This window comes from Streptomyces sp. V2I9 (assembly GCF_030817475.1).
Lineage (GTDB): Bacteria > Actinomycetota > Actinomycetes > Streptomycetales > Streptomycetaceae > Streptomyces.
In genome coordinates this window covers 2,510,172-2,567,842 of sequence record NZ_JAUSZJ010000002.1, presented here as the reverse complement: position 1 = coordinate 2,567,842, position 57,671 = coordinate 2,510,172, and the positions used below count along the sequence as shown (strand labels likewise).

Genomic DNA, 57,671 nt, shown 5'->3' with positions numbered 1-57,671 from the left:
ATGAAGTACGCGATGCTCGGCTTCGCCGGGATCGCCTTCCTCGTCGGCATCTTCCTCATCGTCAACACCTTCTCGATGCTGGTCGCCCAGCGGACCCGCGAGATCGGCCTGATGCGGGCCATCGGCTCCAGCCGCAAGCAGGTCAACCGTTCCGTGCTGGTGGAGGCGGTCCTCCTCGGCATCGTCGGCTCCGTCCTCGGTGTCGCCGCCGGCGTCGGGCTCGCCGTCGGGCTGATGAAGCTGATGGGCGCCGTGGGCATGGAGCTGTCCACCAGGGACCTCACCGTCGCCTGGACGACCCCGGTGCTCGGACTCCTGCTCGGTGTCGTCGTCACCGTCCTCGCCGCGTACATACCGGCGCGGCGGGCCGGCAAGGTCTCCCCGATGGCCGCGCTGCGCGATGCCGGGACGCCCGCGGACGGCCGGTCCGGCCGGGTCAGGGCGGTGGTCGGCCTGCTCCTGACGGCCGTCGGCGGCGCCGCCCTGTGGGTGACCACCCGGGCGGACAAGGCCACCGAAGGCTCGATGTACCTCGCCGTCGGCGTGCTGCTGACCCTGATCGGCTTCATCGTGATCGGTCCGCTTCTGGCCGGTGTCGTGGTGCGCGCCCTGAGCGTTGTCGTCCTGCGTCTCTTCGGCCCGGTCGGCCGGCTGGCCGAGCGCAACGCCTTGCGCAACCCCCGTCGTACGGGAGCGACCGGAGCCGCCCTGATGATCGGGCTCGCGCTGGTCGCCTGCCTCTCGGTGGTCGGGTCCTCCATGGTGGCCTCGGCCACGGAGGAGCTCGACAAGTCGGTCGGCGCGGACTTCATCGTCCAGGACGGCGGCACCGGCCGCCCGATCGTGCCGCAGGCCGCCGACGCCGTGCGCGCCGTGCCCGGCCTGGAGCACGTGACGGACTACGCCTACTTCCAGGCGAAGATCACCGCCCCGAGCGGGAAGACCGAGGACGACGGGATCGTCGCCGCGGACCCGACGTACCAGCAGGACGTCCGACGCACGGTGCTCTCCGGCGATCTGGCGAAGGCGTACGGGAAGAACGCCATGTCGGTCGGCGAAGACTACGCGAAGAAGCACGGGGTCGAGGTCGGTGACACGATGACCGTCGCCTTCAAGGGGGGCAGGACCGCGAAGCTCACCGTCGCCGCCGTCACCTCCGACGACACCAATATCGACCGCGGTGCGATGTACGCCAACCTCACCACGGCGGCCTCCTACGTCCCGGCCGACCGGATGCCGCAGAACGTGGCCATGTTCGCCAAGGCCGAGGAGGGCAAGGAGAAGGAGGCGTACGCGGGCCTCAAGACCGCCCTCGCGGAGTACCCGGTCTACACGGTGCAGAACCAGGCCGATTTCAAGGAGACGCTCAAGGACCAGGTCGGCCAGCTGCTGAACATCGTGTACGGCCTGCTCGCCCTGGCGATCGTCGTGGCGATCCTCGGTGTGGTGAACACCCTCGCCCTCTCCGTGGTGGAGCGGACCCGTGAGATCGGCCTGATGCGCGCCATCGGGCTTTCCCGCCGCCAGTTGCGCCGCATGATCCGCCTGGAGTCCGTGGTCATCGCCCTCTTCGGGGCCCTGCTGGGCCTCGGACTCGGGATGGGCTGGGGCGCCGCCGCCCAGAAGCTCCTGGCCCTGGAGGGGTTGGAGGTCCTGGACATCCCGTGGCCGACGATCCTCACGGTCTTCGCCTGCTCGGCGCTGGTCGGGCTGTTCGCCGCGCTCGTCCCTGCCTTCCGGGCGGGCCGGATGAACGTCCTGAACGCCATTGCGACCGACGGCTGAACCGGCACGTTCCTCCCGCCAGGGGGCGCCCTCCCGCCAGGGGGCGCCCTCCCGCCAGGGGACACCTCCCGGCGGGGGCGCACCCCCTGGCGGGGCACGCTCTCCCGGCAGGGGCGCCCTCCTGGCGGGGGTGCCCCCTGCCGGGAGGGTGGCCCCGTAGGATGACGGCAGGCTCCGGGACGTTCCTCCAAACGTCCCGGAGCCGACCTGTTCCCGGAGCCGATCTGTTCCCCGCCCCGCCATGGTTCTGCTCCGGCCTCGTCGTGCGCGCCGGGACCGGCCCCCGGCCCTCAGATCCAGCCGCGTTCGCGGGCCAGGAGCGCGGCCTGCGCCCGGCTTGCCGCACCGAGTGTCTGCATCAGGTCGGCGACATGCCGCCGGTAGGTCCGCACCGACACCCCCAACTCCCGCGCGCCCGCCTCGTCCTTGCCCACCGTGCACATCGACACGAGCACCCGCCGTACGATCCCGGAGGGGCGGGAGGCCGCAGTGTCCCCCTGTCCCACGGAGCCGCCCGCGCGGGCCAGGTCGTCCGCCTGATCCCAGATGTGTTCGAACAGGGAGATGACGTTGGACACCAGGCCGCTGCGGTGGGCGAGGAGCGCCCCCCGCGAGGTGTCGCGCGGGTCCAGCGGGACGAGCGCGGCCCGGCGGTCGTAGACGAGGAGCCGCTCCGTGGTGTCCGCCGTCACCCGGATCGCCGCCCCGTGCTCGGCCAGCTCCCGGAGATAGGCGGCGGTCGGCGGGTCTTGGAGCGCCGCGCTGGAGACGACGTTGCGGATCCGGACCCCGCGCCGCAGACAGCGGAGGTCCAGCGGGCGGGAGCGGGCGATGTTCTCCGCCGACAGCCGGGTGTACGGCTCCACGGAGAGGATCTCGTCCCGTGCGAAGAACGCGAGGTCGTCGATCCGGTGGTGGACCTGGGCGAGCCCTTCCAGTTGCTCGATGCCCTGCGGAGGGGGCGTACGGGCCCCCTGCTCCGCGCGTAGACCATCAATGACGTGCCGCGATCCGGTGACACGCTGGACCTCCTGCTGGAGCGCGTGGAGCCGGATGTCCACCAGCCGGCTGATGGCCACCTCGGGGTCGGCCGGGAAGATCCGCCGCTCCGCGTCCTCGGCGTGCAGCAGTCCCAGTTCCTGGAGCCGGGCGATCCGGGCGCCGGTCTCCCGTGGCCGGGAGAGCAGCAGGAGGGGGAGGGAGTCGGCGCGTGTGCCGGGGTTGCGCAGGAAGTGCCGGTAGATCTCTTCCTCGGCCTCCGGGACCCCGAAGACAGACATCCCGTTCTCGTCCACGTACGCCCCCGATGCCTGGTGCCGTGGAGCTGTGCACCGAGGGGGATCGCCCCGCGCCGCTCGCCCCGGCCTCTGCCCGTTCCGCCCGTGCCGTTGACCGTGTCCGGTACCGCCTGGTGCGACGCGCCGGACCGCGCACCCGTACGCGTGCGCGCGGTCCCGCACGCGCGCGGGGCCATGTAACGGTCGGGCAAAGACTAGACGCTGGGGTCCCTCTTGTGAGGGTCCCCGACACAACTGTGTGCGGTGCGGAGATGAATGGTGCGCGACGGCCGGTGAGCGGCCGTCCCGGCACGACGGGCGGCGCGCCGCGGACGGTCCTGTCCGCCGAAGCGCGCACGGCAGGGGCGCGAAGCAGGCACGGCACGGGCGCGAGGCAGGCATGCCGCAGGCACGGCACGGGCGCGAGGCAGGCACGATGTGGGCGCGGCACAGGCGCGAGGCAGGCATGCCGCAGGCACGGCGCGAGCGGCGACCCGGGCGCGGCCCGGGTGGCGCCCCCCAGGGCGTGCCGCGGGTGGCGGCCCCGGCGCTTCGGGCGGGGCGAGGCCGTCGGCGGCCCCGGCCCACCCGTTGCGGGCGCGGCTGTCAGCCCCTGGCCGTACCCTGGAATTCACCCCGGCCCGTCTCACGTGTCGGGCCCTTCGCGTTGCTCGCCCGCCGGCAGCAGCCTGCTGCCGGTACCCCTTGATCACCCGGACGGAAACTTCATGAGTCTGCACGGTCTGCTGGATGTCGTCGTTACGGACCCGGCGCTCGCCGAGGCGGTGAAGGCCGCCGGGGACGGGCACCGGGCCCATGTCGACCTGGTGGGCCCGCCCGGCGCGCGGCCGTTCGCCGTGGCCGCGCTGGCCCGGCAGACCGGCCGCACCGTGCTGGCCGTCACCGCGACAGGGCGGGAGGCCGAGGACCTGGCCGCCGCCCTGCGCACCCTGCTGCCGCCGGACACGGTCGCGGAGTACCCCTCCTGGGAGACCCTGCCGCACGAACGGCTCTCACCGCGCTCGGACACCGTGGGCCGCCGCCTCGCCGTGCTGCGGCGCCTGGCCCACCCGCGCGAGGACGACCCGGAGACCGGCCCGGTCTCGGTCGTCGTCGCGCCGATCCGCTCCGTGCTCCAGCCGCAGGTCAAGGGGCTCGGCGAGTTGGAGCCGGTGAGTCTTGCGGGCGGCCAGGGCGCGGACCTGGGCGAGGTGGTGGACGCGCTGGCGGCCGCCGCCTACTCGCGGGTGGAACTGGTCGAGAAGCGCGGCGAGTTCGCCGTACGCGGCGGCATCCTGGACGTCTTCCCGCCGACCGAGGAGCACCCCCTCCGGGTGGAGTTCTGGGGCGACGAGGTCGAGGAGATCCGCTACTTCAAGATCGCCGACCAGCGGTCCCTGGAGGTCGCCGCGCACGGACTGTGGGCGCCGCCCTGCCGTGAGCTGCTGCTGACCGACCAGGTGCGGGAGCGGGCCGCGGCCCTCGCCGAGGCACACCCGGAGCTGGGCGAGCTGCTCGGCAAGATCGCGGAGGGCATCGCGGTCGAGGGCATGGAGTCCCTGGCCCCGGTCCTCGTCGACGAGATGGAGCTGCTGCTCGACGTCCTGCCGAAGGGTGCGATGGCGGTCGTCTGCGACCCGGAGCGGGTGCGGACGCGGGCGGCGGACCTGGTCGCCACGAGCCAGGAGTTCCTCCAGGCGTCGTGGGCGGCGAGCGCGGGCGGCGGCGAGGCCCCGATCGATGTCGGCGCGGCCTCGCTGTGGGGCATCGCGGACGTCCGGGACCGGGCCCGTGAGCTGGGGATGATGTGGTGGACGGTCTCCCCGTTCGCGGCCGACGCCGCCGACCACGACGACGACACCCTCCAGCTCTCGATGCGCGCCCCCGAGGCGTACCGGGGCGACACCGCCCGCGCGCTCGCCGACACCAAGGGCTGGCTGGCCGACGGCTGGCGCACGGTGTATGTCACGGAGGGCCAGGGACTCGCCTCCCGTACGGTCGAGGTGCTGAGCGGCGAGGGCATCGCGGCCCGGCTCGACGCGGACCTGGCCGAGATCACCCCGTCGCTGGTCCACGTCTCCTGCGGTGCCATCGACCAGGGCTTCGTGGACCCGGCGCTGAAGCTCGCCGTGCTCACCGAGACCGACCTGACCGGCCAGCGCACCGCCACCAAGGACCTCGGCCGGATGCCGGCCCGCCGCCGCAAGACGATCGACCCGCTGACGCTGGAGGTCGGCGACTACATCGTCCACGAGCAGCACGGTGTCGGCCGGTACGTGGAGATGGTGCAGCGCACGGTCCAGGGCGCGACCCGTGAGTACCTGCTGGTCGAGTACGCCCCGGCCAAGCGCGGCCAGCCCGGCGACCGCCTGTACATCCCGACCGACCAGTTGGAGCAGGTCACCAAGTACGTCGGTGGCGAGGCCCCGACGCTGCACCGGCTCGGCGGCGCGGACTGGACGAAGACGAAGCAGCGGGCGAAGAAGGCGGTCAAGGAGATCGCCGCCGACCTGATCAAGCTCTACTCCGCCCGGATGGCGGCCCCCGGCCACGCCTTCGGTGCGGACACCCCGTGGCAGCGGGAGCTGGAGGACGCCTTCCCGTACGCGGAGACGCCCGACCAGCTCTCCACGATCGCCGAGGTCAAGGAGGACATGGAGAAGACGGTCCCGATGGACCGGCTGATCTGCGGCGACGTCGGCTACGGCAAGACGGAGATCGCGGTCCGGGCGGCGTTCAAGGCGGTGCAGGACGGCAAGCAGGTGGCGGTCCTCGTGCCCACCACGCTCCTGGTCCAGCAGCACTACGGCACGTTCACCGAGCGCTACTCCCAATTCCCGGTCAACGTACGTGCGTTGAGTCGCTTCCAGTCCGAGTCGGAGTCCAAGGCGACGCTCGAAGGGCTCAAGGACGGTTCGGTCGACCTGGTCATCGGCACACACCGCCTGTTCTCCTCCGAGACGAAGTTCAAGGACCTCGGTCTGGTCATCGTGGACGAGGAGCAGCGGTTCGGCGTCGAGCACAAGGAGCAGCTGAAGAAGCTCCGCGCCAACGTGGACGTGCTCACGATGTCCGCGACCCCCATCCCCCGTACGCTCGAAATGGCGGTCACCGGCATCCGCGAGATGTCCACGATCACCACTCCGCCGGAGGAGCGCCACCCGGTCCTCACCTTCGTCGGCCCGTACGAGGAGAAGCAGATCGGCGCGGCGATCCGGCGTGAACTGCTGCGCGAGGGCCAGGTGTTCTACATCCACAACCGGGTCGAGTCCATCGACCGGGCCGCCGCCCGCCTGCGCGAGATCGTCCCCGAGGCGCGCATCGCCACGGCGCACGGCCAGATGTCCGAACAGGCCCTGGAGCAGGTGGTGGTGGACTTCTGGGAGAAGAAGTTCGACGTCCTGGTCTCGACGACGATCGTCGAATCGGGCATCGACATCTCCAACGCCAACACGCTGATCGTGGAGCGCGGCGACAACTTCGGCCTCTCCCAGCTGCACCAGCTGCGCGGCCGGGTGGGCCGTGGCCGCGACCGGGGCTACGCCTACTTCCTGTACCCCCCGGAGAAGCCGCTCACCGAGACCGCCCACGAGCGCCTCGCCACGATCGCCCAGCACACGGAGATGGGCGCGGGCATGTACGTGGCGATGAAGGACCTGGAGATCCGCGGGGCGGGCAACCTCCTCGGCGGCGAGCAGTCCGGCCACATCGCGGGCGTGGGCTTCGACCTGTACGTCCGCATGGTGGGCGAGGCGGTCGCGGACTACCGGGCCCAGATGGAGGGCGGCGTCGAGGAGGAGCCACCGCTGGAGGTCAAGATCGAGCTCCCGGTCGACGCGCACGTCCCGCACGACTACGCCCCCGGCGAGCGGCTGCGCCTCCAGGCGTACCGGGCGATCGCCTCGGCCTCCTCGGAGGACGACATCCGCGCGGTCCGCGAGGAGCTGACCGACCGCTACGGCCCCCTGCCCGAACCGGTCGAGAACCTCCTCCTGGTCGCCGGCCTGCGCATGCTGGCCCGCTCCTGCGGCGTCGGCGAGATCGTCCTCCAGGGCTCCAACATCCGTTTCGCCCCGGTGGAGTTGCGCGAATCCCAGGAACTGCGCCTGAAGCGCCTGCACCCCAAGGCCGTCATCAAACCGGCCGCCCACCAGATCCTGGTCCCGCGCCCGACGGCGGGCAGGATCGGCGGCAAGCCGGTCATCGGCCGGGAACTGCTGGCGTGGACGGGCGAGTTCCTGACGACGATCCTGGGCTCGTAGCTCGGGCAGGGCGTGAACGACCGGGCCCCGCAGGACATACGTGTCCGGCGGGGCCCGACGTGTACGGGCGATGCGGGCTACGGGACCAGGGGCGTTCACTCACCGGGCCGCAGTGGGTCGCCGCCGCCCCGATCTCCTCGTGCGGCCCCGGTGGGCAGCCGGGTGGGCCGGTGGGTGGTCGAGCCGTGCGGCAGGCGGCTGCACGCCCGGGGAGGCGGTGTTTCCGTGGCCTGTTCGATGCCATCACCTGGTGTCCGGTCCGGTCCAGGTTTCGGCAGGGTCGCCCCGATGTCCCGACGGCGCGGGGTTCCACCGGGGGAACGGGCGGCGGGACCCCCTTGGTACGGTGCGCCGATGTCAACGATCAAGCAGTTCCAAGTGACCTTCGACTGCGAGGAACCCGCGCGCCTCGCCGCCTTCTGGTGCGAGGTGCTGGGGTACGTCGTACCGACGGTTCCGGAGGGTTTCGCCACGTGGGAGGAGTACCACCGCTCGTTGCCGCCGGAGAAGCAGGTGGTCTACTTCGCGTGCGCCGATCCCTCGGGCGTGGGTCCGCGCGTGCTCTTCCAGCGGGTTCCCGAAGGCAAGGCCGTCAAGAACCGGCTGCATCTCGATGTGCGGGCCGGTACCGGACTCGTGGGTGAGGAGCGGCTCGCCACCCTGGAGGCCGAGTGCGCCCGACTGGTCGCGTTCGGCGCGGTACATGTGCGGACGTTGTTTGCCGACGACGAGAACGAGTCCTGCATCGTGATGCAGGACCCCGAGGGCAACGAGTTCTGCCTCGCCTGAGTCACCTGGGCCGCCTGAGTCGCCTGGGTCGACTGAGTCACCTGGCGGACGGTCCCCGACCGTCGTGGTGCACCGGACCGGTACGGTGCGGACATGACGCTACCTGGCAGCGCATCAGCCGGACGTGGGACGGCCGAGGCGATCACCTATCGCGTGGCTGAGAGCGAGAGGGACAGGTCCGCCGTCATCCGGGGGGAGTTCGGCTCGGACACCGTCTTCGAGGTGGTCGACTCCGGCGGGGACGGGTTCGGCGTTCGGCCCGTTCGGCTGGACCGGCCGGTGCACAAAGTCTTCCCCGACGACGAGCCCGACGGCGATGAGCCGTCGGTGGGGGCGCGCCGGTTCGTCGCGCTGGACGGCGATCGGGTGTGCGGCTATGTCGACACGGAGTACGTGCCCTGGAACCGGCGGCTGGTCATTGCCGATATCGAGGTGGCCGGGCCGTACCAGGGCCGGGGAATCGGACGCACGCTGATGAGCCACGCCGTCGACCGGGCCCGGACCTGCGGTGCCGGACACGTCTGGCTGGAGGTGACGAACATCAACGCTCCGGCCATCCGCGCCTATCAGCGGATGGGGTTCGCTCTCTGCGGTCTGGACACCTCGCTCTACAGCGGCACCGAGTCCGAGGGGGAGACGGCACTGTTCATGAGCCGCTCCCTCGACGGCCCCGCCGGTCGATAGCCGTGCCCGTACCTGACCACCGAGGTGCGGAGGCTCTCCGGGACCTCCCCGCTCCCGAGGTCTTCGCCAGCCGGGGGCGGAGTCCGGAGAAGGGGACGCGGCGCGTCGGTGAAGCCGGAGGCGGTGCATCAAGAGCGCGGTCATGGAAGCCGCCCGGCGGGGAAGACGCTCGTAGGATGCTCCGCGTTCGGTCTTCTCCCCGTCAGGACGGCTTCTCGTGATGGCTCCCCGTACGCACCGAGCGGCCCTGCCCGCCCTCGGCGTCCTCGTCGTGCTCGCCCTGGCGGGCTGCGACCCCGACGACCTCGCCGCCGAAAGCGGTGCCACGGGCGGTGGGGCCAACGGCGGTGCACGGTCCGCCGAGGGTTTCGGGGCGAGCCCGCTGGACAACCCGGACGGTACGAAGCCGGGTCTCGCCCCGCTCACCAGCGACGCGGACCGGGCCGCCGCCCGGAAGGTCATCGAGAAGGTGGCGACGAAGGGGCGCGGCCCGAAGACCGGGTACGAGCGGAAGAAGTTCGGCTACGCCTGGAAGGACGGCATCGACGGCATTCCGCTCGCCCGCAACGGCTGCGACACCCGTAACGACCTGCTCGCCCGCGACGGCAAGGGCGTCGAGCACAAGGCGGGGTCCGACTGCATCGTCATGGCGATGACGCTCCAGGACCCCTACACCGGCGAGACCATCGACTGGCGCAAGCAGCGGGCCACCGAGGTGCAGATCGACCACGTGATGCCGCTGTCGTACGACTGGCAGATGGGCGCCGCCCGCTGGAACGAGTCCAAACGGGAGCAGATCGCCAACGACCCGCTCAACCTCATCCCGGTGGACGGCCCGGCCAACAACGCCAAGCGGGACTCCGGCCCCGCCTCCTGGCTGCCGCCGTACAAGCCGGTCCGCTGCTCCTACGCGGTGCGCTTCGCCCAGGTGTCCCTGAAGTACGACCTCCCGGTCACGACGGCCGACAAGCAGGCCATGCTCGCCCAGTGCGGCGGCTGACCCTCCCCGCCCCCGGCGCCGCGGGCCTGGCGGGAGCGAAACGGGGGCGGGGACGGGGACGGGTGCGGCGGTCGGTCAGACCTTGCCGCCGCAGATGACGTTGTACGGGCGGCCGAGCGCCATCATCAGCTGCATCGGCTCGGTGGTCGCCGCCGGGCAGTCGGTCTTCTTGTCGACGAGCCCCAGGACCTTGAAGTCGGCTGCCCCGGCCGAGGCGCAGACGATCTCCTTGGCCGTCGACGACACGCAGTCGCCCTCGACGAGCTGGCCGCCGCCGGCGCCCGCGTCGCCGGGGTGGTCCCCGGTCAGGTTGCGGCCGCAGACCGTGTTGGTGGGGATGCCGCCGCTCTTCTTGTCGCCACTGGAGCCGAAGACGCGGGAGACCTGGATGATCAGGTCCGTGCCGGCCGGGCACTGGATCGCGTTGGGCATGATGCTCGCGCTCTTGACCTCCAGCGCCTTGAAGGTCGCGCCGGACTCGTCGCAGTCGAAGGCCCGGTAGCCGTCCGGCTTGTTCTCCGGGTCAGGGCCCCCGCAGTCACCGATCTCCCAGGAGCCGCCCTGGCCGTCCGACGCGGACGAGGAGGACGCCTTCGACTTCGACGACTCGTCACCGAAGATCTTGGACGCGCCGAAGCCCAGGCCGAGGATCACCGCGAGCACCAGAAGGCTCTGCAGGCATCCGGCACCTCTCCGGGGGCGGTTCGGTGTACTGCCGGGCTGGGGGTGGGCCATGGTTCTGCTCCTCGAAAACGACGCACGGGTGACGCACGGGGTGGAAGGTCACGGGTGGGGACGCGCCATGCACACCTCATGGTTCCGGCCTGATCGCATCGGTCGGCGCCACGCCTCGTCCAGCCCCGCCGGCAGCTCCCCGACCAGGAAGCGCGCCCGGTCCGAGGGTCCGCGCACCCCGCCCCCGTTGATCGGTACGGGGCGCTTATTCGCTGGTCGGAGCGGTGCGGACTGCCTAGGGTCGCGCGTATGGAACTGCACATCACCACCCTCGCCGAGCGCCCGGAGCTCGGTGACGCCCTGAACGGGATGCCGGACACCTGGCCGGAATTCGTGCTGGAGGACATCGTCGGCTGGGCGAACTTCCCCCGGATCGCCGTCGAATTCCCGCAGTACGTGCTCGTCGCCACCGACCCCGAGGGGACCGTGGTCGCCCGCGCCTACAGCGTGCCCTTCGCTCTGGACGCCCCCGGGCGCGGTGAACTGCCGGTCGGAGGCTGGGACCGGATGCTGCTGTGGGCCCTCTCGGACCTGCGGCGCGGGCGTACGCCCGACACGGTCGGCGCGATCGAGATCACCGTGGCGACCGGCCACCAGGGCCAGGGCATATCGGGCCGGATGCTCGCCGCGATGCGGGAGAACGCGCGGCGGCTCGGCTTCCGGGAGGTCGTCGCCCCGGTGCGGCCGAGCGGCAAGCACCTGCGCCCCGCGCTGCCGATGGAGGAGTACGCCCGGCTGACCCGCCCCGAGGACGGGCTGCCCGAGGACCCCTGGCTGCGGGTCCACGCGCGCGCGGGCGGGACGGTGGACTCGGTCGCCACCGTGTCGATGACCGTGAGCGGCTCGCTCGCGCAGTGGCGGCAGTGGACCGGGCTGCCGTTCGACACGGACGGTCCGGTGGAGGTGCCGGGGGCGCTGGTCCCGGTGCACTGCGCGCTCGCCCATGGGTACGCGGTGTATGCCGAGCCCAATGTCTGGGTACGGCACCGGCTGTGACGACGGACCCCCGTGCGGAGGAGGCCGCCGCGGTGGCCGCGGCCCCGGACGCGCAGGGCGCCGTCAGTCGGGGCGACGCCCCCGGTACGGACACGGTGTCCGCGGCGGCGGCCGCCCCCGCGCTCCTCGTCATCGACATGCAGAACGCGCTCGTCGGGATCGCGCACCGGGCGTCCGCCACCGTCCTCGCCATCGCCGGCCTCCAGGCGCGGGCCAGGGCGGCCGGGGCTCCGGTGGTGCTGGTGCAGCAGCAGGACGAGGAGCTGGAGCCCGGAACCGAGGGATGGCGGATCACGCCCCGACTCGCCCCGGCCCCCGGCGACACGGTCATCGCCAAGACCGCCCCGGACAGCTTCCTGGGAACCGGACTGGACGCGGTCCTCCGGGGCCGAGGAGTCTCCGAGGTCGTCGTCACCGGCTTCGCCACCGAGATCTGCGTCGAGTCCACCGCCCGGCAGGCGCTGAGCCGGGGGTACGACGTGGTGCTCGTCGCGGACGGCCACACCACCTCGGTCCGGCAGGACGGCTCCGGCCCGTACGCCGAACCGGAGGCGTCCGTCGCCCACCACAACGAGATCTACCGGAACCTCCGCTTTCCGGGCCGCCGGGTGCGCGTCCTGCCCGCGGCCGAGGTCGGGTTCGGCCGCGGCGGACCCTCGGGAGCGCCGTAGAAGGCCGCTCCGCCCCCTGCCGCCGCGGACTCCTTCCGCCGGCGCTCCGGGCTCCTACTGCTCCAGGTCGACGATGTCCTTCGCGGCGGGCTTCTCCGCCACGACCGGCACGTCGAAGTCGGAGAGGTTCATCGTCATCGGCTCCTTGCCGCCCCGCGAGGTGACGCGCAGGAGGTACGGGGAGCCCTCGGTGGCGACGTCGAAGGTGAACGTCTCCTTGCCGTCCTTCTCCGTCAGCCGCAGGGCCGGCTTGCCCGCGACCTTCGAGGGGCCCTTCTTCTCGGCGGCGTTGTCGTTCGCCTCGAACTCCTCCAGGAGCGCCTTCAGGTCGCAGAACTCGGTGGCCTCCGCCGTGTCCGGGTCGGACGCCTTCGACTCCATCCACTTTCCCGCGAGCATCTCGACCGCCGCGTCCACCTCGGCCTTCGGTTCGTCCGTCATCTCCGAGCGCAGCATGGCCTCGTCGAACTTCGTGTAGACCGTCCCGCCGGTCTTCACGACCTCCATGGCGCCCTGGCCGTCCAGCGCCATGGTCCCGGTGCAGTCGCCGCCCAGGCTCGACGCGAAGTCGGCCTTGACCCGGCCGTCCGGGGTGGTCATGTCGAGGGCTATCCGCAGGGACTTCACCCCGTTCGTGGCCGTGAGCGCCTTGTTCGCCACCTCCGGACCCGACTGGCCGGCGAACGGCCCGGTCTCCTTCGGGGAGTCGGTGCCGCAGGCGGCGAGGCCGACGAGGGCCAGCGCGCAGAGGGTGTTGACGGAGATACGGGTGACGAGACGCATGGTTCAGGCTCCGGGAGGAGGGGCGCGGGGACGCGCCGAACAGCGGACGGAAGAAACGACCCCGGCGGGGGCGGGTCAATAAGAGCAAAGCTTGTGAACCGAGTCAACACGACTTGTGTGTGAAGTGTCGGGCAATGGCCTTCCTGGGTGTGGTGCGAGGGAGTCGCTATGCTCGCGGCAGGCAGCGTCGACGGGCCGGTGGACCGGCCGGACGGACGGACCAAGGGGAGAGCCAGTGCCGGAGAACGCGACCGAGGTCACCGCGGCCGGAATCGCCCGACTCGCGGGCGTGGGACGCGCCGCCGTCAGCAACTGGCGTCGTCGCCACGCCGACTTCCCACAACCGGTCGGCGGCACCGGAACGAGCCCGTCCTTCGCCCTGTCCGAGGTCGAACAGTGGCTGCGTGACCAGGGAAAGCTGGCCGAGGTGCCGCTCCGGGAGCGCGTCTGGCAGGAGGTCGCCGGGCATCCGGCGGGAGCCGTCCGGGCGTTGATCCACACCGGCTGTGCCCTGCTGCTCGTCCGCGACCGTCCCACCACCTGGCTGGAGCTCACGGCGGCCCCCGACGAGCGGATGGCCGAGCTGCTGCCGCACGCCATGGAGCACGTCCTCACCGCCCGGCTCGGCCCGGCGTCCGCCGGTCTCCTCACGGCGCGTCCGCCGGAGTCCGTCGGGGCGCACCCCGCGAGCGGGCCGGAACCGGCCGGTGCGCACAGCACGGGTCGGCCCGAGGCGGCCGGTGTTCACACGGTGGAGGGGCCGGTGGCCGCAGCCGGCCCGGCCGCAGGGCGGCAGGAGTACGCGGATCTCCCGGCGGCGGTTCCGCCGCGAACCACCCCCCGTACCTCCGGCGCGCGCGCCGTTCACACGCCCACCGCACCGGACCTGCTGCCGTCCGTGCCGCTGCTGCGCGCCGCCGCCGAGCTGGCCGCCGGCATCGGGGCCGGGCAGGCGTTCGCGTTCCTGCTCGGGCGGCAACTGGACGCCAACCCGCGCCAGTACACGCTGACCCCGCCGCACCTCGCCGAGCTGATGGCGGAGCTCGCCGAGCCGCCCGCGAGCGGCGACCGGCCCGGCCGGGAACAGCCCGTCCGCAGCGTCCTCGACCCGGCCGCCGGCACCGGCGCCCTGCTCCGCGCGGTCCACGGCCCCGCCGTGCTGTACGCGCAGGAGGCCGACCCCGCCCTCGCCGCGCTCACCGCCCTCCGCCTGGCGCTGGACGCCGACGGCCCGCACGGACCCGCACCGGGTCCGGCCGTCCGCACCGGCGACACCCTGCGGGCGGACGCCTTCCCGGAGTTGGCGGCCGACACCGTCCTCTGCCATCCACCGTTCAACGAACGCAACTGGGGCCACGACGAGCTGGCCTACGACCCGCGCTGGGAGTACGGTCTCCCCGCCCGCACCGAGTCCGAACTCGCCTGGGTCCAGCACGTACTGGCCCGGCTGCGCGACGGCGGCACCGCCGTCCTGCTGATGCCGCCCGCCGCCGCCTCCCGCCGCTCCGGCCGCCGTATCCGCGCCGGGCTCCTGCGCCGGGGGGCCCTCCGGGCCGTCATCGCGCTGCCGGCCGGGGCCGCCCCTCCGTACGGCATCCCGCTCCACCTCTGGGTGCTGCGCAGGCCGGAGCCCGGTGTGCGGCCCGCCGCCGACCTCCTCCTGGCCGACACCGCCGGCCTGCCGGGCGCGTCCGCCCCCGTCCCGGAAGCCGCCCCCACTCCCGGCGGCCCGGCGGGTGGTGCGGCCGCCGCGGCGGGGACCGGCAGGACGGGGACCGGCAGGACGGCCGGAGGCGGGCGGGAACGGCTCGACTGGCCCGCCGTGCGCGCCGCCGTGCTCGACGCCTGGCGCGACCGTGCCGACGTCGAGGGCGTCAGCCGCGTCGTGCCCGTGGTCGACCTCCTCGACGACGACGTGGACCTGGCCCCCGCCCGCCACCTCCCGCGCGCCGCCCCCGGAGGCGGCGCGTCCGGCCTCGGGGAGATCCGGGAGAAGCTGGCCGAGACCCTGCGCCTGACCGCCGGCCTCGTCCCGCCGGCCGCCGTCCCCGCCGGCTCCACGCACCTCCCGCTCATCACGGTCGGCGAACTCGCCCGCGCCGGGGCCCTGCACCTGCACACCGGCACCGCCGTGCCCGGTGCCGCCGCCGGCCCCGTCCTCACCGATCACGACGTCTTCACCGGCTCGGTCCCGGCGGCCCCCGCGCCCCCGCCCGGCCCGGTGGCGTCCGCCGACGAGGCGGTCCTGCTCGAACCCGGCGACGTCGTCGTGCCCGTGCTCGGCGGCGGCACCGCGGCGCGGGTCGTGGACGAGGCCACGGCCGGGGCCGCACTCGGCCGCAACCTCCAGCTCCTGCGGCCCGACCCGGCCGCCGTCGATTCCTGGTTCCTCGCCGGATTCCTGCGCGGCACCGCCAACCACCGGCAGGCCAGCAGCTACGCCTCCACCGCCGCCCGGCTGGACGCGCGCCGCCTCCACCTGCCCCGGATGCCGCTCGCCGAACAGCAGCGGTACGGGGAACGCTTCCGCGAACTGGCGGCCTTCGAGGACGCGCTGCGGACGGCGGAACGGCTCGGCGGGCTGCTCGTCCAGGGGATGTACGACGGCCTGGCGGACGGCACGGTCACGCCCTGACGCCCCGTCCGCCCCTGACGCCCCGGCCGACCCGGACGTCCCGGCCTCCGCCCCGGCCGGCCCGGACGTCCCGTCCGCCCCGTCCGACCCCGGCCGCCCGGCGGGGCCGGGCGGCCCGGCCCCCGTGAACCACAACGGTTCGGCACGACGTCGGGACAACGGGGACAGCCGGTCGGCGGAGGTGTATACGCTCACCCCACACGTCCGTCATCCGCCTCCAGGAGCAGCACATGCACGGCTACGGCCCGACGCCGCAGCAGCCGATCGCGCCCCGGCCGTCCTCGGCGACGCTCACCGCGGTGCGCGTCGTCCTCGTGGTGATGACCGTGCTGAGCTGCGGCCTGCTGGGGTGGGCGCCGATGCTGCGACTGGCGATCGTCACCCGCCGACCGCGTGACTGGGTCCTGCTGGCGGTCGTGGTGGTCTCGAACACCGGGCTGTTCGCGTTCCTCCTGGCCACGCCGGACGACCCGGACGACATGACGGACGCACAGGCCCTGACCTTGGGGGCCTGGATGCTCGGCGGTCTGACCGCGGTGATCACGTACTACCTGAGCGCGGAGATACGCCACTACAGCTCGCTCGGCGTCCCGCCCCCGTACGCCGCCGTCGGCTCGACGCCCGCCGCGTACACCGCCCCGCCGCTCCCGTACCAGCAGCAGCACCCGGCCCAGCATCAGCAGCCCCAGCCCCAGCCCGCGAACCCACACCCGGCCCACGGGCCCCACCCCAACCCGTACGCCGCGCCGACCGCCCCGCCCACGCCCGCCCCCGCACCCCGCCGCCTCGACCAAGTGCGCGCCGAATTGGATGAGTTGAGCGACTACCTCCGCAAGGAGAGCGGGGAGAGCGAGGAGGGTGAGCGCCGGTGAGCGGGCGGATCATCGCCGACCGGTACGAGCTGGCCGCCCTCCTCGGCCAGGGCGGCATGGGCCAGGTGTGGACGGCGTACGACCGGCGACTGGACCGCCGCGTCGCGGTGAAGCTGCTGCGCCCCGACCGCGTCGCCGGCCCCACCGGCAGCGACGCCGCCGACGAACTGCGCCGCAGGTTCGTCCGCGAGTGCCGGGTCACCGCGCAGGTCGACCATCCGGGGCTGGTCACCGTCCACGACGCGGGCAACGACGGCGACGACCTCCACCTCGTCATGCAGTACGTCGAGGGCGCCGACCTCGCCGACCACCTGGCCGAGCACGACCCGTACCCCTGGCCGTGGGCCGTGGCGGTCGCCGCCCAACTCTGCGCCGTCCTCTGCGCGGTGCACGCGGTGCCGATCGTCCACCGCGACCTCAAGCCCCGCAACGTCATGGTCCGCCCCGACGGCACCGTCACCGTCCTCGACCTCGGCGTCGCCTCCGTCCTCGACACCGACACCACCCGCCTCACCCACACCGGCTCGCCCATCGGCTCCCCGGCCTACATGGCCCCCGAGCAGGCGATGGGCGGCGCGGTCGGCCCGTACACCGACCTGTACGCCCTCGGGGTCCTGCTGCACGAACTCCTCAGCGGAGAGGTCCCGTTCGCCGGGTCCACCGCCCTCGGCGTGCTGCACCGCCACCTCTACGAGCCCCCGGTCCCGGTCCGCAGGACCCGCCCCGAGGTCCCCGCCGCGCTGGAGGCCCTCGTGCTGCGGCTGCTCGCCAAGGACCCGCAGGCCCGGCCGGCCTCCGCGCAGGAGGTGTACGAGGAACTGGCCCCGCTGCTGCCCCGGCACGGGACGCCCACGGCCCCGCTCGACCCGACCCGCCCGTTCCTGCGGCCGCACGCCCCCTGGCCGGACCGGGCCGCGACCCCGGCGTCCGTACCCGCGCCCGCCACCTTCGCGGCCCCGCCGCCCACGCTCGCCGCCCCGCAGCCCTTCACCCCGCCCCCGGCCGCCCCGCCCTCCGTCCCGCTGCGCCCCAGCGCCCCGCCCCACGCCACGCCGCCGCCCGCCCGGCCGGACGTCGCGCGGGCCGTGGACGAGGTGAAGAAGCTGCTCGGCGAGGGCCGGATCACCCGGGCCGTCGACGTGCTCGGGGCCATCCTCCCGGCCGCCGCCGCCGAACACGGCGAGCGCTCCCCGGTCGTCCGCATCCTGCGCAAGCAGTACGCCGCGACACTGATGGACGACGGGCAGTACCGCCGCGCCCTGCCCGAACTGCGCCGCCTCGCCGAGGACCGCACCGCCGAGGCGGGACCGGCCGACGGCCAGGCACTCCAGTTCCGCTACGACGCGGCCCAGTGCCTCGAACAGCTCGGGGAGGCCGGGGCCGCGCTCGGCGAGTACCGCGCGGTCCTCCCGTACTACGAGAACGCCTACGGGCCGATCACCTCCGACCCCGGCCGCGCCCTCGACATCCGGCACCGCATCGGCCAACTGCTCCTGGCGGTCGGGGACCACACCGCGGGCCGGGCCCAGCTCCAGGCCCTGCTGTACGACGCCGAGCGCACCTACGGGCCGCACCACCCGCTGCCGACGGACCTGCGCCGCCTGCTCAGCCACCAGCGGGACCTGCGCGGCGGCTGACCGCCGCCCGGCCGGAGAGGTCCGGTGCCGGTCCCGTACCGGACCCCGCCGCGGACCACATCCCCAACTCCTCCCGAATCGTTGGTCGAATCAGTGGCACGGGCCACATCCACTGCCTAACATCGATCACCGCAAGGCTTTGTGCACCCATGCACAAACTCTCCCCGGGAGGCTCCTTTGCACCGCCGTCGTCGTACCGCGCTCGCCGTCCTCGCCGCGACACTCGTCGCCGCGCCGCTCCTGTCGGCCTGCGGCGACCAGGCCCACCCCGGCGCGGCGGCCGTCGTCGGCGGCGAGCGGATCGAGGTGTCGACGGTCCAGGGCCGCGCCGCGCAGGTCCGCAGCGCCCAGGAGAGCTCCCCGCAGGCCGCCCAGCTCGTCGACAAGTCGGGCCAGCTCAGCCGCGCCAAGCTGCACGGGCTGATCTTCACCAAGGTCCTCGACCGGGCCGCCGAGGACGCCGGGGTCACGGTCACCCGCAAGGAGATCCAGGAGATGCGGAAGGCCGGCCGCGCCCAGCAGGGCGGCGAGGAGCAGTTCGAGGCGATGATGCTCCAGCAGCGCTGGGTCGCCCCGGACCAGATCGACGCCGACATGCGCCAGGAGGTCCAGCTCCCGAAACTGGCGCGGGCGCTCGGCGTGGACCTCGGTACGCCCGCCGGACAGAAGGCCGTCGGCGAGGCGCTGACCAAGGCGTCGAAGGCGCTCGACATCGACGTCAACCCGCGCTTCGGCACCTGGGACGACCAGAAGATGCAGCTCGGCGACTACCGTGCGCCCTGGATCACCCAGCGCACCGAGTTCACCCCCGAGCCGCCGGCGGGAGCCTGAGCCGCAGGGGGCCGGGCCTGAGGCGTACGCGGCGGGAGCCCGGACCGGGGGAAGGGGCCGCCGGGCCGGAGCCACCGCCGCCGGAGGTAGGTTCGCACGGTGAACGCCGAAGCCCCCGACGCCTCCGTCGAGACCCCCGCCGGCCCCGGCCGCATCGTCCTGCTCACCGCCAGCCACCGGGTCGCGCCCGGCCTGCTGTCCTGGCCGGCCTGGCAGACGCTGCACGCCGCCGACCGGGTCCTGGTCACCGACCCGGACCACCCGCAACTGCCCTACCTCCATGAGGCGGGCGTACGCGCCGAGCACGCCGTACCCGCCGCCGACGACCTGGTCGCGGAGTGCGCGGGCGGCCGGACCGTCGTCGTCCTGGTCGGCGGGGAGGGCGACACCCGGCTGACGGACGGCCTGGCCCGGCTCGGCGGCTCGGGCCGGGTCGCCATGCCGGACCTGGAACTGCTCCCCGGCTCCTACGACCTGCCCGGAGCCCGGCTGCTGGACGTGGTCCAGGTCATGGACCGCATCCGCCGCACCTGCCCCTGGACCTCGCGGAAGACGCACCGGGGCCTCGCCAAGTACGCGATCGAGGAGGCGTACGAGCTGGTCGAGGCGATCGAGGACGGCGACCGGGACGAACTGCGGGAGGAGCTGGGCGACGTCCTGCTCCAGGTCGTCTTCCACGCGCGCATCGCCGAGGAAGGCCGCCCGGAGGACGGGGCGGAACCGTTCGCCATCGACGACGTCGCGGGCGGACTCGTCGAGAAGCTGATCCACCGCCACCCGCACGTCTTCGGCGACGCGACCGCCGAGACCCCGGAGGACGTCCACGCGCACTGGCTGCGCACCAAGGCGATCGAGAAGCAGCGCACCTCGGTCACCGAGGGCGTCCCCCTCGGCCAGCCCGGCCTGGCCCTCGCCGCCAAGCTCGGCAGCCGGGCCCGTACAGCCGGCCTCGACGTCCCCCTGCCCACGGGCGATTCCCTCGGCTACGAACTCCTCGCCCTCGCCGTACGCGCCGAGGCCGCCGGAACCGACCCGGAGGCGGCCCTGCGCGCCGCCGCCCGCGCCTACCGGGACGCGATCCTGGCAGCGGAGGGGCACGCGGGTTGGCTACGGTGACGGCAGGGGCGTCATGAGGGGTGGGGGACGGGCGTGGACGACGAACTGACGGTGCTGGCCCGTACCTTGCTGCGGGGCATCGACCATGGTGATCCGAGCGTGTACGAACTGGCCGTCGAAGCGTTGGAGGGCACGACCAACAGCTTTCTCCTGATGCGCTTGCACGGACTGGCGGAGACCACTCCCGGAAGAGATCCGTCCGACGTGGAGAGGCGCCGGCGCGCCTCGGTCCTCCTGGAGCTCCTGCGGGAGACGCGGCGCACGTCTCCTCACGCCTACGAGGAGTTGAAGGCGATCGCCGACGCCTACGGCGACGACGAGGCGGCACGTACGGTCTCCCGCCCTCGGACGGGTCCGCCCGTGCCCGATGCCGCCGCCCACCGCAACGGTGTCTCGGGCGGCGTCTTCGAGGGCCCGGTGGTCCAGGCCAGGACCTTCAACGGCGGCGTGCACACCTACTTCGGAGCGCCGCAGCACACCGGCCTGCCCCCGGTCACCGACTGGCCCCGCCTCGACACGGCGGACCCGACCGCCTTCGGTGTGCGGCGCGCCGGGCAGGTGGGCGACGAGCCGGTACTCCCCCCTTACGTCGCCCGCGACGGCGACGCCCTGCTGGAGAAGCGCATGTGCGCGGCCGCCGGTACCGGCGGGCTGGTGCTGGTGACCGGGGAGCCCCTGTCCGGGAAGAGCCGGACCGCCTGGGTGGGGATGCTCGCCAACCTGCCGGGCCCGACACGCCTCTTCGCCCCCGCCTCCGGCACGGATCTGCGCGGCCTGCCCGCCGTGCTGCGCGGACGGGGCGAGGAGCGGTGTGCGGTCTGGCTGGACGAACTGGAGGGCCACCTCGGCGAACACGGCCTGACCCCGGCGCTCCTCGCCGACCTCGCCCGGCTGCGCGTCCCGGTGATCGCCACGATGAGCGACGAGGCGTACGACACCCACCGCTTCGGCGGACAGGCCCGTGCGCGGGTCCTGGTCGGCGTCGGTCCGGTGGAGCTGACCCGCGTATGGACGGCGTCCGAACGGGAACGGCTGGCCGGGGCGCGCGAGGACCGCCGGCTGGGAGACGCGTCCCTCCGGTGCGAGGACGGGGACATCGCCGCGTTCCTCGCCGTCGGCCCGGAGCTGTGGGACGAGTGGTGGCGCGCCCGCCGCCCCCACGCCCACCCGCACGGACACCTGCTGGTGCGCGTCGCCATGGACCTGGCCCGGTGCGGCACCGACGACACCCCCGTCCCGTCGGACGTGCTGCGCGAGGCGTGGCGCGCTGTACGGACCGGAGGCCGCGCAGGCGGCCGGGGAGTCGTTCGAGGACGCGCTCGCGTGGGCGTCCGAGGTCCGCCACGGCGTCGCCGGAATGCTGCTCGGGGGTGCGGAGCCCGACACCTGGAGGGCCTTCCCCTCCCTGCACCGGGAGGCGGCGGCCCGCCCGGACGCCCCGCCCGTGCCGCTCGGCCTGTGGCTCCCTGCCATGGAAGCCGTACGCGGCGAGCCGGACCGCCAGGGGGTGGTGGTGGAGAGCGCCCGGAGCGCGCTGGAGGGTGAGGCGGACGGGCGCCCCGAGGTCGGGCTGGTGCTCGGCCGCCTCTGCGAAGCGGCCGGGCAGGTCCGGTACGCCGAGCAGTGGTACCGGAACTCCGCCGACGCGGGCGGCGTCGAGGCGGCGGGGATCGTCGGCAAGGCTCTCGCGGAACGGGGTGAGGTGGTCGAGGCCGTTCCGTACCTGGAGCGGGCGGCGGAGGCCGGGAACCGCTACGCACAGGGCCTTCTGGTGACGGTGCTCGTGGGCCGGGCGCTGTTCTGGCTGGACCGCGGTGCCGAGGGCGGGAGCCGGGTGGCGGCGGACTACGCGGGGAGACTGCGGACAGCCCGCGACGCCGTGCCCGATACCGTCGAGGAGTGAACGACAGCCCCGCACCGAGCACCCCCGAGCCGCCCGCCTGCCCGCACGCCACCCCGCAGGAGGAGGCCGCCGCCGCGCCGGACGGGGCCGACTCGGCGACCCCCGCCCCCGAACTCTTCACCTGGGAGTTCGCCACCGACCCCTACCCCGCCTACGCCTGGCTCCGTGAGCACCGCCCCGTGCACCGCACGGTGCTGCCCAGCGGGGTCGAGGCATGGCTCGTGACCCGGTACGGGGACGCCAAGCAGGCCCTCGCCGACACACGGCTCTCCAAGAACCCGGCCCACCACGCCGAGTCGCCGCACGCCAAGGGGAAGACGGGCATTCCGGGGGAGCGCAAGGCGGAGCTGATGACGCATCTGCTCAACATCGACCCTCCGGACCACACCCGGCTGCGCCGGCTCGTGTCCAAGGCGTTCACCCCGCGCCGGGTCGCGGAGTTCGCGCCCCGCGTGCAGGAGCTGACCGACCGGCTCATCGACGCGTTCGTCGAGGAGGGGAAGGCCGACCTCATCCACGATCTCGCCTTCCCGCTCCCCATCTACGCCATCTGCGACCTGCTCGGCGTCCCGGAGGAGGACCAGGACGACTTCCGGGACTGGGCGGGCATGATGATCCGGCACGGCGGCGGACCGCGCGGCGGGGTCGCCCGGTCGGTGAAGAAGATGCGCGGATATCTCGCCGAACTCATCCACCGTAAAAGGGAGAACCCCGGCGACGACCTGATCTCCGGGCTCATCCGGGCCAGCGACCACGGCGAGCACCTCACGGAGAACGAAGCCGCCGCGATGGCGTTCATCCTGCTGTTCGCCGGGTTCGAGACGACGGTCAACCTGATCGGCAACGGGATGTACGCGCTGTTGCGCCACCCCGGACAGCGGTCGCGGCTCCAGGCGTCCCTGGAGGCGTCCCCGGTGCCGGGGGAGAGCGAGCTGCTGGACACCGGGATCGAGGAACTGCTGCGGTACGACGGGCCGGTGGAGATGGCGACCTGGCGGTACGCCACCGAACCGCTGACCCTGGGCGGCGAGGAGATCGCCGCCGGGGACCCCGTCCTGGTGGTGCTCGCGGCGGCCGACCGCGACCCGGAGCGGTTCGACGATCCGGACACCCTGGACCTCGCGCGGCGTGACAATCAGCACCTCGGGTACGGGCACGGCATCCACTACTGCCTGGGCGCACCGCTGGCCCGGCTGGAGGGGCGGACCGCGCTCGCCACGCTGCTGAGACGCCTCCCCGACCTGCGACTCGCCGCCGATCCCGCCGATCTGCGCTGGCGCGGCGGGCTCATCATGCGGGGGCTGCGCACCCTTCCGGTCGCGTTCGAACCGGGCGAGCCGACCGCGAAAGGTGACTCGCTGTCAACTCTGTGACTTTCACGTGATCTGCGCTGCATCGACTTGTGACATACGTTCGGGTCCCGCTAGGTTCACGGTTCGACGCGTGGGTCGCACGTTGCGCACGCGTCACTCGGACACCGGGCGCGGAGGGCGCGATCCCGCCGCGCGGCGTCCGGGCACCCAGCTTGTCAGTCGCACGGAAGGCATACCCATGGGCTCCGCGAACGGCAGACACCGCCGACCTCGCCAGGCACCCGCCCTCATCGTCGCCGCGGGGGTGACGGGGTCGGCCATCGCCATCCCGCTGCTCGGTGCGAGCGGCGCGCACGCGGCCGACTCGGCCACCTGGGACCGGGTGGCGGAGTGCGAGAGCGGCGGCATGTGGAGCGCCGACCTCGGCAACGGCTACTACGGCGGGCTGCAGTTCTCGCAGGAGACCTGGTCGGCGTACGGCGGCACGGAGTTCGCACCCCGCGCCGATCTCGCCAGCCGGTCGCAGCAGATCTCCATCGCCGAGAAGGTCCTGGCCGACCGGGGTCCCCGGGCGTGGCCGAGCTGCGCGGTGATCTCCGGCCTCGCCACGGACGGCGTTCTGCCCGGCGTCGACCCCGGCACCGCGCCTTCCCCCGACCCGACGGCCGACCCCACGACCGATCCGGCCGATGAGGCGGGCGCCGGCGACACGGCGGATGAATCCGGCACGTCCGGTGAAGCCGACGGGTCCGGAACGAAGGGGGAGGAAGGTGACAAGGCGGGCAAGGGGGGTGCGGAGAAGGGGGCCGAGGCCCCCGACTCCCCGGTGACGCCCACCGTCCCGCCGGCCCCCGGCGCGGACCCGTCGACCGCCCCCGACGCCCCGGCGGGCGAGGGCGGCAAGCACCGCGGCGCCCCCGCGCCCGAGGAGGCCGGCCAGGAGGACGGCCCGCGCGGTTCCGGCCGGCACGCTTCGCGTGGCGAGGGCGACGCACGGGACGGCGGCGCGACGGGCACGTACACGGTGCGGGCCGGTGACAACCTCTGGGTCATCGCCGACGTGCAGGAGCTGCCCGGCGGCTGGACCGGGCTGTACGAGGCCAACAAGGACGTCCTGGGCTCCGACCCGGACCTGATCCTGCCCGGCCAGAACCTGGACCTGGGTCTGGGCCGGGACGCGGGCAAGGGTGGCGACCAGGACGCCGACCCGACCGCCCCGGAGCGTGCCGAAGAGCCCGTCGGCCACTGATCCCGGCGGGAAAATGCCCCGAAAGCGCGGGCAGTTCAGAGACCTATGTCCACTTTTGTGTAAGTGAGACATGGGTCTCTTTGCTTCAACTCACGCATTTCGCCCGGCCGATCCGGGCGCATCGCCCCCGACCTGCGGAAACGGATGGGTCTCGGTGGCGAGTTCGGGCCGATTGTCCTCTATGTCCGTCCTTGAATGTCGGGGTTGGCTGTGTTTACGGTCTAAGCCGCTCGCACCGCGGGCCCCGACGACCGTCACGCCGAATCCTGCCGGCGGCCGGAGGGAACAGACGCGCAAGCGCCGTAGGCAGGAGCGGGGGACCCAGGTAAGCCGCCGGGTCCGGACGCCTCGTCGAGAAGACGGGGGCGTACGGAACCGGCTAGGGGTGAAGACGTGCGCAAGGACGCACGGCCGGGCAACTCATCAGCCCGAACCCGACAGCTCACCTCGTAGGCGTCGGTGAGGAGATTCGTTCCATGCTGCTGAACAGCAAGGGCAAGCACCGCCGCCCGTCCAAGGCCGTCCGTATCGCCACCCTCGCGGGTGTCACCGGCGCGGCCGTCGCCGTCCCGCTGATGGGCGCGACCACCGCTTCCGCCGCCTCCGTCGAGACCTGGGACGCCGTCGCCCAGTGCGAGTCCGGCGGCAACTGGTCCATCAACACCGGCAACGGCTACTACGGCGGCCTTCAGTTCTCCCAGTCCAGCTGGGCCGCCGCCGGCGGTACGCAGTACGCCGCGCGCGCCGACCTGGCCTCCAAGGACCAGCAGATCGCCACCGCCGAGAAGCTCCTCGACATGCAGGGTCCGGGCGCCTGGGCCTGTGCCGGCGCGGGCGGTCTGACCGACGACGGCGTGGACCCGGGCGTCAACACCGGCTCCGGCCGGTCCCAGCAGGCGCAGCCCGAGCGCGAGGCCGAGCAGCCCGCCACGCGCTCCGAGCAGCGCTCCGCGCCGCAGGCCGAGAAGAAGGCCGAGAGCAAGAAGACCGTCACGACCCCGACCGGCGAGAAGGTCCAGAAGGGCGACGGCGAGTACAAGGTCAAGACCGGCGACACCCTGAGCAAGATCGCTCAGAAGGAAGGCGTCAAGGGCGGCTGGAGCAAGCTCTTCGAGCTCAACGACGACATCGTCAAGGACGCGAACCTGATCTTCCCCGGTCAGCAGCTCCACCTGAAGTAACCGCCGTCTCTCCTCCCCGGAGGGAGGGCGTCCGGCGGCTCCCTCCCTCGCACGGCTTCCCGGCCCGGCGCGCTCGTCCCCCCAGCGCGCCGGGCCGGGTTCTTCGTGGGAGCGGGAGAGCGGATGAGCGCGGCCGCGTTCACCTCTTGTGGTTACCGCTCGGTAGATTTCTAGAGTTTCGCCCCGATACGCGCACCCTCGGGTCCTTTTTCGTCCCAGGAGTCGGGCGGTCGGCCGGTCAACGCGGCCGGGCCGGATAGGCTCGGGTCGCAAGGCCACAGTGACCCTGCACAACCAGTGTCAGATCCCAGAAGGAGATGCCTCGTGCCGTCCATCGACGTCGTCGTAGCCAGGGAAATCCTCGACTCCCGCGGCAACCCCACGGTCGAGGTCGAGGTCGGCCTCGACGACGGCAGCACGGGCCGTGCTGCCGTTCCGTCCGGTGCCTCCACCGGTGCGTTCGAGGCCATCGAGCTTCGTGACGGTGACCCCAACCGCTACCAGGGCAAGGGCGTCGAGAAGGCCGTCCTCGCCGTCATCGAGCAGATCGGCCCGGAGCTCGTCGGGTACGACGCCACCGAGCAGCGCCTCATCGACCAGGCGATGTTCGACCTGGACGCCACCGAGAACAAGGCGTCGCTCGGCGCCAACGCCATCCTCGGCGTCTCGCTGGCCGTCGCGCACGCCGCCTCCGAGGCGTCCGACCTGCCGCTCTTCCGCTACCTCGGCGGCCCGAACGCGCACCTGCTGCCCGTTCCGATGATGAACATCCTGAACGGCGGCTCGCACGCCGACTCCAACGTGGACATCCAGGAGTTCATGATCGCGCCGATCGGCGCCGAGTCCTTCTCCGAGGCCCTGCGCTGGGGCGCGGAGATCTACCACACGCTGAAGAAGGTCCTCAAGACCAAGGGCCTGTCCACCGGACTCGGCGACGAGGGCGGCTTCGCCCCGAACCTGGAGTCCAACCGCGCCGCCCTGGACCTCATCGTCGAGGCCATCAAGGAGGCCGGGTACGTTCCGGGCCGCGACATCGCGCTCGCGCTCGACGTCGCCGCGTCCGAGTTCTACAAGGACGGCGTCTACGAGTTCGAGGGCAAGTCCCGCTCGGCCGCCGAGATGACCGAGTACTACGAGGAGCTCGTCTCCGCGTACCCGCTCGTCTCCATCGAGGACCCGCTGTACGAGGACGACTGGGCCGGCTGGAAGGTCATCACCGACCGCATCGGCTCCAAGGTCCAGATCGTCGGCGACGACCTCTTCGTCACCAACCCCGAGCGCCTGGCCCGCGGCATCGAGGAGGGCTCCGCCAACGCCCTGCTGGTCAAGGTCAACCAGATCGGTTCGCTGACCGAGACCCTGGACGCCGTCGAGCTGGCCCAGCGCAACGGCTTCAAGTGCATGATGTCGCACCGCTCCGGCGAGACCGAGGACGTCACCATCGCCGACCTCGCCGTCGCCGTGAACTGCGGCCAGATCAAGACCGGCGCCCCGGCCCGCTCGGACCGCGTCGCCAAGTACAACCAGCTGCTGCGCATCGAGGAGATCCTCGACGACGCCGCGGTGTACGCGGGCCGCTCCGCCTTCCCGCGCTTCAAGGGCTGACCCGTCGCCGTAGGACGGTAGCCTCCGCCCGTCCCCGCACCCGGTCCCGTACCGTGTGCGGGGACGGACGTGCGTAACGGGGAGGCGGGAGACATGGCCGGGAAGGACCGCGACCGGTTCTCCACCTCTACCAGGCTGCGGCTGCTGGGCGAGCAGACCGCGGCCCGCGTGTACCGGTCGCAGAGCCGCCGCCAGGACCGCCGCTCCCGGCTCACCGGCCGGGCCGCGTTCCTCGCGCTGGTCGTCTGCTCCCTGGTGGTGGCGCTCGCCTACCCGATGCGGCAGTACGTCTCCCAGCGTGACGAGATCGCCGAACAGGAGCGGCTCTCGCAGGAGGCGCAGCGGCGCACCGAGGAGCTGCGGGACGAGAAGGCGCGGCTCCAGGACGACGCGTACATCATGCGGCTCGCCCGCCAGCACCTCCATTACGTACTCCCCGGGGAGATCGGCTACACCGTGGCCGACCCCGACGCGGCGAAGGACTCCCGCGGCGAACCCGGCGCGAACGACCGTCCCTGGCACTCCAATCTCTGGGACGGCGTGGACAGCGCCGACCGCGACTGACCGACCGATCCCGTACGGCCACTCCCGTACGTCCACCTCCACAGCTTCCGAGCAGAACCAAGGCAGGCATGGAAACGCCCCCTCCGCAGACCGAGTCCACCCAGCCCACCGACGCGGACATCGCCGCGTTCGAGCAGCAGCTCGGGCGTCCGCCGCGCGGCCTGCGCGCCATCGCGCACCGCTGCCCGTGCGGCAATCCGGACGTGGTGGAGACCCAGCCGCGTCTGGAGGACGGCACGCCGTTCCCGACGACGTTCTACCTGACGTGCCCCCGGGCGGCCTCGGCGATCGGCACGCTGGAGGCCAACGGGGTCATGAAGGAGATGACGGCCCGTCTGGGGACCGACCCGGAGCTGGCCGAGGCGTACCGGGCCGCGCACGAGGACTACATCGCCCGCCGTGACGCCATCGAGGTCCTGGAGGGCTTCCCCAGCGCGGGCGGCATGCCGGACCGGGTGAAGTGCCTGCACGTCCTGGTCGGCCACTCGCTGGCCGCCGGACCCGGCGTGAACCCGCTGGGCGACGAGGCCATCGCTATGCTGCCCGAGTGGTGGGCCAAGGGCCCCTGCGTGACGCCGTGCACGCCGCCGAGCGAGGAGGACGGCTGGACGGTGGACGGCGACGGTGACGGCTATGCCGCCTTCCGTCCGCTCGACGGCCCGGCCGCCGACGGGCAGGGCGCGTGACGCGGGTCGCCGCGATCGACTGCGGCACCAACTCCATCCGGCTCCTCGTCGCCGACGTGGACCCCGCCACCGGCTCCTTCACCGAACTGGACCGGCGGATGACGATCGTCCGCCTCGGCCAGGGCGTCGACCGGACCGGCCGGCTCGCCCCCGAGGCGCTGGAGCGGACGTTCGCGGCCTGCCGCGAGTACGCCGCCGCGATCGGGGAACTGGGCGCGGAGCGCGTCCGGTTCGTCGCCACCTCCGCCTCACGCGACGCCGAGAACAGCGCCGAGTTCGTGGCCGGGGTGCGGGACATCCTGGGCGTCGAGCCCGAGGTGATCACCGGCGACCAGGAGGCCCAGCTCTCCTTCGACGGGGCCACCAAGGAGCTGGCCGGCCGCGACGACCTGGCGAAGCCGTACCTGGTCGTGGACATCGGCGGCGGCTCCACCGAGTTCGTCCTCGGCTCCGACCGGGTGGAGGCGGCCCGGTCCGTGGACATCGGCTGCGTACGGATGACGGAGCGTCACCTCGTCGCGGACGGGGCCGTCGTGGACCCGCCCAGCCACGAGCGGACCGCCGCGATCCGCGCCGACGTGGACGCCGCCCTCGACCTGGCCGAGCGGACCGTTCCGCTCACCGGGGCCGGCACCCTGGTCGGTCTGGCGGGCACCGTCACCACGGTCGCCGGGATCGCGCTGGAGCTGGAGGCGTACGACTCCGGGGCCATCCACCACTCCCGGATCACCCGCGGCCAGGTCCGCGCCATCACCGAGCACCTGCTCCGCTCCACCCACGAGGAACGCGCCGCGATCCCCGTGATGCACCCCGGCCGGGTCGACGTGATCGGCGCGGGAGCGCTGATCCTGCTCGCGGTGATGGAGCGGACGGGCGCCCACGAGGTCGTCGTCAGCGAACACGACATCCTCGACGGGATCGCCTGGAGCGCCGCGTAGGGCGAAGGGCCCGCGGGCGCGCGGCACGGTGTACCGCACCCGCCGCCCGCTCGATCGGGGTGTCACCTGCACCGTTGAGCTTCGATTCGCCCCCCGGAGGCCCCTCCGGGGGGCGAATCGGTGGGGTGGGGCGAGAAAGTTCGTGAACTTCTTCACAAGGAATCGGGTCCGGTTGGTCGCCGTGGGGGCCGTTCGGGGTCCTGTGGGGGGTGTCGGGGCCCGTGCGAGGGTGCGGCGCGCCCGCTCCGAGGGCGTCCCGCCCGTGTCCGGAGGGCCCGTGGTTCACCCTGCCGGAAGGGTCAAGGGCCAGCTCACAGGCGGTGCACAACGTTTCCGGGGGTGTTCTGGTTCCCTCGGTCAACCATGACCTGGGTCACGTGGGCGGCGAAGTGTAGCAGAGGGCCGGTCAATCCTTGTGAAGGGGCTCACGAGCACCCCCCTCGGGAGGGGTGGATACTCGATGGCATGAGCACCACGGAGCGTCCCAGGATCCTCGTTGTAGGCGGTGGGTACGTAGGCCTGTACGCAGCTCGTCGCATTCTGAAGAAGATGCGATACGGAGAGGCGACCGTCACGGTCGTCGACCCGCGGTCGTACATGACGTACCAGCCCTTCCTCCCCGAAGCTGCCGCCGGCAGCATCTCGCCTCGGCATGTCGTCGTCCCGCTGCGACGCGTGCTGCCCAAGGCTGAGGTTCTCACCGGTCGGGTCACGACCATCGACCAGGACCGCAAGGTCGCCACGGTCGCGCCGCTCGTCGGCGAGGCCTACGAGCTGCCCTTCGACTACCTGGTCATCGCGATGGGCGCGGTCTCCCGTACCTTCCCGATCCCCGGCCTCGCCGAGCAGGGCATCGGCATGAAGGGCATCGAGGAGTCCATCGGCCTGCGCAACCACGTCCTGGAGCAGCTGGACAAGGCCGACTCCACGACCGACGAGGACGTCCGCCGCAAGGCGCTGACGTTCGTCTTCGTGGGCGGCGGCTTCGCCGGCGCGGAGACCATCGGCGAGGTGGAGGACATGGCCCGCGACGCGGCCAAGTACTACACCAACGTGAAGCGCGAGGACATGCGCTTCATCCTGGTCGACGCCGCCGACAAGATCCTTCCCGAGGTCGGCCCGAAGCTGGGCGCCTACGGCAAGGAGCACCTGGAGAGCCGCGGTGTGGAGATCTACCTCTCCACCTCGATGGACTCCTGCGTCGACGGCCACGTGGTCCTCAAGAACGGCCTGGAGGTCGACTCCAGCACCATCGTGTGGACCGCCGGTGTGAAGCCGAACCCGGCGCTGGCCCGCTTCGGCCTGCCGCTCGGCCCCCGCGGCCACGTGGACACCTCCGAGAAGCTCCAGGTGCAGGGCACCGACTACATCTGGGCCGCGGGCGACAACGCCCAGGTGCCGGACATGGTCGGCCGCCGCGCCGGCAACCCGAACGCCTGGTGCCCGCCCAACGCCCAGCACGCGCTGCGTCAGGCGAAGGTCCTCGGCGACAACGTGATCTCCGGCATGCGGGGCTTCCCGCAGAAGGAGTACAGCCACGCCAACAAGGGTGCGGTCGCCGGTCTCGGCCTGCACAAGGGCGTAGCGATGATCGTCATGGGCAAGGTGAAGATCAAGCTCAAGGGCCGTCTCGCCTGGTACATGCACCGCGGCTACCACGGCATGGCGATGCCGACCTGGAACCGCAAGATCCGGATCTTCGCCGACTGGACGCTGGCGATGTTCCTCAAGCGCGAGGTCGTCTCGCTCGGCGCCATGGAGACGCCGCGCGAGGAGTTCTACGAGGCCGCCAAGCCGGCCCCGGCTCCGGCCGCCGCCAAGACCGAGGGCGAGAAGGCCAAGGCCTCCTGACCCTCCGGTGATCCGCTCCGCGAGGAGCGCTCCGTACGACGCCCGAAGGGGCCGTCCGCCATCCGTGGTGCGGACGGCCCCTTCGGCGTTTCCGGGGAGGGGACGGTACGTCAGGGCCTCTTCCCGGCCGCACGGATGGCGCGGACACACGCTTTGCCGTCTCATTGCCCGGTAGCGGGATGACGGGGAGTGCGGGGACAGTTGACGCGGGTGTGCCTCGCCTCCGGCACCGGGTGTCGCGGCGGGGCCACGAGCATGTCCGTTCGCCTGTGCCTGTTGTGCTTGTCGGGGAAACACCACGGAGGTGTGCGCCATGGCAGACGCCGCGTCGCGGCTGACCGCTCTCGCCGAAGAGTTGCTCTCACAGCCCCTGCCGGTCCGCATCCGCGCCTGGGACGGCAGCGAGTCGGGTCCGCCCGACGCCCCGGTCCTGGTGATCCGCCGTCGCCGCGCCCTGCGACGGCTCCTGTGGAAGCCGGGCGAACTGGGCCTGGCCCGCGCCTGGGTGGCCGGAGAGATCGACGTCGAGGGCGATCTGTACGAGGCGCTCGGCCGCCTGGCGGGGTTGCTCTGGGAGCGTGACGCGGACGACTCCGTCCACCCGGTGCGCGACCCGCGGGCGCGCGCCTTCGCCCGTGGTCTCCTCCGGCTCGCGGGCCCCTGGCCGCCGCCCGCTCCGCCCGCCGAGGAGGTGCGCCGCCGCTCCGGGCCGCTGCACACCCGGCACCGGGACCGACAGGCCATCAGCCACCACTACGACGTCGGCAACGACTTCTACGCCCTGGTCCTCGGCCCCTCCCTGGTCTACTCCTGCGCCTACTGGCAGGACGGCGGGACCTTGGAGGAAGCCCAGCGCGACAAGCTCGACCTCGTCTGCCGCAAGCTCGCCCTCCAGGAGGGCGACCGGCTCCTGGACGTCGGCTGCGGCTGGGGCTCGATGGCCATCCACGCCGCCCGTCACCACGGGGCGCGGGTCACCGGCATCACCCTCTCGCGGGAGCAGGCTGCCCTGGCCCGCAAGCGCGTCGCCGACGCGGGCCTGACCGACCGTGTGGAGATCCGCGTCCAGGACTACCGGGACGTCCACGACGGACCGTACGACGCGATCTCCTCGATCGGCATGGCCGAGCACGTCGGCTCCGTCCGCTACCGGGAGTACGCCGACGACCTGTACGCGCTCCTGAAGCCCGGCGGCCGCCTCCTGAACCACCAGATCGCCCGCCGCCCCGAGAGGGACGAGGACGCCTACCGCATCGACGCGTTCATCGACGCCTACGTCTTCCCCGACGGGGAACTGGCCCCGCTCGGCCGCACCCTGACCCTCCTGGAGGAGGCCGGGTTCGAGGCGAGGGACGTCGAGGCGCTGCGCGAGCACTACGCGCTGACCCTGCGCCGCTGGGTGGCCAACCTGGAGCAGCACTGGGAGCAGGCGGTACGCGCCACCTCGCCGGGCCGGGCGCGGGTCTGGCGGCTGTACATGGCCGCCTCCGCGCTCTCCTTCGAACACCACCAGATCGGCGTCAACCAGATCCTCGCGGTGCGCCCGCTGGACGGCGGCGCCTCCCGGATGCCGCTGCGCGCCCGCACCTGGACGGAGTCCGCCGGGGGCAGCGGGGCCTGACCCGTACGCCTGCCCGTACGCGCCCGGACACGGGCGAGGGGCCGGCGCACCGCTTCCGCGGTGCACCGGCCCCTCGTCGTCCCCGAGTCCCGGCCCTGCCGGGCCCGGACTACTCCGTCTTGATCGCCGTCAGCATGTTGAGCTTCGCGGCGCTGCGGGCGGGCCACAGCGAGGCGAGGACGCCCACCAGGCCGGCCAGGAGGAGGAAGATGCCGAGCCGGTCCCACGGGATGACCAGCGCATAGCCGGGGATGTCCGAGGACAGGGTCCGGCCGATCGCCCAGCCGAGGAAGACACCCAGGCCGACCCCGATCACCGCGCCGAAGACCGAGATGACGACGGCCTCCAGCCGGATCATCCGCTTCACGCGGCCCCGGTCGAGACCGATCGCGCGGAGCATGCCGATCTCCTGCTGCCGCTCGAACACCGACATCGCGAGGGTGTTGACGACCCCGAGGACCGCGATCAGCAAGGCCATGGCGAGCAGCCCGTACATGATGTTCAGGGCGGTGTTGACGAAGCCGCCGAACATGTCGCGGATGTCCTGCCGGTCCATGACGCTCATCGCCGGGTTGTCGCCGAGAGCGTCCACGATGGACTGCTCGTGGGCCGTGCTCGCGCCGCCGTCCGTCTTGATCCAGATCTCGCGGATCTCGGGCCGGGAGGAGCCGCCGTGCTGGTCCGCCAGCTCCTTCGGGATCACGAAGGGCGAGAGGAACTCGTTCTCCTCGTAGAGCGCCCCGATCGTCAGCTCGCCCTTCTTCTCGTCCTCGAACTTCACCGGCAGCGTGTCACCGGTCTTCCAGCCGTTCGACTTCGCGGTCTCGGTGCCGACCGCGACCCGGCCGTCCTTCAGCGAGCCGATCGAACCGGACACGGTCGTCAGCGAGAAGACCTTCTCCACGTCGCCCGGGGTGACGGCGGAGGCGGACTGGAACTCGCCGTCCACCTCGAACCCGACGGCCTGCTGCGGGGAGAGGGCGGAGACGCCGTCGGCCTTCGCCAGCGCGTCGAGCGTCGACGGGTCGAGCGAGTCGCCGCTGGCCATCGAGACCATGTAGTCGGCCTTGATGTTGTCCGTGGTCATCTTGTCGATGGCCTGGCCGAGCGTGAAGCCGAGCACCGAGATGCCGGTGACCAGGGTCAGCCCGATGGCCAGGGCGGATGCGGTGGCTCCGGTGCGGCGCGGGTTGCGGACCGCGTTCTGCGAGGCCAGCTTCCCGGAGACGCCGAACAGCTTCTTCAGCAGCGGCCGGACCAGGGCGATCACCGGGCGGGAGAGCAGCGGGATCAGGATGATGACGCCGATCAGGGTGAAGAAGGCTCCGCCCGCGATCAGCTGCCGGCCGGACGCGCCGCCGCTCGCCGCACCGCCGACAATGCCTGCCGAGCCGAGCAGGGCGATCACGCCGCCGATCGAGTTCCGTACGACCAGGGACTTGACGGTGGCGGTGGCGTGGACGCTGCTCATCGCGGCGACCGGGGCGATCTTGGCGGCCCGGCGGGCGGGCAGCCAGGCGGCGAGCACGGTGATCAGGATGCCGACCGCGAAGGCGGAGCCGACGGCCGTCGGCGAGACGATCAGGGGTCCGGCGGGGATCTTGCCGCCCATCAGGCCCATCGCGGAGCGCAGACCGGTGGCGAGGCCGAGACCGAGGGCGAAGCCGATGACCGAGGCGAGGGTGCCGACGACGGCGGCCTCCAGCAGCACCGAGCGCTTGATCTGGCGGCGGGTGGCACCGATGGCGCGCATCAGGGCCAGCTCACGGGTGCGCTGGGCGATCAGCATGGTGAAGGTGTTGGCGATGAGGAAGACGCCGACGAACAGGGCGATGCCCGCGAAGGCCAGCAGCATGGTGTTGAGGCTGTTCAGGCCGGACTCGATGTCCTTCGCCTGCTGGTCCGCCAGCTTCTTGCCGGTCTGCGCGGTGGCGTCCTTCGGCAGCAGCGGCGTGATCTCGTCCAGCAGCTTCTGGTCGGAGACGCCGTCCTCCGCGGAGATCGTGGCGTTCTGGAAGACGCCGGGCTTCAGGTAGAGCTTCTGGGCGGTCGCGGTGTCGAACAGCACGAGGCTGCCGCCCGCGTTCACCGCGCCGTCCTCGGTGGTGAAGATCCCCGAGAGCGTGTACTCCTTCACCGGGCCGTTGGTGGCGACCCGCACCGGGTCGCCGACGCGGTACTCGCCCTTCTGGGCGGTGTCCTTGTCGAGTGCGACCGAGCCGTTCTTCGCCGGGCCCGAGCCGTCGGTGAAGTCGTAGCTCGCGTCCTTGCCGTCCTCGCCGGGGGCGAAGTTCGCCCCGGTGTTGGACCAGCCGTTGCCGATCAGCTTGCCGTCCGGGTCGGCGACCCCGGCGAAGCCGGTGACGCGGCCGGTGGCGGAGGCCACGCCGTCCAGGCCCCGGATCTTCTCCAGGGTGGCGTCGTCGATGCCCGGGGTCTTCTCGTCGTGCCCGCCGGCGTACGTCTCGACGGAGACGGCGACGTCGTCATAGCTCTTGGCGGACTGGTTGCGGAAGGCGTTGCCGAGGGTGTCGGTGAAGACGAGGGTGCCGGAGACGAACGCTACGCCGAGCATGACGGCGAGCACGGTCATCAGCAGCCTGGCCTTGTGCGCGAGCACATTGCGCAGGGCGGTACGGAACATGTCTGTGTCCTGGGATGGGTTCCGGAGATGCGGAAGGGGAGGGCAGGGGCGCACGCGGGGTACGGAGGCCGTACGCGTCGGCTGTGCGGCGGCCGGGCTGCGCGGGGCGACCGGCCGGCGGCGTCAGCTGGTGCGGCCCTTCGCGTCGAACGCCTTCATCCGGTCGAGGACCCCGTCGGCGGTCGGCTGGATCATCTGGTCGACGACCGCGCCGTCGGCGAGGAAGATGACCCGGTCCGCGTAGGAGGCGGCCACCGGGTCGTGGGTCACCATCACCACGGTCTGGCCCATCTCGCGCACCGAGTTGCGCAGGAAGCCGAGGACCTCGGCGCCGGAGCGGGAGTCCAGGTTCCCGGTCGGCTCGTCACCGAAGATGATCTCGGGCTGCGAGGCCAGGGCGCGGGCCACGGCGACGCGCTGCTGCTGACCGCCGGAGAGCTCGGTCGGGCGGTGCTTCAGCCGGTCGGAGAGCCCCACCATGTCGATCACCTTCTGCAGCCACGCGGCGTCCGGCTTCCGGCCCGCGATGTCCATCGGCAGGGTGATGTTCTCCAGCGCGGTGAGCGTCGGCAGCAGGTTGAACGCCTGGAAGATGAAGCCGATCTTGTCCCGGCGCAACTGCGTGAGCTGCTTGTCCTTCAGCGTGGACAGCTCGGTCTCGCCGATGCGCACCGAACCGCTGCTGAAGCTGTCGAGCCCGGCGACGCAGTGCATCAGCGTCGACTTGCCGGAGCCGGACGGGCCCATGATCGCGGTGAACTCCCCCTGCGGGAAGTCCACGGACACCCGGTCCAGGGCGACGACCTGTGTCTCGCCCTCGCCGTAGACCTTCGACAGCTCCGTGGCGCGGGCGGCCACCGTGGTGGCGCGGTGAACGGTGGGGGTGGTGGTCACTGGGACGCTCCTGGTTCGGTGAGGCGGATGCCCGGGGCCGTGCTGAGGCCGGCTTCGACGCCATGCCTCGGGGACTTACCCCATCCTTACGGCCCGATCGCGCCGGGACGTCCCTCCCGATGCCCGTTCCCGAGGCCCTCTTGAGTCGCACCACCGTGCCCGTACGTCCTCCTCGGGTATGACACCGACCCCGAGGTGCGGCGGCGGCGCCCGGTCGCGGCCCCTCCCGTGGTCACCCGGAGTGAGCGTCCGGCGGCGCGGAAGAAGGGGCGCCGCGACGGTGGGCGGACGGCGCCGGAGCCGGGTCCGGGGCGGCGCCGGACCCGAGGGTGGCGAATGCCGTGGCGGACCCTGGCGCGGACCTGGCGTGTTGGGCCGTACGAGTGCGGCGACTTTCCGTCAATCCCGTGCGGTGCACGGGCCGCCCATGATCGGTCGCGGTGGTGTGGTCAGCCCGCCGTCATATGCTGACGGACCCTCAAACGGTCAATAAAATAAGACAACATCGCGCCAGTGTTCCGCTGATCGAGGGACGGCCCCGGTTAGGGTCGGTAGCCATACGCGGAGCCGCGTGGCACGCCCGGATGGTGGAACGTAGACACGGCGAGCTTAAACCTCGCTGCCCCTCGGGGGCGTGCCGGTTCGAGTCCGGCTCCGGGCACCAAGCTTCCCACCGAGCGTGACCCGTCCGGCCCGCACCGTCACCGCCGTCCCGGCCCGCCGCCCTTCCTTCCGCCGTCCCGGCTCCGTCGAGCCGCCCGCCCCGGCCCGTAGCGCCGCCCCGGACCCTCCGGCAGGCTTCGTGGCATGCCGGGCGGAAAGATCCTCCGCCGGCACTAGGGTGATTCTTTTGCCTACCCATTACTCTTGTGGCAAGGCCACGCAGTGTGGCCATGGAGGAGTGAAATGAGGAGCAGCAACCCGGTCTTCTCGCGACGGGGCTTCAGCCGCGACAACGGCCACGCGGGCTTCAACGCGGCGCCGCAGGCCGGGGCCCCCGCGACGGGCAACCCGTACGCACAGGGCACCGCCGCCAACCCGTACGCCACCAACCCCTACGCGCAGACGGACCCGCACGGCGCCCCGCAGGCGCCCGCCCGCCCGGACGCGATGACCATCGACGACGTGGTGACGCGTACGGCGATGACGCTCGGCACGGTGATCGTGGCCGCCGCCATCGCGTGGTGGGTCATGCCGGTCGACCAGGCGAACCTGAGCAGCGCCTACGGCGTGGCCATCGGCGCCGCGCTCATCGGCTTCGTGCTGTCGCTGGTCAACTCGTTCAAGCGTCGGCCCTCGCCGGCGCTGATCCTGACGTACGCCGCGTTCGAGGGTGTCTTCCTCGGCATCGTCAGCAACATCGTCAGCATGTACGTCGCCCCCGGTGCGGCGATGCAGGCGGTGCTCGGCACCATGGCGGTCTTCGCCGGTGTGCTGATCGCCTACCGCACCCGGCTGATCCGCGTCACGCGCCGTTTCTACGGCTTCGTGATGGCGGCCGCCATCGGCTTCATGCTGCTGATGATGGTGAACCTCCTGTTCGCCGTCTTCGGCGGCGGTGACGGCCTCGGCTTCCGCAGCGGCGCGCTCGGCGTCGTCTTCGGCATCGTGGCCATCGTCATCGGCGCGGCCATCCTCGCCCTGAACTTCAAGCAGGTCGAGGACGGCATCGCGTACGGCGCTCCGCGCGAGGAGGCGTGGCTGGCCGCCTTCGGCCTCACCGTGACCCTGGTGTGGATCTACGTCGAGATGCTGCGCCTGGTCGCGATCCTCAGCGGCGACGACTGATCGGCCGCGCGGCGGCACCCGCAGGACCCGTGGCACCGGAACGGCCCGCAGGCATCGCGCCTGCGGGCCGTTCCGCGTTCCGGGACGTCGGGAGGGCGCGGGTGCGCGGGACCGGACGCGTTGGCGGCCGTACGGGAGGGGCGCGTAGGGTCGGCCGCGTGCTCGATACGACGCCCCTGATCCTGGCCGTGGACCGTTTCGCCGACCGGCTGCGCTCGGCCCCGCAGAGCCGCCTCCAGCGCGGTGCGGCCGCCGAGGCGCTGGCCGCCGCGCGGGAGCTCGCCGTACGGGCCCAGCGCCTGGAGAACCCGGCCGCCGAGCCGCGTGAGCTGCCGGACGCCGGGATGTTCGCGGTGGGCGACCAGGTCGCCGTCGCCGGGCGGGACCTGGCCGTGGCACTGGAAACGGCCTCGTCCCGGGAGCTGGACGAGGCCGTGCGGTACGTCGGGGAAGCGGCGGCGCGGACATTCGCGTGAGCCGCGGTCCTCCGCGTGCGTGATGGGGTTGCCGGTCGGCGGCGCGGGTTCTCGCCCTCTCCGGCGAGCGCACCGCGCCCGGCGGTCAGAACGAGGCGATGACGCGGTCCGCGAGGATGTACACGTTGTCCTCGCCGCAGGAGAAGGTCAGTGCGTAGGCGCCGGAGACACCCGAGCCGCCCAGCAGCACCGGCTGCCGGCCCGCCCGCAGCGCGTCCGCGAGCCGCTCGGCGGTCTCGCGGTGGCCGGGGGTCATGCAGAGCGTGGTGCCGTCGGCGAAGACGTACACGTCCAGCGTGCCCAGCGGGCCGGGCCGCACGTCGGTCAGCTCGGTCGCCGTGTCGGCCAGCTCCTCCAGCCGGTTCACGGTGCGCTCGTGGTCGGTGACCACCGGCGTCTGCACGGGGACGAAGTCCGGGTGCGAAGGGTGGCGGCGGCGGGCGGCGGCCAGCTCGGGGGAGTCCTCGGGGAACTCCGTGACCTCCGCGACGTCCGCCATCTCCGGAAGGTCGGTCAGCTCACCGATCTCGTGCTCCGCGAAGGGCTGCTCACTCTCCGCGAGGGCCCGCTCGCTCAACTCCACGAGCTCCTCCATGGCCTCGGCCGCTTCGAGGTCCATCGACTCCAGACCGGCGAAGTCGGCCTGCCGGGGCAAGTAGTACGGGGCGTCGTCGCCGAGGCCGGACAGACCCCCCAGCAGGGACGGGGCGTCGGCGGCGTCGCGGGCTTCCTGGGCGGCCCAGAAGGCCCGCGCCTCGGCCAGCTCCCGCTCGCGCTCCTCGGCCAGCGCCTCGGCCACGGCCGCGCGTATCTCGTCGGCCGGGGTGGCCGTACTGCGGCTCTGGTGCGGTACGCAGGCACCGGGAGCAAGGCCGGCGGCCAGCTCCGTGCGCAGCGCCACGACCTGCTTGCGCAGCCCGTGAGCGGCGTGCAGCGCGGCGGCGCCGACGGCCGTGGCAGCGGCGGTGGTCAGCAACAAGGCAAACGGCATGGCGCTCACTGACATACTCCCGGTTCCATCGATACCCCCGACTTCCTACATCAGCTTGGCCTGTACCGGTACGGGCTGTCAGTGCATTACGTCACGAAATGGACAGGTCTTTCGGTCCTCCGTTTCGCCCGATATCCGTGCTGACCTGCGGAAACGACTCTCCCCCGGGATGCAGATCACATCCTGGGGGAGATTCGGTCACGGTCGGAGCTCGACGGGGTTCACAACCCCGGCGGCGAGGGACCCGCTGCGGCTCGGCTCAGCCGCTCTGTGCCGGTGGTCGCGCTGAGCGTCGCCTCCGCTGCGGGCAGGTGCCGCCCTCGTTCCTCGGGCGACCCCTACCCTCCGCTGCGGCTCAGCTCAGCCGCTCGATCACCATCGCCATGCCCTGGCCGCCGCCCACGCACATCGTCTCCAGGCCGAACTGCTTGTCGTGGAACTGGAGGCTGTTGATCAGCGTGCCGGTGATGCGCGCGCCGGTCATGCCGAAGGGGTGGCCGACCGCGATCGCGCCGCCGTTGACGTTGACCTTGTCCAGCGGCAGGCCGAGGTCCCGGTAGGAGGGGATGACCTGGGCGGCGAACGCCTCGTTGATCTCGGCGAGGTCGATGTCACCGACGGTCAGGCCCGCCCGCTTCAGCGCCTGCTTGCTGGCCTCGACCGGGCCGTACCCCATGATCTCGGGGGAGAGGCCGGAGACGCCGGTGGAGACGATCCGGGCCAGCGGGGTGAGACCCAGCTCGCGCGCCTTGGTGTCGGACATGATCACCAGGGCGGCGGCGCCGTCGTTGAGCGGGCAGCAGTTGGCCGCGGTGATCATGCCGTCGGGGCGGAAGGCCGGCTTCAGCCCCTGCACGCCCTCCAACGTGACGCCCGCGCGCGGGCCGTCGTCCTTGGCGACGACCGTGCCGTCGGGGGTGGTGACCGGAGTGATCTCCCGCTCCCAGAACCCGTTCTTCAGGGCCTCCTCGGCCAGGTTCTGCGACCGTACGCCGAACTCGTCCATGTCCTGGCGGGTGACGCCCTTGAGCCGGGCCAGGTTCTCGGCCGTCTGCCCCCATCGAGATGTACGCGTCGGGGACGAGGCCGTCCTCGCGCGGGTCGTGCCAGCTCGCGCCGGACTCCTCGGCGCGGGCGGCGGTGCGGGCCTCCGCCTCGGCGAACAGCGGGTTGTGCGTGTCCGGGAGGCTGTCGGAGTTGCCCTTGGCGAAACGGGACACCATCTCGACACCGGCCGAGATGAAGACATCGCCCTCGCCCGCCTTGATCGCGTGCAGCGCCATCCGGCTCGTCTGCAGCGAGGAGGAGCAGTAGCGGGTGACCGTACAGCCGGGAAGGTGGTCCATCCCCATCTGCACGGCGATGATGCGGCCCAGGTTGTTGCCCTGCTCGCCGCCCGGCAGGCCGCAGCCCAGCATCAGGTCGTCGATGTCCTTCGGGTCCAGCTCGGGGACCTTGGCCAGCGCGGTCTGGATGATCGTGGCGGTCAGGTCGTCCGCGCGCAGGTCCTTCAGGGACCCCTTGAAGGCGCGGCCGATCGGCGAACGGGCGGCAGAGACGATCACGGCTTCGGGCATCACGTGGCTCCAAGGGGCTGGAAAGCTGTACGACGGGCTGGGAGGGTCTGCGGACGGGCGGAACTCCTCTGGAAGTTACCCGGACGTATCGCCGGGGTCACCCGGCAGGCCATGTGATGCGGAACTCTTTTCTAAGCGCTTGCTCAGGCCGGCCGGGGGGAGCCGGGTCGCGCCCGGCTCCCGCCACCCGGCCCGGCTCCCCCGTGCCGGGCGAGGATCGCGGCCCCGCCTACGCGTGCCCGTGGGCGGTGTCCGGGTGGGCGTGCGGTGTGGGCTCCGTGGTGGCGGGCAGACGCCGCCGCCGGCGGTGCTTGAGGAGGGCCCACGGTGCGCGGGCCCCCGTGACCTCCGTACCGGCCTCGCGGGCGGCGCGGGACGCGGCCTTCGCCACCGGCAGGATGTTCTCGCTCCGGGTACCGTCCAGCCGGTCGCTCTCCGGCCACAGGCCCAGCACCGCGCACAGCGTCGGCAGCACCGCCATGGCTGCCGTGGCATAGCCCTCGGCGGAGGGGTGGTAGTTGTCCGGTCCGAACAGCTCGCGCGGGTTCGCCGCGAACTCAGGGCCCAGCAGATCGCCCAGCGACACCGTACGGCCGCCCTGCTCGACCACGCCGATCGTCTGCGCCGCCGCCAGCTGACGGCTCACCCGCCGGGCCAGCCAGCGCAACGGCTGGTAGACCGGCTCGATCGTGCCCAGGTCCGGGCAGGTCCCGACGACCACCTCCGCCCCCGCCGTCCGCAGCCTGCGCACCGCCGTCGTCAGACAGCGCACCGACTGGGTCGCGGGCATCCGGTGGGTGACGTCGTTCGCCCCGATCATGATCACGCAGACGTCCGGGGTGCGGGCCGGGTCCGCGAGCAGCAGCGACACCTGCCGGTCCAGATCGTCCGACCGGGCCCCCGGCAGGGCCACGTTCCGCAGGTCCACCGGCCGTTCGGCCACGGCCGCCAGACCTGAGGCCAGCAGGGCGCCGGGCGTCTGACCGGCCCGCCGCACCCCCTGGCCGGCGGCCGTCGAGTCCCCGAGCATCCCGAGCCGCATCGCGTCGCTCGGCCCGGCGAACGCCACTCCGTACCGTCCGTCCGCGCTCGGCGGAACCGGAGCCGTACCCCCGCCGACCTGCCTCTTCGCGAGCTGGACCTCCGCCAGGAACACGCCCACGGCGGCCGCACCGATCAACCCGATGCTGCCACCGCCGTAGGCCGCGCCCGCCGCGATCCGCCGTGCCACCCGTGCTCTCGACACAGTCCGGTCCACCTCCTCCTCGCCGTACAGCCGTACATGTACCTACTTGCCCCGCTCGGGGCTCGGAGTACTCCTTCCCGTACGCACAGTGCGCCTCGTACGCATACTCTGGGCCGGACCATCTCGGAGATCCCGGAGTACACGGTGCAATTCCACGATTCGATGATCAGTCTTGTCGGCAACACCCCGCTGGTGAGGCTGCGCAACGTCACGGCAGGTATCCAGGCGACCGTCCTGGCCAAGGTCGAGTACTTCAACCCCGGCGGGTCGGTGAAGGACCGCATCGCGCTGCGCATGATCGAGGCGGCCGAGCAGAGCGGGGAGCTGAAGCCCGGCGGCACGATCGTCGAGCCGACCAGTGGCAACACGGGCGTCGGGCTCGCCATCGTCGCCCAGCAGAAGGGCTACAAGTGCATCTTCGTCTGCCCTGACAAGGTGTCCACGGACAAGATCAACGTGCTGCGCGCGTACGGCGCCGAGGTGGTCGTCTGCCCCACCGCCGTCGACCCCGAGCACCCCGACTCGTACTACAACGTCTCCGACCGGCTGGTCACCGAGACACCGGGGGCCTGGAAGCCGGACCAGTACTCCAACCCGAACAACCCGCGCTCGCACTACGAGACCACCGGTCCCGAGCTGTGGGAGCAGACGGAGGGGAAGATCACCCACTTTGTCGCGGGCGTCGGCACCGGCGGCACGATCAGCGGCACCGGGCGCTACCTCAAGGAGGTCAGCGGCGGTGCGGTCACGGTCGTCGGCGCGGACCCGGAGGGCTCGGTCTACTCCGGCGGCTCCGGCCGTCCGTACCTGGTCGAGGGCGTCGGCGAGGACTTCTGGCCGAGCGCCTACGACCGGAACGTGACCGACGAGATCGTCGCGGTGTCCGACAAGGACTCCTTCCAGATGACCCGCCGTCTCGCCAAGGAGGAGGGCCTGCTCGTCGGCGGCTCCTGCGGCATGGCGGTCGTCGGGGCCCTGGAGGTCGCCAAGCGGCTCGGACCCGACGACGTCGTCGTGGTCCTGCTCCCCGACAGCGGGCGCGGCTACCTCAGCAAGATCTTCAACGACGAGTGGATGGCCGACTACGGCTTCCTGGAGAACACCGGCACCTCCGCCAACGTCGGTGCGGTCCTGGACTTCAAGGAGGGCCCGATGCCCTCCCTCGTCCACATGCACCCGGAGGAGACGGTCGGCGAGGCCATCGAGGTGCTCCGCGAGTACGGCGTCTCCCAGATGCCCATCGTGAAGCCCGGGGCCGGCCACCCGGACGTGATGGCCGCCGAGGTCATCGGCTCCGTCGTGGAGCGGCAGCTGCTGGACGCGCTGTTCACCCAGCGCGCCTCGCTGGGCGACGCGCTGGAGAAGCACATGTCGGCCCCGCTGCCGCAGGTCGGCTCGGGCGAACCGGTCGAGGACCTGATGGCCGTGCTCAGCGGCGCGGAAGGGGCCGACGCGGCGATCGTGCTCGTCGAGGGCAAACCCAAGGGCGTCGTGAGCAGGCAGGACCTCCTGGCGTTCCTGGCGAAGGACGCGGGCGCGGCGAAGGCCTGACGGCCCGGCAGGGCACCCGGGGCGGCGCTTCGTGAAAACGGTACGAGCACGTCATGTCCGCGCAGCACCCGCTTAACACGGCTCCGGCACCTTGGTGGGTGTCGGCGGGGAAACCCGCCGGCACCCAGAACGGCGACACCGGACTACGGAGCGGCTCCCGGACCTCCACCGTCGCCCGGACGCGGAATACCGGCCCTGACCCGGACCGCGTCCCTCGCGGGGACCGCCGTCGTCCCGCCCTCCGGGTGACCGGGGGTGCGGCGGTCCCCGCGACATGCTCCCGGTACTCGGGCCGTGGCCCGGTCCCTTGTCCGAGGGGGTGGCTCACTCCCACCGGCCCGACCTCGCGCGCTCGTCCCGGCGACGGAACAGGGCCCCGCTCCGAACCGCCTGGAACGCGTTGACGCCGACGATGCCGAGCCAGGCCACGACCAGCCCTTCGAGGTCGGCGTTCACGACACCGATCGCGGACAGCGGGACGGCCAGGATCAGCGAGACGATCCCCAGGCCGTGCCGCTCCCCGAAGCCCCCCGGCTCCGAGGGGCGCGGCGGCCGGGCGGCGGTCATCTGCTGCTCGGCGAGCTGACGGCGGACCCGGCGGTCGAGCGTCGTGTCGAGGCGCTGCTCCACCTTCTCCAGGAACGAGTCGATCAGCGCGGGCTCGTACTCCGCGCCGAGCTCGCCGCGCGCCTGAAGGGTGGCGGCGAGCTCCTTCTTGAGCTCGTGGTCACGGGCTTCCATACCGAAGATGGTACGGAGCCGGGGCCCCCGTGACAGTGGGGCTAACCCCCGGATCGCTGAGGGTTGACCCCCCCGGGCGCCCGTCCCGCCCGCACCGGCCCTGCCCGCCCCCACCCCTTGCATATGGACATACAGCGACCTACCTGGCTGAATGGAACGGTCGGGGCGCCGGTCGGGGCGCGAGGGATTCAGCAAGGGGACACCATGAGCGGGAGCAGCCCCGCCGCACGGTTGCAGCGGCTCTTCGAGGGCCACCGGCTCACGCCCACCCAGCGGCGCATCGCGCACTGCATGGTCCGCCGGGCCGCCGACGCCGCGTTCCTCTCCAGCGTCGAGGTGGCCGAACTGGCCGGGGTCAGCCAGCCCTCCGTCACCCGCTTCGCCGTCGCCCTCGGCTTCGACGGCTATCCGGCGCTGCGCAGACACCTGCGCGAGGTCGCGCCCGCCGACGCGGAGCAGGAGGACGCGGGGGAGACGTACAACGAGTACCAGCAGGCCGTCCGTGCCGAGATCGAGAACCTTCAGCACCTCTGTGACGTGCTCGCCGACCCCACGCCCGTCGAGCGGGCCGGGCGGCTCCTCGCCGGTTCCCGGCCGCTGCCCGTGCTGGGACTGCGCGCCGCCTCCTCGCAGGCGCGCGGCTTCGGCTACTTCGCCGCCAAGGTGCACCCCGACGTCCGGGTGCTCGACGAGGGCGGCAGCATGCTGGCCGACCGGATCGACTCCGCACGCCGCGCCGGGGCCACCGCCCTGATGTGCTTCGCGCTGCCGCGCCACCCCAAGGAGACCGTGGACGCGCTCGCGTACGCACGGGACCAGGGGCTGACCGTGGTGACCGTCGCGGACTCCGCCTTCGCGCCCGTCGCCCAGCACAGCGATCTCCTGCTCCCGGCGGCGATCGGCGCAGGGCTCTCCTTCGACACCGTCTGCGCGCCGATGCTGCTGGGCCGGGTGCTGCTGGAGGCGATGTGCGACGGACTGCCCGACGCCCAGGCGCGGTTGGAGGAGTTCGACGTACGGGCGGCGGCGCGCGGTCTCTTCGTGGAGTGAGACGGAGCGAGAGCCCTGCCCGGACGGGTCCGCTCGCGCCGGGACGGGTTCCGCGCGCCCGGCCGGGGCCGCTCGGCAAGGGACCCGACTCCAGGCCAGGTCCTGCGGGCCGCGGGACGCCGCGCCGGGCGGGCGCGGCGTCGCCGGGGTCGAGGACGTGGCGCGGGGCCGGGTCAGACCTCCAGTTCCGCCTCGATCTTCTTCAGCTGGTGGCGGGCCATGGCCAGGTTCGCCCGGCTCGCGTCCAGCACCAGGTAGAGGAACAGGCCGTTGCTGCCGCGGGTCCTGAGCAGCCGGATCAGGTGGTACTGGCTGTTGAGCGTGATCAGGATGTCCTCGATCTCCTCCTTGAGCCCCAGGTGCTCCATGGTGCGGAGCTTGGCGCGGATCACGTCGGTGTTGCCGGCGGCGGCGACCTCCAGGTTGAAGTCCTTGCCGCCGCCGAGCGTGCCCAGGGCCATCCCGCTCGTGTAGTCGACGAGGGCGACGCCCGTGGTGCCCTCGATCGAACTCATCGCTTCCTTCAGAGACGCTTCGGTGTTCGCCATGGAGGCTCGTTTCCTTTCCCTGGCCGGTCGCGGTGACCGGTTCCGTTTCTGCGCCGGCCCCTGTGCTGGTTCCGGTGCCGGTTTCCGTGCTGGTTTCGGGGCGGGCTGGTGCGCGGGCTTCTGCGTGATGGCCGAGTCCCGGTGGGTGCGGTGGTACGGGGTGGGGGGAGGCGGACGGCCGGGCCCCGGCGTGCTACGTCGGGCGCTGCGGCAGGGCGCGGGCGCGCTACGTCGGGCGCTGCGGCAGGGCGCGATCCGGCGTGCCGGAGGGGCGTGGGGGAAGGGAGCGGGAGGCGGGGGCGGGTCGCTCCACGCGTTCCAGCGCGGCGTCGACGAGTTCGCCGATCCGGGTGCCGGAGCGGCGGCCCTCCAGATGCAGCCGGCCGACGTTGATGCGGTCCTCGGCGAGCAGGGTCAGGACGGCGGAGGAGCCGGCGGCGTAGGCGGCGATGTAGCCGTTGCCGCCGCGGACGAGCAGTTCGCGGAAGCCGCCGCGGCCGGTGGCGTCCGTCATCCGGATGGAGACGCCGAGGGCGGCGGCGGTGAGGGCGGCGACGCCCTCCGCCTCGACGCCCGGTGTGTCGTGGGCCAGGACCAGGCCGTCGGTGGAGGCGGCCAGCGCTCCGGAGAGCAGCGGGACGCGGGCCCGTAACCGCTGGAGCTCGTCGAGGACATCGCGCACTTCGGCCTCGGGCACCATCAGTTGTCTCCTCCCGGCACGCTGTCTGAGCGCGCGTATCACAGGGCCTCCAATGCGTCTCGGAGCCGGCGCAGCAGGGCGATGTCGGGGTCGGCCGTCACCTCGGGGAGCGTGATCCGGCCGGGCGCGGAAGCGGCGGGCAGCGGTTGGGCGCGGACCGCCTCCACCAGGCCGGCCGCCGCCAGCCGACGCAGGTCCACCAGGACGTGGAAGGCCGAACGGCCCAGCTCCCGCGCGATGTCGGAGGCCGTACGGACGCCGTCGGCCAGCTCCAGGACCCGCCGCTGACGGGCCGGAGCCGGGGCGTCGGAGCCGTACGCAGTCGTCCGCAGCGGTGCTCCGTCGCAGGCGGGGTCGGGCCAGATCCGGTCGAGGAACTCCCGTCGGCGCAGCGTCTCGCGCTCCACGGCCGCGACCGGGACGGGCCGTACCGGGCCGATCCAGTGCGCCACCCCGTAGCGGAAGCGGGCGGGCGTCCCGGTCGGCGCGAGCGCGAAGAAGGCGGCGTCGTACAGCGCACCCAGGTGGCACAACTCCAGTGCCCCGCCCGGTACATGGCCGCTGTCCACGAGGTAGCGGCCGACCCTGCGGCGGGCCCCGGCCTGCGTCACGGCGTCCCACCAGCCCTCGTGCCGCAGGGTCCCGCCGGTGGTGAGCAGGACGTCGATGCCGGGGGTGGCGGGGCTCTCGGCGTGCACCACCTGGCCGTCGGCGAGGTAGAGGGTGCCGTGGTCGCGCATCAGGGCTCCGGTGGCCCGCTCGGCGGCGAGCCGCTGGAGCATCGGGGAGAGCACCGGGGCCCGTCCGGTGCCGGGGGCGTCGAGGCCGGCGGCTATCGCGCTCATGCCAGCACCAGGCGTTCGGCCAGCTCGCCGAGGCGCATCCGGGCGAGCGCGAGGTTGCCCTCGGAGCGGTTCAGCCACAGGTGCAGGAAGACGCTGCTGTCGAAAGCGGTCTCGACGAAGCGGAGCATGTGGTAGCCGTCATGGGTGGTGACGATGACGTCCTCGACGGGCGGGCCCGGCGGGCGGTCGTCGTCCGCCGGGGAGAGCCGGGCGAAGGCCGGCTGTTCGGCGGCCATCCGGGCGACCTCCGCGGTCTCGGCGGCGGTCGCCTCGTGGTCGCCGTTGGGGGAGTCCCCGATGGTGCCGAGGGCGAGACCGCTCGTCCAGTCGACCACCGCGGCGCCCCGCGCACCGGGCAGCCTCATGACGTCGAGCAGGCACTCGTCGATTCCGGGCACGCGGTCTTCCCCTCCCGACGTGGCGTACGGATGTGACGCAGAGGCTACGCAACGTGTGCGCGCCGGGAGGAGGTTCTGGCATTTTCCTTTGGTACATGCGGCCCGCGGTGTAAAGGAACGGCCGGAACCCGGCGCTCGGGGCGGAGGCCGGGGTTCCGTCAGGCGCCCGGGACTCCGGACCTCTCGCGGGCCGTCATCACGGCCTTGTTGACGGCCCACAGCCCGATGCCGATGAGCAGCAGGATTCCGGCCCGTACGTACACGTCGCCGCCCCGGTCGGCCAGCGGGCTCGCGAGGACCAGCGAGGTGAGCGCGCCGAGGACGGGAAGAGCCGTGGGTGTACGGAAGTGGCGGTGCTCCACCCGGTCCCGGCGCAGCACCAGTACGGCGACGTTGACCACGGCGAAGACGCACAGGAGGAGGAACGACGTGGTGTCGCCGAGCCCCTCGATCTCGCCGGTGGAGACCAGGCCGATCGCCAGGGCGGAGACGAAGACGATCCCGACCCACGGGGTGCGGCGGCCGGACAGCACCTTCCCCATCGCGGGCGGCAGGATGCGCTCGTTGGCCATGCCGTAGCAGAGCCGCGAGGCCATCATGATGTTGATCAGCGCCGAGTTGGTGACGGCGAACAGGGCGATCAGCGCGAAGAGTTTCGGCGGGAAATCGACGCCCCCGGCCTTCACCACCTCCAGCAGCGGCCCGCTGGAGCCCGCCAGGGTGCGGGAGTCGACCAGGAGCGAGGAGGCCAGGGCGACCAGGACGTAGACGGTGCCGGTGACGCCCACCCCGACGAAGATCGCGCGGGGGAAGTCGCGCGCCGGGTTCTTGGTCTCCTCCGCCATGTTGACCGAGTCCTCGAAGCCCACGAAAGCGAAGAAGCCGAGCGCGGTGGCGCCGAGGACGCCGGTGAGCAGCGCGTACCCGGTGCCGCCGGTCTCGATCCGGGTCAGCCGGGCCGGGTCGCCCTCGCCGCTGAACACGGCGTACGCGCCGATCGCCAGGATCACCGCGAGCCCGCCGACCTCGACCAGCGTCAGCACGACGTTCGCCTTCACCGACTCCGCGACCCCGCGCAGGTTGATCGCGGCGAGGGCGAGCACGAACAGGACCGCGATCAGGGTCGGCGGCACCGCGTCCGTGAACTCGCCCAGGTAGTCGCCGCTGAACGCGCGCGCCGCCGCGCTCGCGGAGGAGAGGCCCGAGCACATCACCATGAAGGCGACGACGAAGGTGAGAAAGGGGACCTTGAACGCCTTCTGGGTGTAGAGCGCGGCCCCGGCCGCCTTCGGGTACTTGCCGACGAGTTCGACGTACGAGGCCGCCGTCAGCAGGGCGACGGCGAAACCGATCACGAACGGCAGCCAGAGCGCTCCGCCGACCTTTCCGGCCACGTTCCCGGTGGTGGCGTAGATGCCGGTGCCCAGGATGTCGCCGATGACGAAGAGGATCAGCAGCTTGGGGCCCAGCGCGCGCTTGAGCGGCGGCGCCCCGCCGGGGCCCTCCTGGCCTCCCCGGCCCTCGGGCCCCGTCGGTGCGGGTCTGTCGGGAGTGCTCATCGATGCCTCCGGGTCGGCTGCCGGTCGCCAGGCTGAACCTGTTCCCTGCCGCGCCGCGTACCGCACCTGTTGACTACGACTATTCAGCCCATCAGGATGTGAATAGTTTTTCACCGTCGCGAGGAGGCACCGCCATGTCAGGACCCCGCCCCGTACGGGCACCGCGCGGCAGCGCACTGACCGCCCTGGGATGGCAGCAGGAAGCCGCCCTGCGGATGCTGCAGAACAACCTCGACCCCGAGGTCGCGGAACACCCCGACAAGCTCGTCGTCTACGGCGGCACCGGTAAGGCGGCCCGCGACTGGCGCTCCTTCGACGCGATGGTCCGCACCCTGGAGACGCTCAAGCAGGACGAGACCATGCTCGTCCAGTCCGGCCGCCCGGTCGGCGTCATGCAGACCCACGAGTGGGCGCCGCGTGTGCTCATCGCCAACTCCAACCTGGTCGGCGACTGGGCCAACTGGGAGGAGTTCCGCCGCCTGGAGGCGCTCGGGCTCACCATGTACGGCCAGATGACCGCCGGGTCCTGGATCTACATCGGCACCCAGGGCATCCTCCAGGGCACCTACGAGACCTTCGCCGCCGTCGCCGCGAAGAAGTTCGGCGGCACTCTGGCCGGGACGATCACACTGACCGCCGGTCTCGGCGGCATGGGCGGCGCCCAGCCGCTCGCCGTCACCATGAACGACGGCGTCGCCCTCGTCATCGACTGCGACCCGCGCGCCATCGACCGCCGCATCGAGCACCGCTACCTCGACGTGAAGGCCGACAGCCTGGAGCACGCCCTCCAGCTCGCCGTCGAGGCCCGCGACGCCCGCCGCCCGCTCTCCATCGGCCTCCTCGGCAACGCGGCCGAGCTGCTGCCCCGGATGCTCGCCGAAGGCGCGCCGATCGACATCGTCACCGACCAGACCAGCGCCCACGACCCGCTGGCCTACCTGCCGCTCGGCGTCGACTTCGACGACATGGCGACGCTCGCCGCCGAGAAGCCCGCCGACTTCACCCGGCGCGCCCGCGAGTCCATGGCCCGTCACGTCGAGGCCATGGTCGGCTTCATGGACGCCGGCGCCGAGGTCTTCGACTACGGCAACTCCATCCGCGGCGAGGCCCAGCTCGCCGGGTACGACCGGGCCTTCGACTTCCCCGGTTTCGTCCCCGCCTACATCCGCCCCCTCTTCTGCGAGGGCAAGGGCCCCTTCCGCTGGGCCGCGCTCTCCGGCGAGGCGTCCGACATCCACAAGACCGACAAGGCGATGCTGGAGCTCTTCCCGGAGAACGAGTCGCTGCACCGCTGGATCACGATGGCCGGCGAACGCGTCCACTTCCAGGGCCTGCCCGCCCGCATCTGCTGGCTCGGCTACGGCGAGCGCGACAAGGCCGGCGAGCGCTTCAACGACATGGTCGCCAGCGGCGAACTGGCCGCTCCGCTGGCCATCGGCCGCGACCACCTGGACTGCGGTTCGGTCGCCTCCCCGTACCGCGAGACCGAGGCCATGCTCGACGGCTCCGACGCCATCGCCGACTGGCCGCTGCTCAACGCCATGGTCAACGTCGCCTCCGGCGCCTCCTGGGTCTCCCTCCACCACGGCGGCGGCGTCGGCATGGGCCGCTCCATCCACGCGGGCCAGGTGACCGTCGCGGACGGCACGAAGCTCGCGGGCGAGAAGATCCGCCGCGTCCTGACCAACGACCCCGGCATGGGCGTCATCCGCCACGTCGACGCGGGGTACGACATCGCGGAGTCCGTCGCCGCCGACCAGGGCGTACGGGTGCCCATGACGGAGGACCACTGATGCCCGCCGGCCCCTCGGGGCGGGGCCCGGCCGGTGCGGCCGGGCCCACCCCTCCCGATCCGGTGCGGCAGCAGTGGCGTGCCGGTGACTCCTTCCTCTCGATGTGGCGGGAGCTGGCCCCCATCGGGCGCCACCCCGGCAGCGGCGGCTACCGGCGCTACGCCTGGACGGCCGCCGACCTCGAGTGCCGGGCCTGGTTCCGCGCCCAGGCCGAGGCGCGCGGGCTCGCCCACGAGACCGACCGCAACGGCAACCAGTGGGCCTGGCTCGGCGACCCGCTGGCCGGGGACGCCGTCGTCACCGGCTCGCACCTGGACTCCGTGCCGGACGGCGGCGCGTTCGACGGCCCGCTCGGCGTGGTGTCCTCCTTCGCCGCGCTCGACGAACTCCGCCGCAGGGGAGTGGAGTTCACCCGGCCGCTGGCGATCACCAACTTCGGTGACGAGGAGGGCGCCCGCTTCGGACTGGCCTGCGTCGGGTCCCGGCTCGCCGCCGGGCAGCTCACCGTCGCCGACGCCCACCGGCTGCGCGACGGGGACGGGACCACCCTGCCCGCCGCCATGGAGGCCGCCGGATACGACCCCGCCACCCTCGGCCCCGACCCGGAACGGCTCGCCCGGATCGGCGCGTTCGTCGAACTCCACGTGGAGCAGGGGCGCGCCCTCGACCTGACCGGCGACCCCGTCGGCATCGCCTCCGCCATCTGGCCGCACGGCCGCTGGCGGTTCGACTTCCGGGGCGAGGCCAACCACGCGGGCACCACCCGCCTCGTGGACCGCCGCGACCCGATGCTCACGTACGCCGAGACCGTGCTCGCCGCCCGCCGCGAGGCCGAACTGACCGGCGCCCTCGCCACCTTCGGCAAGATCGCGGTCGAGCCCAACGGGGTCAACGCCATCCCCTCCCTCGTACGCGGCTGGCTCGACTCCCGCGCCGCCGACCAGGCCACCCTGGACGCCCTCGTCACCGGCGTCGAGCGCGCCGCCCGCGAGTACGCCGAGCGGGCCGGCATCGACCTCGACGTCGTCCGCGAGTCGTTCACGCCCGTCGTCGAGTTCGAGCACGCCCTGCGCGACGAACTGGCGAAGATCCTCGAAGCCACCGGCGACACCGGACGGCCCGTGCCCGTCCTCGGCACCGGCGCGGGCCACGACGCGGGTATTTTGTCCGCCTCGGTCCCCACCGCCATGCTGTTCGTACGGAACCCCACCGGCATCTCGCACTCACCCGCCGAGCACGCCGCCGAGGACGACTGCACGGCCGGGGTGGAGGCACTCGCCGACGTACTGGAAGGTCTCGCGTGCAGCTGACACACCGGACGACGGGCGCACCCGTCACCGCCACCTACTGGGCGGAGCACGCCTGGCTCGGCACGCACGTCGAGCCGGGCGTCACCCTGGAGGTCGCGGACGGCCGCATCGCCGGCGTCAGGACCGGGGCCGCATCGCCGCCGCCCGGTGCGACCGTGCTGCGCGGCCTGACCCTCCCCGGCCTCGCCAACACCCACTCGCACGCCTTCCACCGGGCTCTGCGCGCCACCGTCCAGGTGGGCTCGGGCACCTTCTGGACCTGGCGCGAGCTGATGTACCGGACGGCATCCCGGCTGACCCCGGACACCTACTTCGACCTGGCCCGCGCCACGTACGCCGAAATGGCCCTGGCCGGCATCACCTCCGTCGGTGAGTTCCACTACCTCCACCACGCGCCCGGCGGCACCCCCTACGCCAACCCGAACGCCATGGGCGAGGCGCTCATCGCGGCGGCGGCCGAGGCCGGCATCCGGATCACCCTGCTGGACACCGCCTATCTCGCCGCCGGGTTCGGCGAGCGGCCCAACCGGCACCAGCTGCGCTTCTCCGACACCACCGCCGAGGCCTGGGCGGAGCGCGCCTCCCTCCTCAGGGGCGACGACCGCACGCTGATCGGCGCGGCGATCCACTCCGTCCGGGCGGTCCCGGCGGACCAGATGGCCACCGTCGTGCGGTGGGCGGAGGAGCGGGAGGCCCCGCTGCACGTCCACCTCTCCGAGCAGACGGCGGAGAACGATGCCTGTCGGGCCGCCCACGGCCGCACCCCCACCCGGCTGCTGGCCGACCACGGTGTCCTCGGCCCACGCACCACCGGCATCCACAACACACACCTGACCGAGGCGGACATCGCCCTGCTGGGCACCTCCGCCACCGGCACCTGCATGTGCCCGACCACCGAACGCGACCTGGCCGACGGCATCGGCCCCGCCGCCGCCCTCCAGAAAGCGGGCTCGCCGCTCTCCCTGGGCAGCGACAGCCATGCCGTGATCGACCTGTTCGAAGAAGCGCGCGCGATGGAGCTCAACGAGCGGCTGCGCACGCACATCCGGGGCCACTGGACGGCCGCCGCCCTGATCCGGGCCGCCTCCGCGGACGGGCACGCCGCACTCGGCCGCCCCGACGCCGGCGCACTGGAACCAGGGGCCCCCGCCGACCTGACCACCATCGCCCTGGACTCGGTCAGAACGGCAGGGCCGGTGCCCCGGCTGACAGCGGAGACCGCCGTATTCGCCGCCTCCGCCGCTGATGTGCGGCACACGGTCGTGGCCGGCCGGCACATCGTCCGGGACGGCCGTCACACGCGGGTGGAGGATGTGCCGCGGGCGCTCGCCGAAGCCGTCGCAGCCCTGCACGACTGAACGCGCAAGCCCCCTGCGCACGACGCCCGGACCACCCCGCCCGCCCCGACCACCCACGACGCCCGGAGCGCCCGACACCCCTGGCGCTCCGGGTGCCGGGGGGCGTCCCCCCGATCGGACGCCCCCCGGCGGAACGCGAGGAGAACACTCTCCAGATGACGACCACCGCCGTCACCCACATCGCCAGCCTGGTCACCAATGACCCCTCCCTCGGCAACGGGACCCCCCTGGGCCTGATCCAGGACGCGGCCGTCGTCATCGAGGGCGACCGGGTCGTCTGGACCGGTGAGTCCAGCAAAGCACCCGCCACTGACAACGTCCTCGACGCGGCCGGCCGCGCGATGATCCCCGGCTTCGTCGACTCCCACTCCCACCTGGTCTTCGCGGGCGATCGCACCGAGGAGTTCAACGCCCGGATGTCCGGGCAGCCCTACCGCGCCGGCGGCATCCGCACCACCGTCGCCGCCACCCGCGCCGCCTCCGACGACGAGCTGTCCGCCAACGCCGCCCGCTACCTCGCCGAGGCCCTGCGCCAGGGCACCACCACCTTCGAGACCAAGTCCGGCTACGGCCTCACCGTCGAGGACGAGGCCCGCGCCCTGCGGATCGCGGGCCGCCACACCGACGAGGTCACCTACCTCGGCGCCCACATCGTCCCCCCCGACCACGCCGACGACCCCGCCGGATACGTCGACCTGGTCACCGGCCCGATGCTGGACGCCTGCGCCCCGCACGCCCGCTGGATCGACGTGTTCTGCGAGCAGGGCGCCTTCGACGGCGACCAGGCCCGCGCCATCCTCACGGCGGGCCGCGCCAGGGGGCTGCACCCCCGTATCCACGCCAACCAGTTGAGCTACGGCCCCGGTGTCCAGCTCGCCGTCGAGCTCGACGCGGCCTCGGCCGACCACTGCACCCACCTCACCGACGCCGACGTCGACGCGCTCGGCCAGGGGAACACCGTGGCGACGCTGCTTCCGGGCGCGGAGTTCTCCACCCGCGCCGACTGGCCCGACGCCCGCCGGCTCCTCGACGCCGGGGCCACCGTCGCCCTCTCCACGGACTGCAACCCCGGCTCGTCGTTCACCTCGTCCGTACCGTTCTGCATCGCGCTGGCCGTGCGCGACATGGGGATGACCCCGGACGAGGCGGTCTGGTCGGCCACCGCCGGCGGGGCCGCCGCCCTGCGCCGCACCGATGTCGGCCGGATCGCCCCCGGCTCCCGCGCCGACCTGGTCCTGCTCGACGCCCCGAGCCACGTCCACCTCGCCTACCGGCCGGGCGTCCCGCTGGTCAGCGCGGTCTGGCGGGGCGGACAGCGGGTGGTCTGAGGGGCGGTCAGGGGGCCGGGGCCGGGGCCCGGTCGGCCTCCGGCCACGCGTACTCGGAGAAGCCGTCGGGGAACTTCCCGCAGTCGGTGACGGTGCTGACGGGGCCTTCCGGGCAGCACGGCCGCGTCGTAGGCGCGTCGGGCCCGGTCCTTGAGCCGGACGGCGACGCGGTCGGGGACGGTCCTCGGATACGGCGTCCCGTTCCCCAACCCGACGAATCCGGCGACCGCGCCGCCGCCGCGCAGAGGGCGAGGAGGGCGCGGGCGGTGCGGGAGGCGGGAAGGCGGGGACGGCCACGTCGGGATTCCGGGCGGTGCCAGGAATCAGGCCGGGGGCGGAGCGGTGTCCGGGGCGCGTTCATGATCGAACGCCAGGAGCCGGACGCGTCCCGCCGCGTCCGGCTCCGTACTCGGCCCGGGTGAGTGGCCGGCCCCCCGACTCCGGTCCGCCCCTGACGCGGAAGGACCCGCTCCCGGTGATCCGGGGCGGGTCCTTCCGCTCTGCTCGACGGCGCCCGGCCGCCCCCCCCCGGGAAGGGGGACGTGGCGGGCCGGGTCCGTCACTCGTCGACGGTCAGTCCCTTGCGGAGCTTGGTGAGCGTCCGCGAGAGCAGGCGGGACACGTGCATCTGCGAGATGTTCAGCTCCTCGCCGATCTCCGACTGCGTCATGTTGCTGACGAAACGGAGCGAGAGGATCATCCGGTCGCGGGCGGGCAGCGAGGCGATCAGCGGCTTGAGCGATTCGATGTACTCGATGCCTTCGAGGCCGTTGTCCTCGTAACCGATGCGGTCGGCGAGAGCGCCCTCGCTCTCGTCGTCGTCGGACTTGGCGTCCAGCGAGCTCGCGGTGTACGCGTTGCTCGCGGACATGCCCTCGACGACCTCGTCGCGGGTGATGCCGAGCCGCTCGGACAGCTCCGCCACGGTGGGCGCGCGGTCCAGCTGCTGGGAGAGCTCGTCGCCCGCCTTCGCCAGATCGAGCCGCAGCTCCTGGAGCCGGCGCGGTACGCGCACGGACCAGCTGGTGTCACGGAAGAAGCGCTTGATCTCGCCGACGATCGTCGGCATCGCGAAGGTGGGGAACTCCACACCGCGGCTCAGCTCGAACCGGTCGATCGCCTTGATCAGGCCGATGGTGCCGACCTGGACGATGTCCTCCATCGGTTCGCTGCGGGAGCGGAACCGGGAGGCGGCGAACTTGACGAGCGCGAGATTGAGCTCGACGAGGGTGTTGCGGACGTAGCTGTACTCGTGGGTGCCCTCCTCAAGGGCCTCCAGCCGCTCGAAGAGCGTCTTCGACAGCGCCCTGGCGTCCAGAGCGCCCACTTCGGCGTACGGCGGGATCTCGGGAAGTCCTTCGAGTCCTTCGAGCCCCTCGCCGGTCCCGCCGGAGAAGTCTGAGGTGGTGCTGGTGGTGCCGGCGCGCGGGCCGGGAACGGCACTCGCGGCGGGGGAGTCGGAATTGGTCGGTCCCTGAGGACATGCCGACGACGCGTAGTGGGTACGCGCTCCGTCGAGCCGGGGTGACATGGTTCTCCTCCATCGTTCTCGGCATATGGCTGCCGATGCCCCTACGTGTTCCTGCGGTGAAGCGGCGCCTCCGAAGCCGGTCGTGTTTGGGTGTCCCTCTACCCATACCCGCTTCCGGCCAGCAGTGACAAGCGCCAATTACCGCTATATGTCTGGTTTGTGGAGGTCTCCGACTACCGCGGGACGGACGGAACGCGTACTGTTTCAGGCACGTCGGCGGCAGCTAGGCATTCAGCCGCACAGGCAGTGACGTGCACAGTGACGAAGGCGAAGAGGGACTGGCATGGACCGCGGGACGGTCGGCAGTGCGAACCGGGGTCGGCTTCAGGTCGAGGCCCGGACCGAGGGGCGCAACGAGA

46 protein-coding genes, 1 tRNA gene, 1 pseudogene and 1 riboswitch (2 of these 49 cut by a window edge) are annotated in these 57,671 nt (G+C 72.5%); of the genes and pseudogenes, 33 read left to right on the top strand and 15 right to left on the bottom strand.

The genetic code is table 11. The features are described from left to right. A protein-coding gene (locus QFZ71_RS11160; RefSeq protein WP_307668099.1) for an ABC transporter permease crosses the window boundary here: on the top strand, positions 1-1,785 show its 3' portion. The gene continues 801 nt to the left of window position 1, outside the view; the window shows 1,785 of its 2,586 coding nt (coding positions 802-2,586); its start codon lies off the left edge, out of view; the stop codon is at positions 1,783-1,785. A gap of 290 nt (positions 1,786-2,075) precedes the next feature. On the opposite strand, the gene QFZ71_RS11155 is transcribed toward QFZ71_RS11160, so the two are convergent. Further along, on the bottom strand, positions 2,076-3,080 hold the full coding sequence (locus QFZ71_RS11155) for a helix-turn-helix transcriptional regulator (protein WP_307668098.1): 1,005 nt from the start codon (positions 3,078-3,080) through the stop codon (positions 2,076-2,078). A gap of 710 nt (positions 3,081-3,790) precedes the next feature. Between QFZ71_RS11155 and mfd the strand changes: the two genes are divergently transcribed. The 4 genes from mfd to QFZ71_RS11135 all read left to right on the top strand — a co-directional run bounded on the left by mfd (position 3,791) and on the right by QFZ71_RS11135 (position 9,797). Continuing rightward, a complete protein-coding gene (gene mfd, locus QFZ71_RS11150; RefSeq protein WP_307668097.1) occupies positions 3,791-7,324 on the top strand; it encodes a transcription-repair coupling factor in 3,534 nt (1,177 codons plus the stop codon). Positions 7,325-7,678: 354 nt separating this feature from the next. After that, positions 7,679-8,113 (top strand): VOC family protein, encoded by a 435-nt coding sequence (locus tag QFZ71_RS11145; protein ID WP_307668096.1) that lies wholly within the window; start codon positions 7,679-7,681, stop codon positions 8,111-8,113. 93 nt (positions 8,114-8,206) lie between these two features. Continuing rightward, complete coding sequence (locus tag QFZ71_RS11140; RefSeq protein ID WP_373465105.1) at positions 8,207-8,797, top strand: GNAT family N-acetyltransferase; 591 nt, start codon at positions 8,207-8,209, stop codon at positions 8,795-8,797. A 220-nt stretch (positions 8,798-9,017) separates the two neighbouring features. Then, a complete protein-coding gene (locus QFZ71_RS11135) occupies positions 9,018-9,797 on the top strand; it encodes an HNH endonuclease family protein (RefSeq protein ID WP_373465104.1) in 780 nt (259 codons plus the stop codon). A gap of 75 nt (positions 9,798-9,872) precedes the next feature. Here QFZ71_RS11135 and QFZ71_RS11130 read toward each other — a convergent pair whose 3' ends face one another. Next, positions 9,873-10,532: a hypothetical protein gene (locus QFZ71_RS11130; RefSeq protein ID WP_307668093.1), complete on the bottom strand. Its 660-nt coding sequence runs from the start codon at positions 10,530-10,532 to the stop codon at positions 9,873-9,875. A gap of 249 nt (positions 10,533-10,781) precedes the next feature. On the opposite strand from QFZ71_RS11130, the gene QFZ71_RS11125 reads away from it, so the two are divergent. Both QFZ71_RS11125 and QFZ71_RS11120 read left to right on the top strand, forming a co-directional pair. Then, positions 10,782-11,528 carry an N-acetyltransferase gene (locus QFZ71_RS11125; protein ID WP_307668092.1) on the top strand — a complete coding sequence of 249 codons (747 nt, stop codon included), beginning with the start codon at positions 10,782-10,784 and terminating at the stop codon, positions 11,526-11,528. A gap of 95 nt (positions 11,529-11,623) precedes the next feature. Beyond that, positions 11,624-12,199: a cysteine hydrolase family protein gene (locus QFZ71_RS11120; RefSeq protein ID WP_307671410.1), complete on the top strand. Its 576-nt coding sequence runs from the start codon at positions 11,624-11,626 to the stop codon at positions 12,197-12,199. 54 nt (positions 12,200-12,253) lie between these two features. Here QFZ71_RS11120 and QFZ71_RS11115 read toward each other — a convergent pair whose 3' ends face one another. Then, positions 12,254-12,982, bottom strand: coding sequence for a hypothetical protein (locus QFZ71_RS11115; RefSeq protein ID WP_307668091.1), 729 nt, complete (start codon positions 12,980-12,982; stop codon positions 12,254-12,256). 235 nt (positions 12,983-13,217) lie between these two features. Between QFZ71_RS11115 and QFZ71_RS11110 the strand changes: the two genes are divergently transcribed. From QFZ71_RS11110 to QFZ71_RS11035, 16 genes are all read left to right on the top strand, one after another. After that, entirely contained in the window at positions 13,218-15,617 is a 2,400-nt protein-coding gene (locus QFZ71_RS11110) for an N-6 DNA methylase (protein WP_307668090.1), read from the top strand. Between the two features lie 230 nt (positions 15,618-15,847). Next, a complete protein-coding gene (locus QFZ71_RS11105) occupies positions 15,848-16,489 on the top strand; it encodes a hypothetical protein (RefSeq protein WP_307668089.1) in 642 nt (213 codons plus the stop codon). Next, on the top strand, positions 16,486-18,126 hold the full coding sequence (locus QFZ71_RS11100; RefSeq protein WP_307668088.1) for a serine/threonine-protein kinase: 1,641 nt from the start codon (positions 16,486-16,488) through the stop codon (positions 18,124-18,126). The genes QFZ71_RS11105 and QFZ71_RS11100 overlap by 4 nt, the downstream gene beginning before the upstream one ends. 177 nt (positions 18,127-18,303) lie before the next feature. Further along, positions 18,304-18,957 (top strand): SurA N-terminal domain-containing protein, encoded by a 654-nt coding sequence (locus tag QFZ71_RS11095; RefSeq protein WP_307668087.1) that lies wholly within the window; start codon positions 18,304-18,306, stop codon positions 18,955-18,957. 99 nt (positions 18,958-19,056) lie between these two features. Then, positions 19,057-20,073, top strand: coding sequence for a nucleoside triphosphate pyrophosphohydrolase (locus QFZ71_RS11090; RefSeq protein ID WP_307668086.1), 1,017 nt, complete (start codon positions 19,057-19,059; stop codon positions 20,071-20,073). Positions 20,074-20,106: 33 nt separating this feature from the next. Continuing rightward, positions 20,107-21,618 (top strand): hypothetical protein, encoded by a 1,512-nt coding sequence (locus QFZ71_RS11085; RefSeq protein WP_307668085.1) that lies wholly within the window; start codon positions 20,107-20,109, stop codon positions 21,616-21,618. Continuing rightward, positions 21,545-21,976: a hypothetical protein gene (locus QFZ71_RS11080; RefSeq protein ID WP_307668084.1), complete on the top strand. Its 432-nt coding sequence runs from the start codon at positions 21,545-21,547 to the stop codon at positions 21,974-21,976. The genes QFZ71_RS11085 and QFZ71_RS11080 overlap by 74 nt, the downstream gene beginning before the upstream one ends. Next, positions 21,973-23,349, top strand: coding sequence for a cytochrome P450 (locus QFZ71_RS11075; RefSeq protein ID WP_307668083.1), 1,377 nt, complete (start codon positions 21,973-21,975; stop codon positions 23,347-23,349). Before QFZ71_RS11080 ends, QFZ71_RS11075 begins: the two co-directional genes overlap by 4 nt. Positions 23,350-23,527: 178 nt before the next feature. Then, complete coding sequence (locus QFZ71_RS11070; protein ID WP_307668082.1) at positions 23,528-24,538, top strand: transglycosylase family protein; 1,011 nt, start codon at positions 23,528-23,530, stop codon at positions 24,536-24,538. Positions 24,539-24,826: 288 nt separating this feature from the next. Beyond that, positions 24,827-25,009, top strand: a riboswitch (cyclic di-AMP (ydaO/yuaA leader). A gap of 5 nt (positions 25,010-25,014) precedes the next feature. After that, positions 25,015-25,719: a transglycosylase family protein gene (locus QFZ71_RS11065; protein ID WP_307668081.1), complete on the top strand. Its 705-nt coding sequence runs from the start codon at positions 25,015-25,017 to the stop codon at positions 25,717-25,719. A gap of 324 nt (positions 25,720-26,043) precedes the next feature. After that, the gene (eno, locus tag QFZ71_RS11060) at positions 26,044-27,324 is read left to right on the top strand and encodes a phosphopyruvate hydratase (protein WP_006125111.1); all 1,281 of its coding nucleotides are present in this window, start codon (positions 26,044-26,046) and stop codon (positions 27,322-27,324) included. 93 nt (positions 27,325-27,417) lie between these two features. Continuing rightward, positions 27,418-27,888: a septum formation initiator family protein gene (locus tag QFZ71_RS11055; RefSeq protein ID WP_307668080.1), complete on the top strand. Its 471-nt coding sequence runs from the start codon at positions 27,418-27,420 to the stop codon at positions 27,886-27,888. Positions 27,889-27,956: 68 nt separating this feature from the next. Beyond that, positions 27,957-28,574: a DUF501 domain-containing protein gene (locus QFZ71_RS11050; protein ID WP_307668079.1), complete on the top strand. Its 618-nt coding sequence runs from the start codon at positions 27,957-27,959 to the stop codon at positions 28,572-28,574. Further along, positions 28,571-29,512: a Ppx/GppA phosphatase family protein gene (locus QFZ71_RS11045; protein WP_307668078.1), complete on the top strand. Its 942-nt coding sequence runs from the start codon at positions 28,571-28,573 to the stop codon at positions 29,510-29,512. Before QFZ71_RS11050 ends, QFZ71_RS11045 begins: the two co-directional genes overlap by 4 nt. A 465-nt stretch (positions 29,513-29,977) precedes the next feature. Further along, positions 29,978-31,363: an NAD(P)/FAD-dependent oxidoreductase gene (locus QFZ71_RS11040; RefSeq protein ID WP_307668077.1), complete on the top strand. Its 1,386-nt coding sequence runs from the start codon at positions 29,978-29,980 to the stop codon at positions 31,361-31,363. Between the two features lie 313 nt (positions 31,364-31,676). Beyond that, on the top strand, positions 31,677-32,984 hold the full coding sequence (locus QFZ71_RS11035; protein WP_307668076.1) for a cyclopropane-fatty-acyl-phospholipid synthase family protein: 1,308 nt from the start codon (positions 31,677-31,679) through the stop codon (positions 32,982-32,984). A 109-nt stretch (positions 32,985-33,093) separates the two neighbouring features. Here QFZ71_RS11035 and QFZ71_RS11030 read toward each other — a convergent pair whose 3' ends face one another. Both QFZ71_RS11030 and QFZ71_RS11025 read right to left on the bottom strand, forming a co-directional pair. Continuing rightward, complete coding sequence (locus tag QFZ71_RS11030) at positions 33,094-35,628, bottom strand: ABC transporter permease (RefSeq protein ID WP_307668075.1); 2,535 nt, start codon at positions 35,626-35,628, stop codon at positions 33,094-33,096. 123 nt (positions 35,629-35,751) lie between these two features. Beyond that, the gene (locus QFZ71_RS11025; RefSeq protein WP_307668074.1) at positions 35,752-36,522 is read right to left on the bottom strand and encodes an ABC transporter ATP-binding protein; all 771 of its coding nucleotides are present in this window, start codon (positions 36,520-36,522) and stop codon (positions 35,752-35,754) included. Between the two features lie 578 nt (positions 36,523-37,100). Here QFZ71_RS11025 and QFZ71_RS11020 point away from each other — a divergent pair. From QFZ71_RS11020 to QFZ71_RS11010, 3 genes are all read left to right on the top strand, one after another. Next, a tRNA-Leu gene (locus QFZ71_RS11020) sits at positions 37,101-37,186 on the top strand. Between the two features lie 242 nt (positions 37,187-37,428). After that, positions 37,429-38,310, top strand: coding sequence for a Bax inhibitor-1/YccA family protein (locus QFZ71_RS11015; protein ID WP_307668073.1), 882 nt, complete (start codon positions 37,429-37,431; stop codon positions 38,308-38,310). A 158-nt stretch (positions 38,311-38,468) separates the two neighbouring features. Next, positions 38,469-38,786: a hypothetical protein gene (locus QFZ71_RS11010; RefSeq protein ID WP_307668072.1), complete on the top strand. Its 318-nt coding sequence runs from the start codon at positions 38,469-38,471 to the stop codon at positions 38,784-38,786. 85 nt (positions 38,787-38,871) lie between these two features. Here the strand turns inward: QFZ71_RS11010 and QFZ71_RS11005 are convergent, their stop codons facing one another. From QFZ71_RS11005 to QFZ71_RS10995, 3 genes and pseudogenes are all read right to left on the bottom strand, one after another. Next, positions 38,872-39,777, bottom strand: coding sequence for a hypothetical protein (locus QFZ71_RS11005; protein ID WP_307668071.1), 906 nt, complete (start codon positions 39,775-39,777; stop codon positions 38,872-38,874). A 355-nt stretch (positions 39,778-40,132) separates the two neighbouring features. Further along, positions 40,133-41,354, bottom strand: a pseudogene (locus QFZ71_RS11000) (acetyl-CoA C-acetyltransferase). Between the two features lie 229 nt (positions 41,355-41,583). Further along, complete coding sequence (locus QFZ71_RS10995) at positions 41,584-42,585, bottom strand: SGNH/GDSL hydrolase family protein (protein ID WP_307671409.1); 1,002 nt, start codon at positions 42,583-42,585, stop codon at positions 41,584-41,586. Between the two features lie 159 nt (positions 42,586-42,744). Here QFZ71_RS10995 and QFZ71_RS10990 point away from each other — a divergent pair, with 159 nt between their 5' ends. Continuing rightward, the gene (locus tag QFZ71_RS10990; RefSeq protein ID WP_307668070.1) at positions 42,745-44,151 is read left to right on the top strand and encodes a cystathionine beta-synthase; all 1,407 of its coding nucleotides are present in this window, start codon (positions 42,745-42,747) and stop codon (positions 44,149-44,151) included. A 324-nt stretch (positions 44,152-44,475) separates the two neighbouring features. Here the strand turns inward: QFZ71_RS10990 and QFZ71_RS10985 are convergent, their stop codons facing one another. Next, on the bottom strand, positions 44,476-44,892 hold the full coding sequence (locus QFZ71_RS10985; protein WP_307668069.1) for a hypothetical protein: 417 nt from the start codon (positions 44,890-44,892) through the stop codon (positions 44,476-44,478). A gap of 204 nt (positions 44,893-45,096) precedes the next feature. Here QFZ71_RS10985 and QFZ71_RS10980 point away from each other — a divergent pair, with 204 nt between their 5' ends. Continuing rightward, positions 45,097-45,942 carry a MurR/RpiR family transcriptional regulator gene (locus QFZ71_RS10980; protein ID WP_307668068.1) on the top strand — a complete coding sequence of 282 codons (846 nt, stop codon included), beginning with the start codon at positions 45,097-45,099 and terminating at the stop codon, positions 45,940-45,942. Between the two features lie 173 nt (positions 45,943-46,115). Here the strand turns inward: QFZ71_RS10980 and QFZ71_RS10975 are convergent, their stop codons facing one another. From QFZ71_RS10975 to QFZ71_RS10955, 5 genes are all read right to left on the bottom strand, one after another. Continuing rightward, positions 46,116-46,490 carry a hypothetical protein gene (locus tag QFZ71_RS10975; RefSeq protein ID WP_043251497.1) on the bottom strand — a complete coding sequence of 125 codons (375 nt, stop codon included), beginning with the start codon at positions 46,488-46,490 and terminating at the stop codon, positions 46,116-46,118. A 226-nt stretch (positions 46,491-46,716) separates the two neighbouring features. After that, on the bottom strand, positions 46,717-47,190 hold the full coding sequence (locus QFZ71_RS10970) for a roadblock/LC7 domain-containing protein (protein ID WP_307668067.1): 474 nt from the start codon (positions 47,188-47,190) through the stop codon (positions 46,717-46,719). Positions 47,191-47,228: 38 nt separating this feature from the next. After that, positions 47,229-48,035 carry a helix-turn-helix domain-containing protein gene (locus tag QFZ71_RS10965; RefSeq protein WP_307668066.1) on the bottom strand — a complete coding sequence of 269 codons (807 nt, stop codon included), beginning with the start codon at positions 48,033-48,035 and terminating at the stop codon, positions 47,229-47,231. Beyond that, positions 48,032-48,433 carry a hypothetical protein gene (locus tag QFZ71_RS10960; protein WP_307668065.1) on the bottom strand — a complete coding sequence of 134 codons (402 nt, stop codon included), beginning with the start codon at positions 48,431-48,433 and terminating at the stop codon, positions 48,032-48,034. Before QFZ71_RS10960 ends, QFZ71_RS10965 begins: the two co-directional genes overlap by 4 nt. A gap of 158 nt (positions 48,434-48,591) precedes the next feature. Then, positions 48,592-49,992, bottom strand: a complete 1,401-nt coding sequence (locus QFZ71_RS10955) for an APC family permease (protein WP_307668064.1) — start codon at positions 49,990-49,992, stop codon at positions 48,592-48,594. A gap of 134 nt (positions 49,993-50,126) precedes the next feature. Here QFZ71_RS10955 and hutU point away from each other — a divergent pair, with 134 nt between their 5' ends. From hutU to hutI, 4 genes are all read left to right on the top strand, one after another. Then, a complete protein-coding gene (hutU, locus tag QFZ71_RS10950; protein WP_307668063.1) occupies positions 50,127-51,785 on the top strand; it encodes a urocanate hydratase in 1,659 nt (552 codons plus the stop codon). Further along, the gene (locus QFZ71_RS10945) at positions 51,785-53,095 is read left to right on the top strand and encodes an allantoate amidohydrolase (RefSeq protein ID WP_307668062.1); all 1,311 of its coding nucleotides are present in this window, start codon (positions 51,785-51,787) and stop codon (positions 53,093-53,095) included. The genes hutU and QFZ71_RS10945 overlap by 1 nt, the downstream gene beginning before the upstream one ends. Next, positions 53,086-54,453: a formimidoylglutamate deiminase gene (locus tag QFZ71_RS10940; protein WP_307668061.1), complete on the top strand. Its 1,368-nt coding sequence runs from the start codon at positions 53,086-53,088 to the stop codon at positions 54,451-54,453. The genes QFZ71_RS10945 and QFZ71_RS10940 overlap by 10 nt, the downstream gene beginning before the upstream one ends. 155 nt (positions 54,454-54,608) lie before the next feature. Further along, positions 54,609-55,781, top strand: coding sequence for an imidazolonepropionase (gene hutI, locus QFZ71_RS10935; protein ID WP_307668060.1), 1,173 nt, complete (start codon positions 54,609-54,611; stop codon positions 55,779-55,781). 559 nt (positions 55,782-56,340) lie between these two features. Here hutI and QFZ71_RS10930 read toward each other — a convergent pair. Further along, entirely contained in the window at positions 56,341-57,312 is a 972-nt protein-coding gene (locus tag QFZ71_RS10930) for an RNA polymerase sigma factor SigF (protein WP_307668059.1), read from the bottom strand. A gap of 283 nt (positions 57,313-57,595) precedes the next feature. On the opposite strand from QFZ71_RS10930, the gene QFZ71_RS10925 reads away from it, so the two are divergent. Next, positions 57,596-57,671: the start of an STAS domain-containing protein gene (locus QFZ71_RS10925; RefSeq protein WP_307668058.1), read on the top strand. It continues 293 nt past the right edge of the window; 76 of the gene's 369 nt are visible here — the first part of the coding sequence; the start codon lies at positions 57,596-57,598; its stop codon lies off the right edge, out of view.

What these genes read in the sequence shown, in the direction of transcription:
- mfd (WP_307668097.1), top strand. Translation starts at nt 3,791, where the DNA reads ATGAGTCTGCACGGTCTGCTGGATGTCGTCGTTACGGACCCGGCGCTC.
- QFZ71_RS11145 (WP_307668096.1), top strand. Translation starts at nt 7,679, where the DNA reads ATGTCAACGATCAAGCAGTTCCAAGTGACCTTCGACTGCGAGGAACCC.
- QFZ71_RS11140 (WP_373465105.1), top strand. Translation starts at nt 8,207, where the DNA reads ATGACGCTACCTGGCAGCGCATCAGCCGGACGTGGGACGGCCGAGGCG.
- QFZ71_RS11135 (WP_373465104.1), top strand. Translation starts at nt 9,018, where the DNA reads ATGGCTCCCCGTACGCACCGAGCGGCCCTGCCCGCCCTCGGCGTCCTC.
- QFZ71_RS11130 (WP_307668093.1), bottom strand. Translation starts at nt 10,532, where the DNA reads ATGGCCCACCCCCAGCCCGGCAGTACACCGAACCGCCCCCGGAGAGGT.
- QFZ71_RS11125 (WP_307668092.1), top strand. Translation starts at nt 10,782, where the DNA reads ATGGAACTGCACATCACCACCCTCGCCGAGCGCCCGGAGCTCGGTGAC.
- QFZ71_RS11115 (WP_307668091.1), bottom strand. Translation starts at nt 12,982, where the DNA reads ATGCGTCTCGTCACCCGTATCTCCGTCAACACCCTCTGCGCGCTGGCC.
- QFZ71_RS11105 (WP_307668089.1), top strand. Translation starts at nt 15,848, where the DNA reads ATGCACGGCTACGGCCCGACGCCGCAGCAGCCGATCGCGCCCCGGCCG.
- QFZ71_RS11080 (WP_307668084.1), top strand. Translation starts at nt 21,545, where the DNA reads ATGGAAGCCGTACGCGGCGAGCCGGACCGCCAGGGGGTGGTGGTGGAG.
- QFZ71_RS11070 (WP_307668082.1), top strand. Translation starts at nt 23,528, where the DNA reads ATGGGCTCCGCGAACGGCAGACACCGCCGACCTCGCCAGGCACCCGCC.
- QFZ71_RS11065 (WP_307668081.1), top strand. Translation starts at nt 25,015, where the DNA reads ATGCTGCTGAACAGCAAGGGCAAGCACCGCCGCCCGTCCAAGGCCGTC.
- QFZ71_RS11055 (WP_307668080.1), top strand. Translation starts at nt 27,418, where the DNA reads ATGGCCGGGAAGGACCGCGACCGGTTCTCCACCTCTACCAGGCTGCGG.
- QFZ71_RS11050 (WP_307668079.1), top strand. Translation starts at nt 27,957, where the DNA reads ATGGAAACGCCCCCTCCGCAGACCGAGTCCACCCAGCCCACCGACGCG.
- QFZ71_RS11040 (WP_307668077.1), top strand. Translation starts at nt 29,978, where the DNA reads ATGAGCACCACGGAGCGTCCCAGGATCCTCGTTGTAGGCGGTGGGTAC.
- QFZ71_RS11035 (WP_307668076.1), top strand. Translation starts at nt 31,677, where the DNA reads ATGGCAGACGCCGCGTCGCGGCTGACCGCTCTCGCCGAAGAGTTGCTC.
- QFZ71_RS11030 (WP_307668075.1), bottom strand. Translation starts at nt 35,628, where the DNA reads ATGTTCCGTACCGCCCTGCGCAATGTGCTCGCGCACAAGGCCAGGCTG.
- QFZ71_RS11015 (WP_307668073.1), top strand. Translation starts at nt 37,429, where the DNA reads ATGAGGAGCAGCAACCCGGTCTTCTCGCGACGGGGCTTCAGCCGCGAC.
- QFZ71_RS11005 (WP_307668071.1), bottom strand. Translation starts at nt 39,777, where the DNA reads ATGCCGTTTGCCTTGTTGCTGACCACCGCCGCTGCCACGGCCGTCGGC.
- QFZ71_RS10985 (WP_307668069.1), bottom strand. Translation starts at nt 44,892, where the DNA reads ATGGAAGCCCGTGACCACGAGCTCAAGAAGGAGCTCGCCGCCACCCTT.
- QFZ71_RS10980 (WP_307668068.1), top strand. Translation starts at nt 45,097, where the DNA reads ATGAGCGGGAGCAGCCCCGCCGCACGGTTGCAGCGGCTCTTCGAGGGC.
- QFZ71_RS10975 (WP_043251497.1), bottom strand. Translation starts at nt 46,490, where the DNA reads ATGGCGAACACCGAAGCGTCTCTGAAGGAAGCGATGAGTTCGATCGAG.
- QFZ71_RS10970 (WP_307668067.1), bottom strand. Translation starts at nt 47,190, where the DNA reads ATGGTGCCCGAGGCCGAAGTGCGCGATGTCCTCGACGAGCTCCAGCGG.
- QFZ71_RS10965 (WP_307668066.1), bottom strand. Translation starts at nt 48,035, where the DNA reads ATGAGCGCGATAGCCGCCGGCCTCGACGCCCCCGGCACCGGACGGGCC.
- QFZ71_RS10955 (WP_307668064.1), bottom strand. Translation starts at nt 49,992, where the DNA reads ATGAGCACTCCCGACAGACCCGCACCGACGGGGCCCGAGGGCCGGGGA.
- hutU (WP_307668063.1), top strand. Translation starts at nt 50,127, where the DNA reads ATGTCAGGACCCCGCCCCGTACGGGCACCGCGCGGCAGCGCACTGACC.
- QFZ71_RS10945 (WP_307668062.1), top strand. Translation starts at nt 51,785, where the DNA reads ATGCCCGCCGGCCCCTCGGGGCGGGGCCCGGCCGGTGCGGCCGGGCCC.
- hutI (WP_307668060.1), top strand. Translation starts at nt 54,609, where the DNA reads ATGACGACCACCGCCGTCACCCACATCGCCAGCCTGGTCACCAATGAC.
- QFZ71_RS10930 (WP_307668059.1), bottom strand. Translation starts at nt 57,312, where the DNA reads ATGTCACCCCGGCTCGACGGAGCGCGTACCCACTACGCGTCGTCGGCA.